At 35.9% G+C, this 57671-nt stretch carries 45 protein-coding genes (1 of these 45 cut by a window edge); 28 read left to right on the top strand and 17 right to left on the bottom strand.

Annotation, left to right across the window (positions count from 1 at the left end):
- The first annotated feature begins 95 nt into the window (after window positions 1-95).
- From ACKTTZ_RS24785 to ACKTTZ_RS24725, 13 genes are all read left to right on the top strand, one after another.
- On the top strand, window positions 96-614 hold the full coding sequence (locus tag ACKTTZ_RS24785; protein ID WP_034696382.1) for an RNA polymerase sigma factor: 519 nt from the start codon (window positions 96-98) through the stop codon (window positions 612-614).
- A gap of 12 nt (window positions 615-626) precedes the next feature.
- On the top strand, window positions 627-2972 hold the full coding sequence (locus tag ACKTTZ_RS24780) for a T9SS type A sorting domain-containing protein (protein WP_407846880.1): 2346 nt from the start codon (window positions 627-629) through the stop codon (window positions 2970-2972).
- Window positions 2973-3062: 90 nt separating this feature from the next.
- A complete protein-coding gene (locus ACKTTZ_RS24775) occupies window positions 3063-4970 on the top strand; it encodes a vWA domain-containing protein (protein ID WP_407846879.1) in 1908 nt (635 codons plus the stop codon).
- A gap of 64 nt (window positions 4971-5034) precedes the next feature.
- The gene (locus ACKTTZ_RS24770) at window positions 5035-7803 is read left to right on the top strand and encodes a hypothetical protein (RefSeq protein ID WP_407846878.1); all 2769 of its coding nucleotides are present in this window, start codon (window positions 5035-5037) and stop codon (window positions 7801-7803) included.
- Window positions 7804-7806: 3 nt separating this feature from the next.
- Window positions 7807-12327: a TonB-dependent receptor plug domain-containing protein gene (locus tag ACKTTZ_RS24765; protein WP_407846877.1), complete on the top strand. Its 4521-nt coding sequence runs from the start codon at window positions 7807-7809 to the stop codon at window positions 12325-12327.
- Between the two features lie 197 nt (window positions 12328-12524).
- On the top strand, window positions 12525-13028 hold the full coding sequence (locus ACKTTZ_RS24760) for a GbsR/MarR family transcriptional regulator (protein ID WP_034696386.1): 504 nt from the start codon (window positions 12525-12527) through the stop codon (window positions 13026-13028).
- 77 nt (window positions 13029-13105) lie between these two features.
- A complete protein-coding gene (locus ACKTTZ_RS24755) occupies window positions 13106-14050 on the top strand; it encodes a hypothetical protein (protein WP_034696387.1) in 945 nt (314 codons plus the stop codon).
- Window positions 14043-14705, top strand: a complete 663-nt coding sequence (locus tag ACKTTZ_RS24750; RefSeq protein ID WP_034696388.1) for a class I SAM-dependent methyltransferase — start codon at window positions 14043-14045, stop codon at window positions 14703-14705. The genes ACKTTZ_RS24755 and ACKTTZ_RS24750 overlap by 8 nt, the downstream gene beginning before the upstream one ends.
- A 145-nt stretch (window positions 14706-14850) precedes the next feature.
- Window positions 14851-15327, top strand: a complete 477-nt coding sequence (locus tag ACKTTZ_RS24745; RefSeq protein WP_034696389.1) for an SRPBCC family protein — start codon at window positions 14851-14853, stop codon at window positions 15325-15327.
- A gap of 16 nt (window positions 15328-15343) precedes the next feature.
- Window positions 15344-16048: a DUF2071 domain-containing protein gene (locus ACKTTZ_RS24740; RefSeq protein WP_034696390.1), complete on the top strand. Its 705-nt coding sequence runs from the start codon at window positions 15344-15346 to the stop codon at window positions 16046-16048.
- Window positions 16049-16192: 144 nt separating this feature from the next.
- A complete protein-coding gene (locus tag ACKTTZ_RS24735) occupies window positions 16193-17092 on the top strand; it encodes a TIGR01777 family oxidoreductase (protein WP_034696391.1) in 900 nt (299 codons plus the stop codon).
- A 50-nt stretch (window positions 17093-17142) separates the two neighbouring features.
- On the top strand, window positions 17143-18585 hold the full coding sequence (locus ACKTTZ_RS24730) for an alpha-L-fucosidase (protein ID WP_253318177.1): 1443 nt from the start codon (window positions 17143-17145) through the stop codon (window positions 18583-18585).
- Window positions 18585-21248: a glycoside hydrolase family 3 N-terminal domain-containing protein gene (locus ACKTTZ_RS24725; RefSeq protein WP_407846876.1), complete on the top strand. Its 2664-nt coding sequence runs from the start codon at window positions 18585-18587 to the stop codon at window positions 21246-21248. The genes ACKTTZ_RS24730 and ACKTTZ_RS24725 overlap by 1 nt, the downstream gene beginning before the upstream one ends.
- 54 nt (window positions 21249-21302) lie before the next feature.
- Here ACKTTZ_RS24725 and ACKTTZ_RS24720 read toward each other — a convergent pair whose 3' ends face one another.
- Window positions 21303-22184, bottom strand: coding sequence for a hypothetical protein (locus ACKTTZ_RS24720; RefSeq protein WP_034696394.1), 882 nt, complete (start codon window positions 22182-22184; stop codon window positions 21303-21305).
- A gap of 126 nt (window positions 22185-22310) precedes the next feature.
- Window positions 22311-22697 carry a hypothetical protein gene (locus ACKTTZ_RS24715; RefSeq protein WP_034696395.1) on the bottom strand — a complete coding sequence of 129 codons (387 nt, stop codon included), beginning with the start codon at window positions 22695-22697 and terminating at the stop codon, window positions 22311-22313.
- A 191-nt stretch (window positions 22698-22888) separates the two neighbouring features.
- Here ACKTTZ_RS24715 and ACKTTZ_RS24710 point away from each other — a divergent pair, with 191 nt between their 5' ends.
- The 3 genes from ACKTTZ_RS24710 to ACKTTZ_RS24700 all read left to right on the top strand — a co-directional run bounded on the left by ACKTTZ_RS24710 (window position 22889) and on the right by ACKTTZ_RS24700 (window position 25855).
- Window positions 22889-23152, top strand: a complete 264-nt coding sequence (locus ACKTTZ_RS24710; protein ID WP_253318179.1) for a hypothetical protein — start codon at window positions 22889-22891, stop codon at window positions 23150-23152.
- Window positions 23153-23379: 227 nt separating this feature from the next.
- Window positions 23380-24768, top strand: coding sequence for a dihydrolipoyl dehydrogenase (gene lpdA / locus ACKTTZ_RS24705; RefSeq protein ID WP_034696399.1), 1389 nt, complete (start codon window positions 23380-23382; stop codon window positions 24766-24768).
- 286 nt (window positions 24769-25054) lie between these two features.
- Window positions 25055-25855 (top strand): patatin-like phospholipase family protein, encoded by an 801-nt coding sequence (locus ACKTTZ_RS24700; protein WP_034696400.1) that lies wholly within the window; start codon window positions 25055-25057, stop codon window positions 25853-25855.
- Between the two features lie 123 nt (window positions 25856-25978).
- On the opposite strand, the gene ACKTTZ_RS24695 is transcribed toward ACKTTZ_RS24700, so the two are convergent.
- Window positions 25979-26416 carry a hypothetical protein gene (locus tag ACKTTZ_RS24695; RefSeq protein WP_034696401.1) on the bottom strand — a complete coding sequence of 146 codons (438 nt, stop codon included), beginning with the start codon at window positions 26414-26416 and terminating at the stop codon, window positions 25979-25981.
- Between the two features lie 443 nt (window positions 26417-26859).
- Between ACKTTZ_RS24695 and ACKTTZ_RS24690 the strand changes: the two genes are divergently transcribed.
- The gene (locus ACKTTZ_RS24690) at window positions 26860-28797 is read left to right on the top strand and encodes an SPFH domain-containing protein (protein WP_407846875.1); all 1938 of its coding nucleotides are present in this window, start codon (window positions 26860-26862) and stop codon (window positions 28795-28797) included.
- A gap of 48 nt (window positions 28798-28845) precedes the next feature.
- On the top strand, window positions 28846-29280 hold the full coding sequence (locus ACKTTZ_RS24685) for a hypothetical protein (protein ID WP_407846874.1): 435 nt from the start codon (window positions 28846-28848) through the stop codon (window positions 29278-29280).
- Window positions 29281-29367: 87 nt separating this feature from the next.
- Here ACKTTZ_RS24685 and ACKTTZ_RS24680 read toward each other — a convergent pair whose 3' ends face one another.
- The 5 genes from ACKTTZ_RS24680 to ACKTTZ_RS24660 all read right to left on the bottom strand — a co-directional run bounded on the left by ACKTTZ_RS24680 (window position 29368) and on the right by ACKTTZ_RS24660 (window position 33333).
- The gene (locus ACKTTZ_RS24680; RefSeq protein WP_407846873.1) at window positions 29368-29853 is read right to left on the bottom strand and encodes a hypothetical protein; all 486 of its coding nucleotides are present in this window, start codon (window positions 29851-29853) and stop codon (window positions 29368-29370) included.
- A 23-nt stretch (window positions 29854-29876) separates the two neighbouring features.
- On the bottom strand, window positions 29877-30596 hold the full coding sequence (locus ACKTTZ_RS24675; protein WP_407846872.1) for an ABC transporter ATP-binding protein: 720 nt from the start codon (window positions 30594-30596) through the stop codon (window positions 29877-29879).
- An 80-nt stretch (window positions 30597-30676) separates the two neighbouring features.
- Complete coding sequence (locus ACKTTZ_RS24670; RefSeq protein WP_034696405.1) at window positions 30677-31237, bottom strand: hypothetical protein; 561 nt, start codon at window positions 31235-31237, stop codon at window positions 30677-30679.
- Between the two features lie 346 nt (window positions 31238-31583).
- Entirely contained in the window at window positions 31584-32276 is a 693-nt protein-coding gene (locus ACKTTZ_RS24665; RefSeq protein ID WP_051934354.1) for a LytTR family DNA-binding domain-containing protein, read from the bottom strand.
- Complete coding sequence (locus ACKTTZ_RS24660; protein WP_253317766.1) at window positions 32269-33333, bottom strand: sensor histidine kinase; 1065 nt, start codon at window positions 33331-33333, stop codon at window positions 32269-32271. The genes ACKTTZ_RS24665 and ACKTTZ_RS24660 overlap by 8 nt, the downstream gene beginning before the upstream one ends.
- A 183-nt stretch (window positions 33334-33516) precedes the next feature.
- On the opposite strand from ACKTTZ_RS24660, the gene ACKTTZ_RS24655 reads away from it, so the two are divergent.
- Window positions 33517-34632 (top strand): acyltransferase family protein, encoded by a 1116-nt coding sequence (locus tag ACKTTZ_RS24655; protein ID WP_407846871.1) that lies wholly within the window; start codon window positions 33517-33519, stop codon window positions 34630-34632.
- Between the two features lie 281 nt (window positions 34633-34913).
- Here the strand turns inward: ACKTTZ_RS24655 and ACKTTZ_RS24650 are convergent, their stop codons facing one another.
- On the bottom strand, window positions 34914-35951 hold the full coding sequence (locus ACKTTZ_RS24650; RefSeq protein ID WP_407846870.1) for a serine hydrolase domain-containing protein: 1038 nt from the start codon (window positions 35949-35951) through the stop codon (window positions 34914-34916).
- Window positions 35952-36197: 246 nt separating this feature from the next.
- Between ACKTTZ_RS24650 and ACKTTZ_RS24645 the strand changes: the two genes are divergently transcribed.
- Together ACKTTZ_RS24645 and ACKTTZ_RS24640 are read left to right on the top strand one after the other, a co-directional pair.
- On the top strand, window positions 36198-36707 hold the full coding sequence (locus tag ACKTTZ_RS24645) for a DUF305 domain-containing protein (RefSeq protein ID WP_253317763.1): 510 nt from the start codon (window positions 36198-36200) through the stop codon (window positions 36705-36707).
- 74 nt (window positions 36708-36781) lie between these two features.
- The gene (locus ACKTTZ_RS24640; protein ID WP_253317762.1) at window positions 36782-37294 is read left to right on the top strand and encodes a hypothetical protein; all 513 of its coding nucleotides are present in this window, start codon (window positions 36782-36784) and stop codon (window positions 37292-37294) included.
- Window positions 37295-37611: 317 nt separating this feature from the next.
- On the opposite strand, the gene ACKTTZ_RS24635 is transcribed toward ACKTTZ_RS24640, so the two are convergent.
- A complete protein-coding gene (locus ACKTTZ_RS24635; protein ID WP_407846869.1) occupies window positions 37612-39075 on the bottom strand; it encodes a RagB/SusD family nutrient uptake outer membrane protein in 1464 nt (487 codons plus the stop codon).
- Window positions 39076-39085: 10 nt separating this feature from the next.
- Window positions 39086-42040, bottom strand: a complete 2955-nt coding sequence (locus ACKTTZ_RS24630; RefSeq protein WP_407846868.1) for a SusC/RagA family TonB-linked outer membrane protein — start codon at window positions 42038-42040, stop codon at window positions 39086-39088.
- Window positions 42041-42100: 60 nt separating this feature from the next.
- Between ACKTTZ_RS24630 and ACKTTZ_RS24625 the strand changes: the two genes are divergently transcribed.
- Window positions 42101-42301, top strand: a complete 201-nt coding sequence (locus tag ACKTTZ_RS24625) for a hypothetical protein (RefSeq protein ID WP_034696416.1) — start codon at window positions 42101-42103, stop codon at window positions 42299-42301.
- 594 nt (window positions 42302-42895) lie between these two features.
- Here the strand turns inward: ACKTTZ_RS24625 and ACKTTZ_RS24620 are convergent.
- The 4 genes from ACKTTZ_RS24620 to ACKTTZ_RS24605 form a co-directional block, all read right to left on the bottom strand.
- Window positions 42896-44365 carry a TolC family protein gene (locus tag ACKTTZ_RS24620; RefSeq protein WP_407846867.1) on the bottom strand — a complete coding sequence of 490 codons (1470 nt, stop codon included), beginning with the start codon at window positions 44363-44365 and terminating at the stop codon, window positions 42896-42898.
- A complete protein-coding gene (locus ACKTTZ_RS24615; RefSeq protein WP_407846866.1) occupies window positions 44358-47519 on the bottom strand; it encodes an efflux RND transporter permease subunit in 3162 nt (1053 codons plus the stop codon). Before ACKTTZ_RS24615 ends, ACKTTZ_RS24620 begins: the two co-directional genes overlap by 8 nt.
- A 15-nt stretch (window positions 47520-47534) precedes the next feature.
- The gene (locus tag ACKTTZ_RS24610) at window positions 47535-48620 is read right to left on the bottom strand and encodes an efflux RND transporter periplasmic adaptor subunit (RefSeq protein ID WP_079242365.1); all 1086 of its coding nucleotides are present in this window, start codon (window positions 48618-48620) and stop codon (window positions 47535-47537) included.
- 106 nt (window positions 48621-48726) lie between these two features.
- Complete coding sequence (locus tag ACKTTZ_RS24605; RefSeq protein ID WP_407846865.1) at window positions 48727-49185, bottom strand: hypothetical protein; 459 nt, start codon at window positions 49183-49185, stop codon at window positions 48727-48729.
- Between the two features lie 193 nt (window positions 49186-49378).
- Between ACKTTZ_RS24605 and ACKTTZ_RS24600 the strand changes: the two genes are divergently transcribed.
- From ACKTTZ_RS24600 to ACKTTZ_RS24590, 3 genes are all read left to right on the top strand, one after another.
- Complete coding sequence (locus ACKTTZ_RS24600) at window positions 49379-50290, top strand: SDR family oxidoreductase (RefSeq protein WP_407846864.1); 912 nt, start codon at window positions 49379-49381, stop codon at window positions 50288-50290.
- 338 nt (window positions 50291-50628) lie between these two features.
- On the top strand, window positions 50629-51549 hold the full coding sequence (locus ACKTTZ_RS24595) for an AraC family transcriptional regulator (protein WP_407846863.1): 921 nt from the start codon (window positions 50629-50631) through the stop codon (window positions 51547-51549).
- Between the two features lie 176 nt (window positions 51550-51725).
- Window positions 51726-53234 carry an adenosine kinase gene (locus ACKTTZ_RS24590; protein ID WP_407846862.1) on the top strand — a complete coding sequence of 503 codons (1509 nt, stop codon included), beginning with the start codon at window positions 51726-51728 and terminating at the stop codon, window positions 53232-53234.
- 197 nt (window positions 53235-53431) lie between these two features.
- Here ACKTTZ_RS24590 and ACKTTZ_RS24585 read toward each other — a convergent pair whose 3' ends face one another.
- Window positions 53432-54643: a winged helix-turn-helix domain-containing protein gene (locus tag ACKTTZ_RS24585; RefSeq protein ID WP_407846861.1), complete on the bottom strand. Its 1212-nt coding sequence runs from the start codon at window positions 54641-54643 to the stop codon at window positions 53432-53434.
- Between the two features lie 110 nt (window positions 54644-54753).
- On the bottom strand, window positions 54754-55701 hold the full coding sequence (locus ACKTTZ_RS24580) for a beta-1,6-N-acetylglucosaminyltransferase (protein WP_407846860.1): 948 nt from the start codon (window positions 55699-55701) through the stop codon (window positions 54754-54756).
- Window positions 55702-56148: 447 nt separating this feature from the next.
- Between ACKTTZ_RS24580 and ACKTTZ_RS24575 the strand changes: the two genes are divergently transcribed.
- From ACKTTZ_RS24575 to ACKTTZ_RS24565, 3 genes are all read left to right on the top strand, one after another.
- Window positions 56149-56865 (top strand): DEAD/DEAH box helicase, encoded by a 717-nt coding sequence (locus ACKTTZ_RS24575; RefSeq protein ID WP_407846859.1) that lies wholly within the window; start codon window positions 56149-56151, stop codon window positions 56863-56865.
- A 55-nt stretch (window positions 56866-56920) separates the two neighbouring features.
- On the top strand, window positions 56921-57115 hold the full coding sequence (locus ACKTTZ_RS24570) for a cold-shock protein (protein ID WP_407846858.1): 195 nt from the start codon (window positions 56921-56923) through the stop codon (window positions 57113-57115).
- Window positions 57116-57472: 357 nt separating this feature from the next.
- On the top strand, window positions 57473-57671 hold the 5' end (the start) of the coding sequence (locus ACKTTZ_RS24565; protein ID WP_407846857.1) for a MaoC family dehydratase. 263 nt of this gene lie beyond the right edge of the window; only the first 199 of its 462 coding nucleotides appear in the window; its start codon is at window positions 57473-57475; the stop codon falls past the right edge of the window.

Here is a 57671-nt window from a genome sequence, read left to right as displayed (position 1 = left end):
CTCATTGGCCAATTTACCCTTTTACTCAAAAAAAGTTGATCATGTTTCCAACCCTTTCAAAAGTTTCCGCATCTATAATAGTATAACTCCTGACTATGGAACAAGAATTATTATTAGAATGTCAGCGTAGCGACCGCAATGCCCAGCGGAAAGTTTACGAGAAAATGGCGGGCAGGCTATACTCAGTCTGCAGACGCTATTTGAAAAACGACGAAGATATAGAAGAAGTATTAGCCGATACATTCTACAAAATTTTCACGAAAATTACCCAGCTTCAGAATGCAGATACCTTTGAAGCATGGGCAAGAAAAATTGCAGTGAACGAATGCCTTCAGAAATTAAGATCCAACAAAGGATTGTTTATTTCCCTGGAAGAAAACTTTATGGATCATTCTGAAGGAACTACAGAAAACCTTTCTCTGGAAAAAGATATTCTGAGCTTATTGAATTTTCTCCCGGAAGGCTGCAGAGCGATCTTTAATCTTTTTGCTATTGAAGGATATCCTCATAAAGAAATAGCAACCATGCTTTCTATCAGCGAGGGAACATCAAAATCCCAGCTCAATTTTGCAAGGAAAAAGTTGCAGGAACTTCTCGTGAATCAAAACATTTAAACTTTTACAACAATGGAAAATAATCATATAGATCAACAATTCAATGAAGCTTCCAAGCTTTCAGAAGAGCCAACAGTTTTTCCTGGTTTTGAAAAAGTATGGGAAAAGATTGAAGAGAAACTAGATAAAAAAGAAGAGAAAAAGAGAATCATTCCTCTTTGGCTGCCGTATGGTATTGCCGCAAGTTTGATGATTGGTTTAGGGGCTTTTTACTTTATGAATAAAAAAGAGGTTGCAGAACCTTTACAACCTGTAATAACAGAAAATAAAGAGTCAACCGTTCCTGGTAATAAAGTTGATATTGCAAAAATAGACAGCCTTACAAAACAGAATATCCAGAAAGAGAAAAGTATTGTTAAGCCTGTAGAAAAACTGGCAATTAATACACTGCCAACTCATACTCAATATCCTGTGGGATTTCCTCAGAAAACATTACCCAATCCCTTGTTTTCAGAAAAAGAGAAAAATGATACTTTATATAGTGATAGAAAAGTAGATTATATCTATTCAGGGCAACGCAAAGATACCAATGCTGTTAAGAGTATTGAAGAAGTGGTCGTTATGGGATATTCAAAAACAGTTAAAAGTAAGACTGTTTCATCTGCTTCCACTGTGATGATTGCTTCCACAGACAAAACTTCTGTACATGCTCCGGTTGCAATATCTTCATTGGCAGGAAGTGTTGCCGGGATAGAAGTAACCACTGGAATTAAAAAACGTGATGAAATATCAATCAGAGGAGCAAAAAGTATTGATGGCCATTCTACGAACCCTTTATATATTGTTGATGGAATTGTATTAGGCAGAGAATCTGGATTTTTAAATACTCTGGATCCTAAAAAAATAAAAGAACTAAAAGTACTGAAAGGGCTTGAAGCTACTGCCCTGTATGGAAGCAAAGCTAATAACGGAGTTGTTGTAGTCACCACGAATGGATTATCTAAAGATGAAATAGAAAAACTTAAAAAAGTTTCTTCAGAAAGTAAAGAGGAAATACTAAAAGAACCTGAAGAGCCTGAAAAAGTACTTCCTAAAGCAGGTCAGTTGACAGCTGGAGAAGTTAACGATTTTTCTAAGTGGGATTATTGGAAAGATATTGCAGTTCCTACTCTGGATCAGTATAAAAATACGTGGAAGTTCTTCCCTGATAAAAGGGTTTCAGTTCAGTTGGCCAATAAAGACAGAAAACCGGTAATAGGGGAAAAGGTAAAACTATTGGATGATAAGAAAAACATTATATGGGAAGCCGTTTCAGATAATCTGGGTAATGTAGAATTATGGATATCACCACTGACAGATGAAAAATCAGATTCAGAGAAATATTATTTGTCGGATCACACCGGACAGGTAATCAGCAGTAATCTCAGAACTTTTAAAAATGGACAGAACCTCATCATTCTGGATCAGCCTTGCCAGCAGAAACGTATTTTGGATCTTGCTTTCGTAGTGGATGCTACAGGTTCTATGGGTGATGAAATTTCTTATCTTCAGTCTGAACTTCTGGATGTGTTGAAAAAAATAGAAGGACAGCTTAAAAATACAACCGTAAGATATGGATCAGTTTTTTACAGAGATCAGGGAGATGAATATGTGACCCGGAAATTTGACTTTTCAGATAACGCGGAAGATCTTGTTGGATTCATTAAAAAGCAGAAAGCTGGAGGTGGCGGAGATACACCTGAAGCAGTTGTAGAAGCATTGAAGGTTTCCGTTGATGAACTGAAGTGGAGTACTGAAAATTCAACCAAAATAATGTTTTTAATTCTGGATGCACCACCACACCATTCAGAGCAGAATATAAAGAATTTATACAGTACAATTAAGACTGCTGCAAAGAAAGGAATTACCATTATTCCACTGGCAGCAAGTGATACGGATAAACAAACGGAATATCTGATGCGGACATTTGCTTTACTTACAAATGGTACCTATACCTTCCTTACAGATGACAGCGGAATAGGAAACAGCCATATCAAACCTACCATAGATTCTTATGAAGTTGAAAAACTGAATGATTTATTATTAAGATTAATCCTTCAGAGAGCTGTTTTGCCAGAATGTGGTGCAGGAATTTCAAATGATCATATCAATAAAAAGATGGAAAAAGAAATTGACAGCCAGGGTGAGAGTAAAACTGTACTATTTCCCAATCCTACAAAAGGTCAGATACAGATAAAAACAAAAAAATCAATTGAAGAACTGTTTGTCTACGACCTTGCCGGAAAGATTATTATGAGAAAAGAAAAATTACCCGAAGGTAAAAACACAATTGATTTAACTTCTTATCCTCAAGGGATTTATCTTGTGCGTGTTCATACGAATGATTTGTGGGAAACATTTAAGGTCATTAAAAATTAACTCTCTTTTTTATTTAAAGAATAAGTTTTATTTAACAATTATTAACAGGATTGAATTTATTTTAATAATTTCCTGTCGAAATTTTTAAAGATGAAAAAAATTGTAATAACCATGCTAGCGCTTGTTGCATTGACAAGCTGTAAAACTCAAAAAAATACTGAAACAACCAACGAACCAAAGACTTACAGTGTCAGGAAAGATAAAGATCAGGATGGAATTCCTAATCAATTGGATAAGTGTCCTGATATTGCCGGTCCGGTAGAAAATGAAGGGTGTCCGTGGGTAGAGTCGGATGGAGACGGTGTTATTGATAAAGATGACGCATGTCCTACAGTGGCAGGACCTCCTGAAAATAATGGCTGTCCATGGCCGGATACAGATGGAGATGGTGTTTTGGATAAAGACGATGCCTGTCCTACGGTTCCGGGATTACCGGAATATAATGGCTGCCCAAAACCGAAGTCAGTTACTGCAATGGAAGTAGTAAGTTCAAGGAAATTTCATGAATCGAGAAGAGTGTATGACCATCAGGTAGGTGACAAAAAAGATGTTGAAAAGGCTACAATAAAAGCTGATCAGGATATTGATTATAACAATGAAGAATATGCAGCGTTAGTTGAAAATGCATTTGAATTAACCCGTAATCAACCTGTTTCTACCTTCTCTATTGATGTAGACAATGCTTCTTATTCCAATGTCAGAAGAATGATTAATTATGGATCTAAGGTTGATAAAAATTCAGTGAGAGTAGAGGAAATGATTAATTATTTTAAGTATAATTATCCTCAACCCGCAAATGGCGATCCTTTTTCAATTAATACAGAATACAGTGAATCTCCATGGAATCCTAAACATAAACTGCTCAAAATAGGACTTCAGGGGAAAAATATTCCGATGGATCGTCTGCCTGCATCCAATATTGTTTTTCTTATTGATGTTTCAGGTTCAATGAGTCAGGAAAATAAACTGCCATTGCTGAAGTCTTCTCTTAAAGTTTTACTGAACCAGCTCAGACCTAAGGATAAGGTTGGGATTGTAGTATATGCGGGTAGTGCAGGAATGGTACTTCCCCCAACATCAGCAGGTGAAAAAGAAAAAATAATTCAGGCACTAGATAAGCTTGAGGCAGGAGGAAGTACAGCAGGAGGGGCAGGAATTGAACTGGCCTATAAACTAGCGAAGCAAAACTTTATAAAAGGAGGAAATAACAGGGTTGTTCTGGCAACAGACGGTGACTTTAATGTGGGAGCTTCTTCTACCTCGGATATTGAAACTTTAATTACGCAAAAAAGGAAAACAGGGATTTTCCTTACCTGCCTTGGCTATGGAATGGGAAATTACAAAGACAATACCATGGAAATTCTGGCGGACAAAGGAAACGGAAATTATGCCTATATTGATAATATGCAGGAAGCCAATAAATTCCTGGGAAGAGAATTTGCAGGAAATATTTATACCATTGCCAAAGATGTAAAAATCCAGATTGAATTTAATCCTAAATATGTAAAATCATACCGACTGATCGGTTATGAAAACAGAAAACTGAGAAATGAAGACTTTGTAAATGATAAGATTGATGCAGGAGAACTAGGAAGCGGGCATACAGTAACTGCATTATATGAAGTTATCCCGGCCAACGTAGATTCTGAATTTATACCAAAAGAAACAAAATTGAAATACTCTGAAACTTCAGAAACAAAGAACTTTGGAGATGAAATGGCAACGGTAAAGTTCAGGTACAAAAAACCTGATGGAGACAAAAGCATTGAGATAACTAAAGTGATTAAAAAAGAAGATAAATCTTCAGTAAGTCCGGATTTTCAATTTGCCTCTTCCGTAGCCTGGTTCGGTTTGGTACTAAGAAACTCAGAACTGATTACCAAAAAAGATCTTTCCGATATTGAAAACCTTGCTAAACAGGGAAAAAGTAAGGATGAAGAAGGCTATCGGTCAGAATTTATAAGGCTGATAGAGAGCTATAAAACAATTCAAAAGTAATTCATAAAAAAAGAAATTTCCCAGGAAATTTCTTTTTTTATATTTTTAAGCATATTAATAACCGATGAAAAAGAATTATTTGCTGTTATTGCCATTTACCATTACCTTTTTGCATGCGCAAAACTCACAATTATATTATTCCGGAAAATTTTTAACTACCAAAAATAAAGAACAGAACTTTTTAAAGGTTTATAATAAAAACAGCGGTATCTATGAACTGACTGATGAGGAAGGATTTGCGATTATTGCAGCTAAACCTTATGATACACTTGTGTGGAATCAAGGGAAAAATACCCATGTTATTTCTACCTATGAACTCAGGGAAATAAAAGCGATTCTGGAAAGTCAGACAGGAAGTAAAAGTGTAGAAAATATTTACAGTAAAGCCTATGACAGTCTTGTTTCAAAGGAGGTTAAAGATGATTTCAGTATTGAAAAAACTAAAAACCTCCTAAGTAAAAGATCTCACTCATATTTTGATAAAATAAGAAAATTAAAGCAAAAGAATGATAGTGTTTATGTTTTAAAAAGGATCAATGAGACAACATTACTCTTTAACGGAAGCTTTACCACATCTTTTGATATTAAAAGCAGGAATGCTGTTCCGGGGACTCAAAATAAGTATGTTCAGGGAAGATCTGAAAATGGAAATCTTGCTTGGAAAGGCCCTGAAACGAATGAAATGTTCAGTTTTGGACCAGATCTATCTACCCTTGGATTTAATGGATTACCTTACGAGTACGATCAGAATGGAAAACTGATTCCGTGGATTGATGGACTTCAGCGGGCAAAAAGATATGATAATAACCTCTTTAGAACAACGGTAGGTTACAATAACCAGTTGAATGTAAATGCTTTTATAAAACAGGGGTACAATGAAAAAATCCGTCTTTCACTGAATCTGGGGCAGCAAAAGAATCAGATGTATTTTATTGATCAGTTTGATATTACCAATACCCTTAAAGCAAAGCTGAATGCAGATTTGGGTAAATATTACATTAATCTTGCTTTTAATTACGAAGAAGATAAAGCAACCAATACCAATAGAATAGGACTGTTCAACAGAGCTTACCAAAACTCGTTGTTAACACCGGTTTCTTTTTCAAATGAACAAAATATTTTCCTGAATAATGGCTCGCAGAGAAGCTACAGCAAATATGCAGACAATCCTTCATTCCTTTTGGAGCAGGATAGCAAATACCGCTATAAGAATCGGGACAGACAGTTTAGTCTGAAAGTAGCAAAAGACTGGGATCAATTTAAACTGAATATTACTCAGTCCTATGAAAGTATTACTATCTGGAATCAGGATCAATATAAACCCACTACTTATGGTTTTATCAGCGGAGTATCGAATGAAAGGACCCAAAACAACAGCTCCTATCATTCCAATATACAGGGCTCTTATTCATTGGGAAATTATGACTTTAGAAATACTTTCAGTCTGAATTTTATTTTAAATGATAAAAAATCTGACATTTATAACAGCCTGACCCATCAAAAATATCTCTATCAGAGAACTTCACAGGATCATATTTTTAATTATAATATGAACATCCGCGATTATGATTTTGAAGCAGGTTTTAATCTTGGAAATTCATTTTATATCTCCAATACTTCACTTAAAAATAATTATTGGCTTCCAAAGGCTAACTTTTATTTGACGTTCAATGGGATCTTCAATTGGTATAATTACAATTTTAAATTATTAGGAAGCTATACACAATTAAGCTCCGAGCCGGAAATTACAAGATCCTATGCTTCGTATTCTACTACTTTGCTGAATGCAGAAAATTACAATCAATACTTTCCGATACAGGAAGTGGAAAGCTTCAGAGGCTTATCCAATATCAATACCAAAGAATGGAAAATTGGAGCTAGGCTGAATCTTGGGTATAAAATAAATGTAGATGGAGAATATTTTAATAAAAAGAATACTGACGATATATTTCCTGTCTTTGAAAACAATCAGCTGAGGTTAAAGAATCTAGCAGATCATACGTACAGCGGATATGAATTCAATTTTGCTTACGAGAAGTTGCAGCTTGGATATAATTTTTATATCACCAATAAAGTCTCATTCTTTAAATACAAAGATATTGTTGACCGCATTGTTCCCGGATATCAGAACCTTGCCGTTTCGGGATTTAAAGATATTTATAAAACCCTTTCGGAAGGACAGGTTTTGGGTGCTGTGATGGGAAGTTACTTTGAAAGAAATGCAGCCGGACAACTGATCATTGATGAGTTTGGGTTTCCTAAAAAAGCAGACGGAATGAAAATTATTGCAGATCCTACACCGGATTTTGTGATGAAATTCAACCACAGTTTTGCCTATAAAAACTGGTCTTTAGATATTAATTGGGAATGGAAAAAAGGAGGCCATCTTTGGAACGGAACGCAGGCTGTTCTCAATTACTACGGTCGTTCTTATGCCTCAGGAGAAGAAAGGAATATCAAAAATTATATTTTCGAAGGCGTACAGGCCAATGGAACTGTCAATCAGATTCCTGTTGATTTCTATGATCCTGACCTGAATGTTCTGGAAAACAGATGGTCGAGGTACGGCTACTTAGGCGTGGCTGAAAATTATGTTCAAAAAGCAGATTATATAAGAATCAACAATATATCACTTTCCTCAGATTTCCCGATTAACAACAGGAAACAAAATCTTAAACTGACTTTTTATGTAAACAATATCATGCTCTGGCAGGCTAATAATGGGGCAGATCCCAACCAGAATTTTTATGATATGAGTAATGGAAGAGGACTGGATTTCTTTAACCTGCCCTCCTTTAAAACATTTGGCTGTATTGTTTCACTTAAATTTTAACTCATGAATCTCAAGTTTATATCCACCTATATCACCCTGCTGTGCTTATTGTTTTCAGGCTTTTCTGTGAAGGGGCAGCAATCATTTCAGGACTTTGAAAAAGAAAAGACCTACATTCAGACCAATCATGTTTTTTATAAACCTGGGGAGCAAATGTATTTTAAAATATATGTTGTAAAAGGAAACAATAATTTACCGGTCGAAGAAAGCAGAGTCGTAAATTTTGAAATAACAGATCCTGCAGGAAGTGTTGTGAGAAAATTAAAATACGAAATTACCAATGGATACGCCCGGGGAGACTTCTATTTTGCCGAAGATATGAAAGGTGGCATCTATAAAATCAGAGCTTTTACCAACTGGATGCAGAATGAAGAAGGTAAAAATGCGTTTGAGAAAGAAATTACCCTCCAGAAAATAGTATCACCAAGGATTTTAATGAAGCTTGATTTTCCTAAAAAAGGATATGGCCCGGGAGATGAGGTAAGTGCCGATTTTTCAATGAGAAGTCTTAGTAATCTTCCGATTCCTTTTTATGAAGCCGATTACACTGTAATGCATAACGGAGAAACCGTTTCAGAAGGTAAACTCATTACCGATAAAGAAGGCAAAAAATTATTGACCTTTAAGCTTCCTGAGATCTTGAAATCCTCTGATGCTCTTTTGAATATCAAAGTGAATTTTGACGGATTTACAGAATCCATTTCCAGAAATATTCCTATTGTTCTGAATAATCTGGATGTGAAATTCTTACCGGAAGGCGGAACTTTTATCAATGGAATAGAACAGAATATCGCCTTTAAAATTCTGGATGAGTTTGAAAAGCCTGTAGATGCTGTTCTGGCAGTTTACAATCAGAATCAGGAAAAAATAAAAGAAATTTCAGCCTACAATTTCGGAATGGGAAGCTTCCGGTTTACCCCTAAAATAGGAGAATTTTATTATGCAAAAGTTGTAAAGCCGGAGAATATTACCCAGACATTTAATCTCCCTGTAGCAAAAAATGATGGACTGGTTTTGAATATTCTGAATGAAAATAAAAACCTGAATTTTACCATCGTTTCTACCCAGGAAAAAACAATTACGCTGCTGGGAAGTTTCCGCGGAAAAGACGTTTACAGGAAAATCATTTCGATGAAAAAAGGTATGAATTCTTTGGAAATTGCAGAAAAGGATTTCCCCACAGGAATCTGCAGGTTCACTGTTCTGGAAAACAATATGCCGCTTGCAGAACGGATTGTTTTTACCAATAAAGTAAACCAGCTGAATATAAAAGTTACTCCTGTAAAGCAACATTATCTGCCGAGAGAAAAAGTAATGCTGAATATTGAAACTACAGATGAAAATAATAAACCTGTTCCTGCCAATCTTGGAATAAGTGTGGTAGATGATAAGCTATGGACGTATGCTGATGATAAGCAGAATCATATTATTTCCTGGCTTTTGATGGACTCTGAGCTCAAAGGGAAAATTGAAAAACCTCAGTTTTATTTTGATAAAAAAGAAGAAAAAGCAGATAAAAGCTTAGATCTTGTTATGCTGACAAACGGTTACCGATATTTTGAACCTATTCCGGAAATTCTGAAGACCAGTAAATACAAATACCTTCCTGAAAAGAAAAACACAATCTATGGCGTGGTAGAAGATGAAAACAAAAAGCCGGTGAAAGCAGATGTTTTTCTTTTGGATACAGATAATAAAAAAATTCTCAAGCAGACCGTTGCAGAAAATGGGAAGTTTTATTTTTCGGATTTAAATGCAAATAATTCTTATAAAATTATTGCAAAGTCTTTTCAACCTAAACATCAGTTGAAAATAAGGATTCTGTCTTATAATCTGGATATTAATCCTTTGGTAAAACAGAAACTTGCCAACATAGACGTAGAAGAAATTGTAAAGGAATCTGAGAGAAAAGAAGAAGTAAAAAAAGAAAATAAAAACAATACCAGTCACGTAAATAACCGTGGAAGGTCAAAAACTGATACGATCAGTAGAAATAAGAGTATTGAAGAAGTAGTTGTGCTGGGGTACAGTGTAAAGAAAGACCAATTAGCGGTTGCTTCTACCACAGTATCATCTTCTATGGAAATGCAGAATGCCAGTGTAACTTCTCTGTTGAGTGGAAAAGTTGCCGGAGTAGTGGTAACAAACACCGGACAACCAGGAGCAGGAGAACAGATTAATATTAGAGGAACGGCATCCATGACCAATAAGAACCCTCTATTCATTGTAGATGGTATTCCTGTCGAAAACTTTAATACTACGATCAATCCAAATGATATCAGCAGTATTACCGTTTTGAAAGATGCTGCTGCTACTGCTATTTATGGAAGCAGAGCTGTCAATGGAGTAGTGATCGTCAACTCATCCAAAAACAGAAAATCAGAAATAAGTTTTGATATTACCCCTAAATCTTATCTCGCCATACAAGCCTTGCCTTATGGAAAGCTTATTTCATATGACGGAGCAAGAGAATTTGTTTATCCTGAATATAAAACAACCAATACCTCTTACCGTTTTGATTACAGAGAAGCGCTTTACTGGAATCCGGTAGTAGAAACGGATAAAAATGGGAAGGCAAAAGTGGAGTTTTATAATTCTGATGCCAATTCCACTTTCAGAATTATGACAGAAGGAATTGCTGCATCGGGACTTTTAGGAAGAGATGAAACGACGTATGCTGCCCAGAGTTTGATTTCAATAGATGCCAAAATTCCACAATACCTGACGAGAACAGATCAGATGACAATTCCTGTGGTGATTAAAAATAATTCTTCTGAAACGCGCAAAATGACCATGGATATGATTGTTCCGAACCATGTAAAACTCATCAGTTCTGACAGTCTTATCACTCTGAAGCCATTAGAATCAGGAAGATTATTTGTGAAAATACAGACAGACGAGATTGTGAATTCTGATATTCAGTTTTCCGTGAGGTCCGGAGATTTCAGGGAAACCATGATTCTTCCGTTTAAAGTAGAAGAAAAAGGATTCCTCCATCAGTTTTCCATGATCAATAACAAAACAGAAGATCTCAAAATCAATATTCCGGAGTATATCAATGGAAGCCTGTATTCATCCTATTATGTGTTTGAAAGTACGGCGCTGAAGATGTTTGGAGACATAGAGCAACTTAAAAAAGAGCCTCATGGATGTTTTGAACAGCTTTCATCAACAGTATATCCTAACATTTTTATTCTTGATTATTTAAAATCAAATAAAGAAATAGACACGGCGACTGAACATCAGGTGGTAAAAAGCCTGAAAAAAGGATTCCAGAAGCTGCTGAGTTATAAAAATAAAGACGGAGGTTTCGGATATTTCAGTTCCGCAGAATCAGATGTCGCTCTTTCAGCATTTGCGTTATTGGAATTTACGGAATTAAAGAAGTACGTGAATCCGGATGCTAAGCTCATCCAGGGACTTTCTTCATTTATTTTGTCGAAAAAGAATGCCAACGGATTATTTGAAGTAAGAAAGCCCTATGAGTCAAAAAAAGAGTTTTCTGAATTTTCCTGGTCTAGAAATATGTATGTTGTATATGCTCTGTCTAAACTTGGGTTTAAAAATGAAATTGAAGACTCCTTTCAGGTAACGCTCAAAAGAGCTTTAGCTACAAAAGATTCTTATCAGCTGGCTTTGCTTGCCAATGCTGCGGCTCACTTAGGAAAACAAAAGGAATATGATGACCTGATGCAGATGCTGGACCAGCAATATGAAACGAAGAATATAAAATCTAAAATCACTTTTACAGGCTCATGGGGAATGTCTGCAGATGCTGAAACACTTTCGTTATATATAATGGCACTTCAGAAAGATGAGAAACTCAATGAGTTGAAAATTGCTGAAGCAGCTGATCAGCTTATTGGTCTCAATGGATATTACGGTTTCGGTTCTACACAGGCCACAACACTGGCAATAAAGGCATTATCAGATTTTTTCTCTAAGAATGGAAAATTATATGGAACTGAAAAACCTGATATCAGGATTAATGATGCAAAAGCCTCACCTATGATAAGTGCTTCATCAGCATTTAAAGCCGGAGAAAATACTATTAATATTCATTATCCAAATAAAAATGGACTCCCTTATAAGCTGGAATATCAGTATTATACACTACAGGCTCCGGAAAGCAAAGACATTCCTGTTACCATGGAGACTAAATTAAAATCCGGAATATCTAAAGTAGGGGAGACTAAGAGAATGACCATTATTGTAAAAAACAAAATAAACGGTGAGCTGCCAATGACCATAGCAAAAATTGGTATACCAGCCGGATTGACTCTGCAAAATGCATTACTGAAAGATATGATTGAGAAAAAACTGGTTTCTTACTACGAGATTTTTGATAACTATCTGGTTTTATACTGGGAACATTTTGATGCTGAGGAAACAAAAACCGTTAATCTTGACCTTAAAGTAGAGTTTGCCGGAACATATACAGGGAAATCAAGTAATGTTTATCTCTATTATATGCCGGAAGCCAAGTATTGGAACCAGGGAATAACTACAAAAACAGAACCTTAATTTTAAATTTTATACCTCTAACAGGCATTCTAAGGGATGTCTGTTTTTTTATTCTTGTCAAGGTTTTAAACCTTGACAAGGATAATAAAAAAGCTCTCTAAAAGAAAGAACGACTCTTTTAAAATTAATTTTCAAAAATTATTGAAAATTCAAAAAATATAATTACATTTGTTACAGAAATTAAAAACGGAAATACAATGCAACTTTCAGAAGCAAAAGAAAAATATATTCAGACCTGGGGAACCTTTGCTACCAATTGGGGAATCAACCGTACGATGGCACAGGTTCATGCATTGCTTCTGGCGAGCGGAAAACCTCTTTCTACCGATGAAGTAATGGAGCAGCTGGAGATTTCAAGAGGAAATGCCAATATGAATCTTCGTGCTCTGATAGACTGGGGAATCGTGAAAAAAGAATTTGTAAAAGGTGACCGTAAAGAATATTTCGTAGCAGAAAAAGATGTCTGGTATCTGTTCAAGCAAATTACCAAAGAGAGAAGAAAAAGAGAGATTGAACCTGTGATTTCCTTTCTTGAAGAATTAAAAAATATTGAGGATAAAGATTCAGAAGAAGCTCAGGAATTTATCAAGCTGATGAATGATTTCAGTTCTGTTACAGGAAAAATCAACAATATCATGGATCTGGCGATAAAAAGTGATGACCACTGGCTGGTAGGGAAGATTACCAATCTGTTGAAATAAAACAAAAGAGGATGAAAATCCTTTTTTATTTCAATTTAATTTTCAAAAATTACTGAAAATATAAAACTTATAATATCATGAATAATTTTTTTAAACGTTATCTCTATTTAAGTCTCTTTCTGACTGTTGTTTTAATTGTTGCAGTATGGTTTTTTCTCGTTGCCAAAGGTGAATATGGGATGACATTGTTCTTCACCATTCCGGTTTCTATTGGATTTATCATTGGGTATGTAAAGTATTTTAAAAAAATTGGATTAATGAATGTTCTGAAGACAATCTTAAAAATAGTCTTAGGATTAGTTATTTTCTCTCTGATTTTAATAGGAGCTGGCGTGGAAGGAGCTATTTGTATTATTATGGCTATCCCATTTGTTGGTTTTGCCCTGTTTGTAGGATTTAATATTGGTTTTATCATAGGAATACTTGATGAAAAAAGACATACGGGAAGCGTTATAGCATTTATTCTTTTTATCAATCCGGCATCTTATATTTTTGATACCTATACAAAACCTATTGAGGAAACTATTACAACAGAAATGATTGTGAATTCTTCCAATGAAAAAGTGTGGAAACTTTTAAATACACGAATCAATTTCGATGCGCCTGATTTTATCCTGTTTGAAAAAGGAGTCAGCTATCCAAAGAATATAAAGCTCGTTAATGACAACGGAAAATTGAGCTATAGTTGTCAGACCAATAATGATGAATTACAACTTAATATTAATGAACTCATTGAAAATAAAAAAGTGAAATTCTCTTTGGAAAATCAAACTGTTCCAATGAAAGAAATAACACCTTATAAAGATATTGATGCTAAGCATTTGCATGATTATTTTATTGTAAAATATGGTGAAATTACTTTAGACAAGCTATCAGAAAATAAAACAAAGATAGTCGCAAAAACAAAATACAGTTACAAAATTGCACCTACATGGTATTGGAAAAAATGGTCAGGCTATATCATTGATAAAATGCAAAACCATGTATTACAATCTATAAAAACACAATCTGAAAATGAATGATCTGCAAGAATATTTTGATAACCTGCAACCCAGATATTATATTAATGAAATTGCATCTTTAGGGTTTACCAGACTGTTTAGGAAAATGGCTGTTCAAAAGGTGAAAAGCTACGGGGACAAAAGAGTTCTGGACTTGATGAGCGGGCAGGGAGAAAATTTAGAATTTATACAGGCACACAATGATAATACAGAAATTGTAGCATTGGATTTCTCTTCAGCAATGCATATGAAACTGGCTGCAACATTCAAACACAAACTGTCTATACAACAGATCCAAAACGATTTTTTCAAATGCCAGATTCCGGATCAGTCTATGGACATTATCCTTTGCTCTTACGGGACAAAGACGATAGAAGAAGATCAGAAACCGATTTTTGCAGATAGACTTTCAAATATCATTGATGACAAAGGTGAAATTATCATCGTAGAATTTGTAAAACCCAAAACAAAGTGGAGATTCAGTTGTGTGAAGTGGTATATAGAAGTTCTTGTAACAAAGTTTTTTGGAAACGAATTTGGAAAACTGTTCCATTATATCAACAAAAATGAAAGTCTTGAAGATCTTAAAGACCAGTTTATCAGAAATGGACTCTCCGTCATATCTCACAAAAGATTTCTGGATCTGATTGAAATTCTTCATGTAAAAAGAAACTGATTTTTTATTTGAAACTAAATTTCAAAAATTACTGAAAATTTTAAATGAATAATAATTATGAAAAATTTAATCATTCACCTATTTCTGATTATTTATTTCAGACGAAAAGGATCACTTTAAACTATAAAATTTAAAACCTTAAAAAATGTCAACCATCTATTTAAATACAGTCATCAAAGCAGATATTCACTATGTTTTTGATCTCGCAAGAAATATTGATCTGCATCAGCAGTCCACCTCAAAATCTCATGAAAAAGCCATTGCAGGACGTACCTCAGGACTGATTGAAAAAAATGAAACCGTAACCTGGCGGGCAAAACATCTCGGAGTCTATCAAAATCTCACCACGAAAATTGTCAGTATGGAAAAGCCGTTTCAGTTTATTGATGTCATGAAGAAAGGAGCTTTCAAATCCATGCGTCACCGCCATATTTTTAAATCTGTAAACGGAAATACCCTGATGACAGATATTTTCGAATTTGAATCTCCGCTGGGCATCATTGGAAAACTATTTAATGCTGTTTTTCTCAGAACGTATCTCAAAAACTTTCTGATCCGAAGAAATGAAATGATCAAAACCATTGCAGAATCTTCTGTCCGTGACGGAATTGCGATTTTTTAATCTAAAAAACAGTGTTATGAACTTTTTAAAAGCAGAATGGCGGAAACTGGCCATCATCAATTACGAGATTAATCCTGAAATTTTGCAGCCCTATCTTCCAAAAGGAACAGAGCTTGATTTTTATAAAGGCAAATGCTATGTAAGCCTGGTAGGATTCATGTTTTTAAATACCAGACTACTGGGAGTTCCTATTCCTTTTCATCGGAACTTTGAAGAAGTGAATCTAAGGTTTTATGTAAAGAAAAAAGAAAAAGGAATCTGGAAAAGAGGAGTGGTGTTTATCAAAGAGATTGTCCCTAAACCCGCATTAAGTCTGGTCGCCAATTCTATTTACAAAGAAAACTATCATACCATGCCTATGAAAAACCAGATGGATGAAAAAGAAGATGAACTCCTGATCCGTTATTCATGGAAGGATAAAAGCTGGCATTCTATTCAGATTATGGCTGAAAATACAGCGAAACCAATGGAGGAGAACTCAGAATTTGAATTTATTACAGAACATTATTTTGGTTTTACAAAAAAGGAAAATACAACTTCAGAATACGAAGTCTGTCATCCAAAATGGGAATGCTATACTGTAAAAGAATATGAGCTGGAGGTAGATTTTCAAAAGATCTATGGAAATGATTTTGAATGCCTGAATCATCAGAAACCTGTTTCCGTAATGCTTGCCGAAGGCTCAGAAATTCAGGTCAAAACCAAAAAATACATTCATTAAAAAAGAATGAGATTCAAAACATCTTCCTCTATCCATGGTCATCTGTACAAATCAGTGAAATCTGCAGACAACCCATAAACCTTAAACTTTAAACCCTGAACCCTGAACCCTGAACCCAAAACTTTAAACATTAAATCTCAAACCATGAAAATAATCATAGCCGGAGGCACCGGATTTCTCGGTGAAAACCTGGAAAAATACTTTACAGCAAAAGGATATCAGGTCTACATTCTTACCCGAAATCCTCAACGTAAAAACGAAATCTACTGGGATGCCCAAACGATAGGTGATTGGAAAGACAACCTTGAAAAAGCAGATGTTCTCATCAACCTGACAGGTAAATCTGTAGATTGCCGCTATCATGAGAAAAATAAACAGGAAATCTATTCTTCAAGAATCAACAGTACAAGAATATTACAGAAAGCAGTAGATCAATGTTCTGAAAAGCCAAAAATATGGCTGAATGCCAGTTCTGCAACCATTTATGTTCACTCTGAAAAGCACCTCAACACAGAAGAAAACGGAATTGTCGGAGACGACTTTTCCATGAATATTTGCAAAAGCTGGGAGAAAGAATTTTTTGCAGGTAAAAATGAAGAAATACGAAAAGTTGCCCTCCGTACTTCTATCGTCCTTGGAAATAATGGCGGTGCTTTTCCAAAACTGAAAATGATTACAAAGCTGGGTTTAGGAGGAAAACAGGGAAGAGGAAATCAGATGGTAAGCTGGATTCATATCGAAGATTTTTGCAAAGCCGTGGAGTGGATTATGGAGGATGAAATTATTTCAGGAACCATCAATGTAACCGCTCCGGTTCCGGTTTCTAATGAAAATATGATGAAAAAACTGAGAAATAAAATGAAAGTTCCTTTTGGACTGAATGCTCCCGTCTGGCAGCTGGAAATAGCCTCCCTATTTCTGAATACGGAAACGGAATTATTATTAAAAAGCAGAAACGTATATCCGGAAAAACTTATAAAAAGTGGATTTAAGTTTTCATATTCAACATTTGATGATGCGATTCTTAATCTCTTGGAATCCTAATGTTTGCGGGTTTCCTAAAGGATAATTAAATTAGCGGAAAACTATTCCATATGCCGGTTATATCTAAAATAAAACCCTTTTTTATTTCATCCCTTTTTATAAGTTCAATTGCTTTTTCACAAGCTCATAATGTATCCGAAGGTTATCAGAAGCCTACAGACCCGTTGGTTGCCCAGAACCTGGAGCAGTGGCAGGATATGAAATTTGGGTTATTCATGCATTGGGGAACCTATAGCCAGTGGGGGATTGTTGAAAGCTGGAGCTTATGCCCGGAAGATGAATCATGGACACAGCGAAAACCAGAACACGGAAAATCTTACTCCGAATATGTGAAAAATTACGAAAATCTTCAGACAACTTTTAATCCAACTCAGTTCAATCCTCAGAAATGGGCTGAAGCAGTAAAAAAGGCTGGAATGAAATATGTGGTTTTTACCACCAAGCATCATGATGGTTTTGCGATGTTTGATACCCAGCAGTCGGATTATAAAATTACTTCTCCCAAAACCCCATTTTCAAAAAATCCAAAATCCGATGTGACGAAAGAAATTTTCAATACGTTCAGAAAAGAAGGATTTAAAATAGGAGCGTATTTTTCAAAACCAGACTGGCATTCCGATGATTACTGGTGGTCTTATTTTCCACCCAAAGACAGAAATGTCAACTATGATCCCAAAAAATATCCCGAAAGATGGGAGAACTTTAAAAAATTCACATTTAATCAACTGAATGAGCTCACATCCAATTATGGGAAAGTTGATATTCTTTGGCTGGATGGCGGTTGGGTACGTCCTTTTCATACCATAGATCCAAAAGTAGAATGGCAACGCACCATCAAAGTAGAACAGGATATCGATATGGATAAAATAGGAACAATGGCAAGAAAAAATCAGCCAGGGATTATTATTGTCGACCGTACCGTTTCCGGAAAATGGGAAAACTATGTCACTCCTGAACAGGCAGTTCCGGAACATGCTCTTTCCATTCCGTGGGAAAGCTGCATCACTATGGGAGATTCCTTTTCTTACGTTCCCAATGACAATTACAAAACCTCTCAGAAGATCATTGAAACATTGGTTAAAATCATTTCAAGAGGGGGAAATTACCTTATGAATATTGCGCCCGGACCTAACGGAGATTATGATCCGATAGTTTATGAAAGGTTACAGCAGATTTCGGCCTGGATGGAAAAAAATCAGTCCGCTGTTTTTGCAACCAGAAGTATAGCTCCATACCACGAAGGAAATTACTATTATACGCAAAGTAAAGATGGAAAGACATTGAATATTTTTCACTTGGATGAAAAAACAAATTATGAGTCTCCATCAACATTAAGTTTTACAATTCCTGATCATTTTAAGCCAAAATCTTTGAAAGTTTTAGGCTTATCAAACAAAATTCAATGGAAAAAATCAGGAAATTCAATTGAAATTAATTTGCCGAAAGAAAGAGCTCAGTTAAAATATTCAACTGTAATTCAAATCGTTCAATAATGAGATGTATTTGTTTTAAACTTGCCGGAGCCGCATTATTGTTGAATGTTGTGATTACTTTTGCTCAAAAACCTTTATATAAAGACCCCAAACAGCCCATTGAAGTCAGAGTTCAGGATTTGTTGAAGAGAATGACACCAGAAGAAAAGTTCTGGCAGTGTTTTATGATTCCCGGAGATCTGGATAACGTTCCGAAAGGACAATATTCCCACGGAATTTTTGGACTTCAGGTAAGTGCAGGAAATCAGGGTGGCGGAGCAGCAGGCCAACTGCTGAAATACAATGCCAATGAAGATGCAGAGAGATTGGTTAAAAAGATCAATGCTATCCAGAAATATTTTATAGAAGAATCAAGATTAGGAATTCCAATCATCCCTTTTGATGAAGCTTTACACGGATTGGTTCGGGAAGGTGCTACTGCTTTTCCGCAGTCAATCGGTCTGGCAGCTACTTTTAATCCGGAACTAATGACCAAGGTTTCAACAGCTATTGCAAGAGAATCAAAACTGAGAGGAATCCGTCAGATTCTGACTCCTGTAGTAAATCTTGCCAACGATGTACGATGGGGAAGGACAGAAGAAACCTATGGTGAAGATCCATTTTTGACCTCCGTAATGGGAGTCAGCTTTGTCAGCTCATTTGAAAATATGGGAATCATTACCACTCCTAAACACTTTTTAGCTAATGTAGGAGAAGGAGGAAGAGATTCATACCCGATTCATTGGAGCAGAAGATATCTGGAAGAAACCCATTTAATTCCTTTTCACAATGCTTTTATAACAGGAAAAAGCCGTTCTGTGATGACTTCTTATAATTTGCTTGATGGAAGACCGTCAACCGCCAATCATTGGTTATTAACTGAAAAACTAAAAAAAGACTGGAATTTCAAAGGCTTCGTTATCAGTGATGCAAGTGCGGTGGGTGGAGCAAATGTTCTGCATTTTACAGCAAAAGATTATGATGATGCCTCTGCACAGGCTGTGAATGCAGGCCTTGATGTCATTTTTCAGACAGAATATAAGCATTACAAACTCTTTATGCCTCCATTCTTAGATGGAAGAATTTCAAAAGAAAGAATAGACGATGCTGTATCAAGAGTATTGAGAGCCAAATTTGAACTTGGATTATTTGAAAACCCCTATGTTTCTGCTAACGAAATTGAAGAATTAAAAAAGCTTACTCACAAACCTTTGGCAGAAAAAGCAGCGGCAGAGTCTTTTGTATTACTTCAGAACAATAGTCAGACACTTCCTGTTCCTGTGAATGTTAAAAAGATTCTTGTAGTGGGAACAGATGCTGTGGATGCAAGATTAGGAGGGTATTCAGGGCCTGGAAACAAAAAAGTAAATATCCTGGATGGCCTTAAAAATTATGTAAAAAATACAGATACTGAAGTGATATATTCAAAAGGAATTGATTGGAATGTAAAAGACTTTACCACTATTTCCAATGAATATTTATCCTCTGAAAACAAAAAAGGATTAGCCGGAAACTATTTTTCCAATACGGATTTAAAAGGAAATCCCGCTTTTGGAAGACAGGATGAACAAGTCAATTTCAAATGGACTTTATATTCTCCTGATCCGGAAAAATTGCAGCCTGACAATTATAGTATTCGATGGACCGGAAAACTGGAAGCTCCAAATTCCGGAAAATATCAAATTGGCTTGCGTGGAAATGACGGCTTCAGATTATACCTGGATGGAAAATTAGTAATCGATCAATGGGAAAAATTAAGTTATTCTACAAAAACTGTTGATATAGATTTTGTAAAAGGAAAAAAATATGACATTAAGATTGAATTCCATGAAAATCGAGGTGAAGCTAATCTGGAATTGATCTGGAACTATGGCTTGCACGATTATCAGAAAGATTTTAAGGAAGCTTTAGACCTTGCCCAAAAAGCAGACTATATTCTTGTTACGGCCGGAATTCATGAAGGTGAATTTCAGGACAGATCATCATTAAGCCTGCCTGGAAATCAGGAAGCGTTTATTCATGAGGTTTCAAAACTGAAGAAACCTGTAACAGTTCTTCTGGTAGGTGGCTCTGCCATAAAAACAACAGCGTGGAAAGATAAAGTAGGAGCCATCTTAGATATTTGGTATCCTGGAGAAGAAGGGGGGAACGCTGTGGCAAAAACACTTTTCGGAGCAGAGAATCCCTCAGGTAAACTGCCTGTCACGTTTCCGGTTCAGGAAGGTCAGTTGCCTTTAAACTATAATCATCATCCAACGGGAAGAGGAAATGATTACCATGATCTGAGTGGAGAACCATTATATCCGTTTGGTTTCGGACTCAGTTATACCTCTTTTGAAATTTCTGAACTGCAATTGAGCAAAACTCAGTATTCGGAAAATGAGACCATCATTGCTAAAATCAATGTAAAAAATACAGGTTCAAAAGTAGGAAGCGAAGTTGTTCAGCTCTATGTAAAAGATATATTGGCTTCAGTTTCAAGGCCTGTGATTGAGCTCAAAGGATTTCAGAAAGTCGAATTACAGCCAGGAGAATCAAAAACGGTCACCATAGAAGTTCCCGTAAAACAATTGCAGTTTTTGAATGAAAAAATGGACTGGATTGTAGAAAAAGGAACATACAGAATTATGGTTGGTAATTCTTCCAAGAACCTTCCTTTAAAACAAAATATTGAAGTTTTATAACAACAAAAAGAGCAGAAATTTCTGCTCTTTTTTGGTATATAGTATTGAAAATATCTAGTATTTTCTGGCCAACAGAACGTTCAGTAAGAATGTCCCAGTCCAGTTACTGTTATTAGAACCATTATTTCCTGCAAAATCAACACGAGCCACTGATACAGTGAGACGGGTTCTTCCGGCAGTTCCGTTATTCGCAAGACTCACAAAAGACGCCGTAAATACATCCGGAAAGCTGGAGTTGTTTCCTGCTGTTAGAATAGGATACATATTGGTAACATTAAAAGGAGTACCTTGATATTCATAAACAAGAGTCATTCTACTTACATTGGTATAGGTAGAAGTATGCGCATTATCCACTGAAGATTTACTTACAATCCACCATCTGTCAGTTGCGGCACCTGAATCATAACCTGCATTAAGGTGATTAGTCCAGTCTGCAACGGCTGCTGTTCCAAGTGCGTGTGGAGGAATGAAAAGCTGTGTACCATAAATCTCTACGTTGCTGGGCTTAGGCAGAACTGTGAAAGATAAATCCCATGTTCCTCCAGAGGTGTTGCTGTTGTTTACTACTTCAGCATATGCTCCTGTGGGAATTACAAAAGATGCCACTGGGGTATTATCTATTCTTAAAGTATTTCCACTGGAAGCCTGGAGCGTTATTGCATTCGCAGAGATGTTTTTGATCTTATAAATTCTACCTGTAAAACTAGTTGTTCCTGTTCCGATCACGGGTAGGGTAAACGTAGCATCAGCTGTACCGTTATAAGTAATGTAATGATCCGTAGCCAGAATACTATAAGCTGTGGAAGTAACCTGAGTGTAGCCAGCCCTTAAGGAACCATTTACAGCAAGTGTACTGTTGGGTGTTGTGGTATTAATACCTACTTGTGCAGTTAAGGGAAGAGTTCCAAATAAAAGGATCGAGATGTATTTTTTCATATTGTATAAAATTGGGTTCAAACAAAAATATAAAAAAAAATAGCTAAAAATCACCTAAAAATGAATATTTTAAATAAATTTAATAAAAATCACTTATTGGTGATAGGAGTTATTTTCGGAAATTACTTAAATCAATCTGCAAGGGACTTCCAGGTCTTCTGTAAGATAATAGCTGGAACACAGGCGGTGATAACCATCTGCAATGATCAGCTCATTTTGCCCTCTGACCAGCAATATCGGGGAGAGCTTTTTATTTTTTTCTACTTTTTTAAGATTTTCTTTCACATGAATATTGGTTTCCGGAAGCAGGGTAAGTTTACTGGCTCTTAAAATGTCTTTTGACTTCTTTATGATAGTAGGAGCGGCCTTTAATTTTTTAACCAATTTTTGTGCTTCATCAGGTGGAAAAAGAAGCTCAAGATAGTCCTGAGCTGCAGGGAAATCATGATCTTCCGGTTCTTTCAGCCAGATATTGTCTTTGGTCAGGTGAGTTTTTTTTGCAGAAGTCTTCATAAGTGTTTATTTAAGAGATTAATAAATGTATGAAAAAATAGAACGTCTTTTAATAAATAAGTATGAATACAATTGGCTTTTTATTTTTTACCAAAAATCTTGGTATGATATATGCAAGATTCATCATGAACAGGAATGAATTTAATTAAATGATATTGAATTAATTGAAATCATTCAAAAATATGAACATTATGAAAAAGTTATTAATTTCAACAGTATTGTTACTAGGTTTATCCATGAATGTCTATGGACAAAAACGTCCGCCAGAACCACCGCATCCTTCAAAAAGTGAACTGGTCAATATTAAAATGCAAGAGCTTACCAAAAAATATAATTTGGAGAAAAAACTTATCCTTAACCATCCGCTTGCTACCAAACAGATGAAAAGAGATCAGATGAAAGCCTTAAATCAAAGATATGCTACTGAAAAACGATTGCTTAGAGAGGCTAAATAATACAGATTTTTTACAGTTATTAAAATAGGGAAAGCTGTTTTTTATATTTTAAATTTTGATAAATTTTTAATATAAACTAAAAATTATTGAAAGAGAATGCGTTTTGTGTTCTCTTTCTTTGTTTAAAATTGAATAAAATAGCTTTGTTGGTGCATTTTAAGATCAATCTGAAGAAACATAAAACATCCAATATTTTTCCTTAAATTCGCATAAAAATTTTTAAAGTAATGAATTACGATATTATTGTCATTGGAAGTGGTCCTGGTGGATATGTTACTGCGATCAGAGCAGCGCAATTAGGTTTCAAAACCGCAATTATCGAGAAAGAAAATTTAGGAGGAATTTGCCTTAACTGGGGATGTATTCCAACTAAAGCTTTATTGAAATCTGCTCAGGTTTTTCATTATATCAACCATGCTGAAGATTATGGTTTGAATAAAGTGGAGGCAAGCTTTGAATTCCCGAATGTGATTCAGAGAAGCCGTGGTGTTGCCAGCAAAATGAGCAAAGGAATCGAATTCTTGATGAAAAAGAATAAGATTGACGTAATTCTTGGTACTGCAAAAGTACAGAAAGGTAAAAAAGTTTCTGTTACAGATAAAGAAGGAAAAGTAACTGAATATACAGGTACGCACATCATTATCGCTACAGGAGCTCGTTCAAGAGAATTACCAAACTTACCGCAGGATGGTAAAAAAGTAATCGGATACAGACAGGCATTATCTCTTCCTGAGCAGCCAAAATCTATGATTGTTGTAGGTTCTGGAGCAATCGGAGTAGAATTTGCTGATTTCTATAACACAATGGGAACTAAAGTAACTGTTGTTGAATTTATGCCAAACATCGTACCTGTAGAAGACGAAGAAATCTCTAAACACTTAGAGAAATCTCTTAAAAAGACAGGAATCGAAATTATGACAAACGCTTCTGTAGAAAGTGTTGATACAAGCGGGGAAGGCGTAAAAGCTACTGTGAAAACAGCGAACGGAACCATCACTCTTGAAGCTGATATCTTATTATCTGCTGTAGGTATTGCTGCTAATATCGAGAACATCGGATTAGAAGAAGTAGGAATCCAGACAGACAAAGGAAGAGTATTGGTAAACGAATGGTACGAAACTTCAGTACCTGGTTACTATGCGATCGGAGATATCATCCCGACTCAGGCATTGGCTCACGTTGCTTCTGCAGAAGGAATCACTTGTGTTGAGAAAATCAAAGGAATGCACGTTGAGAAAATCGACTATGGCAATATTCCTGGATGTACATACTGCCACCCTGAAGTAGCTTCTGTAGGTCTTACTGAAAAGCAGGCTAAAGAAAAAGGATACGAAATTAAAGTTGGTAAATTCCCTCTTTCTGCAAGTGGTAAAGCTACTGCAAACGGAAACACGGATGGATTTATCAAAGTGATTTTTGATGCTAAATATGGTGAGTGGTTAGGATGCCACATGATCGGTGAAGGGGTAACTGATATGGTTGCTGAAGCTGTTGTAGCTAGAAAACTAGAGACTACAGGTCATGAGATCATCAAGTCTATCCACCCGCACCCAACAGTTTCTGAAGCAATTATGGAAGCTGCTGCTGCTGCTTACGGTGAAGTGATTCACATTTAATCTGAAATACAGAAATCTATATAACAAAAGCCCGGAGAAATCCGGGCTTTTTTGTTGATGCTGAGCAGAAATATGTGTAAATTAAACCTAACAGGTTTCAAAAACCTGTTAGGTTTGACACTTAATATATCTTAATTAAATAATAACCACATCGAAGTAGAGGTATCATAACTTTTTAGCTTGAATTTTTGCCCCATTATTGTAGATTTTATTAAAATAATTTTAAAATCAGCATATTTATAAAAATTAACTTAATTATATCAGCCTGTTTTCTTACATTTATTCTATGAATTTTGAGAGAGTAGGACTTGTTTTATCAGGAGGCGGTACCAAAGGAATCGCTCATGCAGGAGTATTAAAATTCTTAAGGGAAAAAGGAATCGAAGTAGATATCCTTTCCTGCTGCAGCGCAGGTTCTATTGTAGGCTGTCTGCATGCCATAGGAAAAACTCCGGAAGAAATACTGGAATTTTTCAATTCCGTGTATTTTTTCAACTGGAAACACTTTACATTCAATCAGCCTGGACTTGTATCTTCGGTAATTTTCAGAAACTATCTGAAACCTATTTTCCATGAAATGAAACTGGGTGATCTTGATATCGAAGTGAAAATTGTAGCCACAGAGCTTGTTGCCGGAACCCAGAAGATTTTTGATAAAGATTTTGAGATTGTTGATGCCATTATTGCTTCATGCTCCATTCCGGGAATCACCACTCCTTACATCATTGGAGATGAAATGTATTGTGATGGAGGAGTATTGAATAACTTCCCGGCAGATATCATCAGAGAAGATTGTGATAAGCTGATCGGTGTATTTGTATCTCCGCCCAACGAAGCAAAGATCAAGGATCTGAACTCCATTAAAGCTATCGTTTCCCGTTCTTACGACCTACTTTCCTATAGGATTGAAAAAATAAAATTTGATTACTGTGACTGGTTCATTTCTTCCCAAAAATTATCTTCCTACGGAACTTTTGAACGGAGAAAAGACAGATTGGAAGAGATCTTCAATATCGGTTACAAAGCCGCAAAAGAAAGTTACGAAGAAAGTACTTTGTTCACAGAATTAAGACAATCCGGAACATAAAAAAATCCTGTATCAATCAATACAGGATTTTTATTTTATAAGAAAGAAAAGATTTTGAGTTCTTAAACAGAAGTTATAGAATGACTATAACAACTTCCAGCTTCTATCCTCCATCTTCCAGCTTTAATTCTTCACTACATATCCGTCCTGGCGAACAATTTCACGGTCGTTAGCATCATTTACAACCAATGTATAAGGTGCTTTTTTCGGAGAATCTGTAAGATAATTTCTCCAGATCTGATAGCTGTGCCCCTCGTTACTGAAATTGATATAGTAGTTTCCTCCCGTACCATCAGGAATCAGTTCACCATCGCTGATAATCATGCTTGGCTTTGCCGTAATCTTTGCATTGGCATTCCACGACTGGTAAAGGTACTTGCCATTCGGCTGTTTGTCGATTCTGATCTTGAACTTTTTGGTTTTGATAATAACAGTCTTCGGTACCTGCTGAAGGGCAGAAGAAGTAATAAAACCGTCTGTTTTAGGAGCCGGAACTTCTTTGGCATAAGCGAAAGAAAACTGAGCTAAGCAGAAAGTCCCTAATAAAATATGCTTTATCATATTGAGTGGTTATTGGTTAATATTTCAGACTCTATCAAATATAGAGCCAATTTTCATTAAAGAGAGGGCTTATAGTTCTGAAAAAGAAGTTCTTAAGACTTTTATATATTGGTTGTTGAAAATAATGATATTGATTTTCAATTGATTACTATTTTGTTTGCGAAATAGTATCAAATTCTGAAACAACTGAATACTTTTCTTATGTACATTTGTACCATCAAAGGATCTCGTTCCTTTATTATCAAAATGAAACTAATTAACTTTAAGTTTTTTCTATTAAAAGTATCAGAAATCATCTTCACGATTTTTAATACATCTCCTCCTGTAATTTCTTAATTTTTTTCGAAAGAATTATCACATAATTCGTACTCTGTTTTTTCATACTCTGAAGAATCAGAGCGCAATCCCTGTTTTAAAATTTAATTAAAAAACAAAAACAAACTATGGAATTAGGTTTTCATGGCTGGATGATTCCGGCCGTAATGGCGCTTTTGTGCGTACTATTTTACAAATTCATTTTGAGAATTTTCTTTGGATTGATCATTGTTCCTCAGGACAAAATTGGTTTGGTGACCAAAAAATTTGTGTTGGTAGGAAAGCAGGAACTTCCGGAAGGTAGAATTATCGCCACCAACGGAGAAGCAGGTTTTCAGGCTCAGACATTAGCTCCGGGAGTATATTTTGGAAAATGGATCTGGCAATATTCTATCGATTTTCAACCTTTTACAGTGATTCCGACTGGAAAGATAGGTTTACTGCTGGCAAAAGATGGGATAGAACTGGAAACAGGAAGAATTTTAGCCAGAAAAGTGAACTGCGATTCTTTTCAGGATGCAGAAGCCTTTTTAAAAAATGGAGGAAGAAAAGGTCGTCAGACTGCAATTATTGCCCCGGGATCGTACAGAATCAATACCTTATTGTTTGAAATAGAATTAACGGATATGACTCAAATTCCTGACAATGCAGTCGGAATTATCACCACAATGGAAGGAAGTCCTTTGGAAGAAGGTCAGATCGCAGGTAAAATTATCAATGATCATAATAAGTTTCAGGATGTAGATACTTTTTTAAATAATGGAGGATATAAAGGTCTTCAGGAACAGGTGATTCTGGCAGGTTCCTATTTTCTGAATCCCTGGTTTACAAAAGTTGAAATGGTAAAAATGACGGAAATTCCGATTGGCCATGTTGGCGTCATTATCAGCTATGTAGGTGAAGAGGGAAAAGACCTCAGCGGCGTTGATTTTAAACATGGAAATATCGTTGAGAAAGGTCATAAAGGCGTTTGGGCAGAACCCATTGGTCCCGGAAAATATCCTATTAATCCTTATATCATGAAGGTTGAGCTTGTTCCTACCACTAACTTGGTATTGAACTGGGCTTATGAAAGAAGCGAATCACATCAACTCGACAAAAATCTTTCAACGATTACCGTACGAAGCAAAGACGGTTTCCCTTTCAATCTTGATGTTTCCCAAATTATTCATATTCCTACTTATGAAGCTCCAAAAGTAATTGCCCGTTTCGGGAATATGATCAATCTTGTGAGCCAGGTTTTAGAGCCGACGATTGGGAATTATTTCAGAAACTCAGCGCAGGATAGTGATGTGATTGCCTTTTTAGGAACCCGAAAAGAAAGACAACAGTCGGCAAAAGAACACATCAGCAGTGTTTTGGAACAATATAACGTGAATGCTGTTGATACTTTGATTGGAGCTATTGTTCCACCGGAAAGTTTAATGAAGACTTTAACAGACAGAAAACTGGCGGAAGAGCAGAAGATTACTTATGAAACTGAAATGCTGGCTCAGGAAACCCGTCAGGCACTGGAAAAAGAAACGGCTGTTGCGGATATGCAGAAAGAAATTGTAAAAGCAGATCAGGGTGTTGTGATTGCAGAAAGAATAGCGGATGCATCGGTGAAAAAAGCAACCGGAGATGCTAATTCTGTAAGGCTGCAGGCGAATGCAGAAGGAGACCGATTGAAACTGTTGGCAACCGGAGAAGCAGAGAAAACAAGACTTCTCGCAAAAGCTGAAGCAGAAAAAATAGAGTTGCTGGCTAAAGCAAGTGCTGAGCAGATTTCATTGACTGGTAATGCTGAAGCAGAAAAAATTCTGGCCATCGGTAAATCTAATGCAGAATCTTACAAACTGTCTGTAGAAGCAATGGGCGGAAATAATTTTACCCAATTAAAAATCATGGAAAATATAGCGAGTCAGAATGTAAGAATAATGCCTGAAGTATTAATCGGAGGAAACGGTGATTCAGCGAATGGAGGAATCAGCGGGCTTTTGGGACTTCAGCTGTTGGAACAGGTTCAGAAGAAAAATATTGAAACAGTTGCTGCTACTGAAGAGAAGACAGATAACAACTCTTAACTTAATTGACAAATAACTTAAACTTAATTCAAATTTAGAATTTTTAAAATGATTTATATCGTTCAGATCATTATAGCATTACTGATTATTAGTTTTTTTGTTTTCTCCATTATTGAAATCTATTGTGAAATTATAAAAAAAAGTTCTTGGGCCTTTTTAGGTATGCTTATTAGCTTGATTTTATTTTTTTTAATGATTACAGTACGCAATCATTTGGTTAAAAATGAACTTGTAGAAAATATAAATGCTTCAAAAATAGAACAGAGTAATTCCTCTTTTTCAAAAAAAGTATTGTCCAATATTCATATTGTAAGTGAGAAAATGAGAGTTGTTGATAAAGATATTTATATTGTGCTTATGCCTCAAAAAGATACACTTTACATGAACCAGGATTTTCATAACAAGAATAAATTCTGGGTTCACTATAAAAAATATGAGATTTTAAAATTTACAGCACCTGTAGGATATATCATTAAAAACTAAAAAAATCGCCCGAAAAACTTTCGGGCGATTTCTTAATTATAATAATTTGTTTTATTTAAAATAAATTTAGAAAATAATATGAAGTGATTATTTAAATATTTCTTTGAACTCATCAGTATAAGATAACTTTTCATAACCTAAATACTTAAAATTTCCTTGAATGTAATTTTTTACCTGAAAATAATTTTTATGATAGAATTGCGATATTTTTACAACTTTATTTCCTTCTTTATACAAATAAAGATATTCGTAAGTTCCTCCTTTACCTGTCAAATGGCTAAATTTCCAACCTTCAATTTCAGAAATTTTATAAGTTTTAGTTAGAAGTCCAAAAAACCTTTTAGCAACAATATCATTTTTGTTGATTGTTACGCTGATACATTTTGTTCTTACTTCTCCAAATACTATTAGAAATGAAAAAATAAGTATACTTGGGATAAATATTCTTGGAAATAAGGGTGTACTATAATTTTTTGTAGTAAAAATAGCGGGGATAACTAATATAATAACATAGAAAAGAGGAATTAACAATAAAGCTGGTAAAAATGCTTTAAAAGTAAATTTTGTCTTCATAATTACAAAATAAAACTCTTAATTTAGTTTTCAACCTTAACCTCAAAATTCTGCGTATAACTTGCAAAAGCATCTTCCAGGCTTTCAAATTTGCCTTTAAATTCGTCAATTGGGCAATCCTGAAGAATATTTCCTTTATGGATCAGAATGACTCTTGAGCAAAGCGCTTCCACTTCCTGCATGATGTGGGTAGATAGTAAAACAGTCTTTTGCTGTCCGATTTCTTTTACCACATTACGGATTTCAATGATTTGATTAGGATCCAGACCGTTGGTAGGCTCATCCAGAATCAGTAAATCCGGCTGATGAATAATGGCCTGTGCAAGCCCTACACGTTGTTTGTATCCTTTAGATAACTGTCCGATCTTTTTGGTTTTTTCGGGAGTAATTCCTACCAGTTCGATGACCTCATCTACTCTGGACTCAGAGATTTTATGGATGTTGGCAACAAACTGAAGGTATTCTTTCACATACATCTCCAGATAAAGCGGATTATTCTCCGGAAGAAAACCGATTTTCTTTTTGCTTTCAATCTCATGATCTGAGATATTCATACCATTGAAAATAATTTCTCCCTGATCAATTTTCAGTGCACCGACAATAGATTTCATCAGGGTAGATTTTCCGGCACCGTTTGGGCCAAGAAGACCAATGATCTCATTTTTATCAATAGAAATGTTGATATTGTCAAGGGCAGTCTGCTCACCAAATTTTTTGGTTAAATTGATTATCTGAAGCGGCATAAGTTTTACTATCTTTTTGCAAAAATAAAATAAAAAAACTCATCCGATAGAATGAGTTTCGCAATATTTATAAAATATAATTATTTTCTTGATTTTTTCTTGGCTCCGCCTGATGCAGGAGTTGCTGTAGAGGCTGTATTTGTGGCTCCTTTATTACCCGTTGGGTTTATCGTAGCAGGTTTATCATACATAGCATACTTTCCATTGGTTCTTCCAAAGATTTTTTCCACCTGTTTTTGGTTTAAAAACTGGGATTTTCCAATGTATTTTCTGTTTTTGTTGATCACCTGGATAAACTGCATGGTTTGTTGACCATAGTTTTTTTCATAATGAAGTTCTATGATATCATTGGGCAGTTCCAATACAACATTTTCTTCTGGAGTGGAAACAAAACCATCCATAATAAGTTTATATAATCCGGCTACATCTCCATTAAGATTCTGGAATGAAAAAGATCGGATTGTGTTCAGGTTGCTGGTGTTCAGATCCTGGTAATTGATTGTAAATTTATCTTCCTTTTTATAGAGACCAACGGAATTATCTTTACCAATTTCCACCAAACTTTCATTTTTCAACACTTTGATCTGTGAGAAAACTGAAATACCGAACATACATGTAATAAGTAGAATTATTTTTCTCATGGAATGAATTTTAATGTTTTATAACTTGGTGCACATAAAGTTACTCATAAAAAAGCTAAAAAACAATTTTATTCGTTAAAGCAAAAGTAACACTTTTTTTTAATATTTATACGTGATCATCTGCTGATGCTATGGATTTCATTGTTTATATAAAAGTTTGGTAATCATGAGATTAATTCTCTTTTATTACAGTGCTGTGATGTCTGTTTGAGATAGGTTTTTGATTGTTGGAAAGATGTAATGCATTGAAAAACAGATTGAAAATCCTTTAAGTAAGATTGAACTAAAAATTAATTTAAAATAAATGTTAAAAATGTAATTTTATGATTTAAAATTAAAGAACTTATCACAATTTGTTTTTTGAAAAAGTGGCTATAAAGGAATCGAACTCCTGTCTGTAGCTTCTTCCAACAGGGATCTGATGCTTACTGACAATCAGTTCGTTATTGCTAAAGGCAGTTACGAAAGCAGCATTAATGATAAAAGATCGGTGGATTCTTACAAAGCCTTTACCAGATAAGATTTTCTCAATATCTGTTATTTTACTTTTTGAAATAAAGCTTTCCTGGGTTGCTAATACCACTTTGATATCATTTCCCTGGCTTTCAAAATAGAGGATCTCTGAAAGGGAAAGCTTGCGGTGCATTCCTTCTGTTTTAATGATAATAAAGTCTTCTTTATTGCCGTCCGCATTTCTCAATATACGTTCTACAGCTTTGAAAAAACGTTCGAAGGTAATGGGCTTCAGGAGATAATCTACAGCTTCAAGTTCAAAACCTTCAATAGCGAAATCCCGATAGGCAGTGGTGAAAATAGTTTTCGGTTTTTGAGGTAAGGACTTCAGAAAATCAATTCCATTGAGGTGAGGCATCTGAATATCCAGAAACATCAGATCAACGGACTGATTTTGCAGTATTTTATAGGCCTGCATTGCATTTTGAGCTTTTCCTGTAAGCTTCAAATCCTCAATTTTTGAGATATGATTTTCCAGTAATGATGCAGCTAAAGGTTCGTCATCTACAATAATACAGTTAATCATAATGGGAAGGTGTTGTTATTTCTACTTTAAAAATATTGTTTTCCTTTAACATTCGAAAGCTAAAATGCTCCTGATAATGATATTGAAGCTGCCTTTGTATGTTCTGGAGTCCTATTCCTTTTTCATGATTTGTCGGGTGGTCCGAAAAAGTATTTTCAATGGTAAAAACAGAATACTGTTGATTCGTTTTGATCTCAATCCTTATTTCTGTGGTCTCCGAACTTTTTCCGGCGCCGTGTTTAAAAGCATTTTCTACCAGAGTAAGATACAGCAGTGGCGGAATGGTATTGGGAGAATGGATGGTAATATATTTCTGAATTTTTAACCTTTCCTCATGATATCTGAGGCTTTCCAAAGCAATATATTGGTCTATAATATCCAGTTCATCAGAAACCTGCACCCATTTCTTCTGACCTTTGTATAAAATATAATCCAGAATATCCGAAAGTTGACTGATGGATTGGGAAGTTTTTTCGGAATGGCTGATGGACAGAGAATAGATATTATTCAGGGTATTAAAAAGAAAATGAGGATTGAGCTGAGATTTGAGAGATTGAAGTTCCAGCTCCGTCTTTTCCTTCTGCAGTTTGAGAGTACGTTCTTTTTCGTCCTTATACCGTATGATAAACATGATTGAAGTAAAGATAAAGGAACCACTGATAATCGGAAAAGTGTAATGAAGCAGCAGGTAAGGAATATCTGTAAAAATATCAAAAGGACTGTCTTTTAGTTCATTGATGAATAGAGGTTCTGCAATATAAACGATAAAAAAACGGTTAATGACAGAAATAATATAAAGGCTGAGAAGAATAGACAGGATTAATTCAATATACTTTTTCTGATCAAAAAAATTGCGGATCAATACAAAATAAATAAAATTGGCTCCTGCAATCTGGAAAATCCAGTGACAAAAATTATAAATAATCAACTCTTTGGAAGCTTCACCATCATATTCTCCATACATTCTCACTGTTCCGAATAAAAATAAAGCCGTCCAGAAGAGCAGCTGGAAGTATAGATTTTGTCTGATCTGAATTTCTGACAGAGTTTTCATCATCCCCAAAAATATAAAATCTTAAGTAACCTTAGGAAAATGTTATGCTAATGGTTTTAAAATAATGACAGACTACATTATTCACGGTATAAACTGCATATTTTGTCGTTTATCTTGAATAGGCAGTTGTCCGGATTCTATGCCAGAAATAAGTCTGGAATTCATCCACATTTGCATAAAAAAATAATGAAGGAACATTCAGAAAGGCTTTATGGGTTAGATCATCTCAGAGCGATTGCAATTTTATTAGTGCTCATGTATCATTACCGGGCATTCAAACATCCTGACTGGATAGACAGTATCGGAAGGTTTGGCTGGACGGGAGTAGATCTGTTCTTTGTTTTAAGCGGTTTCCTGATCTCAGGACAATTGTTCAGAGAAATAAAGAATAAAGGAAATATCAGTCTGAAAGCATTTTATATAAAACGGTTTTTCAGGATTTTTCCGGCTTACTTTTTTACGCTTTTCCTTTATTTTACATTCCCTTTTTTTCGGGAGCGTGAAGCTTTATCTCCGTTATGGAAGTTTGTTACTTTTACCCAAAACTATGGATTGGATGTTATCAACCGTGGAACCTTTTCCCATGCATGGTCTTTATGTATCGAAGAGCAGTTTTATCTTATTCTTCCCTTGTTTCTCTTAATTTTAATCCCTGCAAAACTTTTCAAACATCTGGCAGTTCTGATGATAGCTGTTATTGGATTTTCTATGATAGCCAGAATGATGACATGGAATGAATATATCACAGGGCTGGATACAGCTTCCGCTGATTTCTGGAAACTATGGTATATGAAAATATATTACCCCACTCATACAAGGTTGGATGGTTTGGGGATAGGTGTTTTGATAGGATATTTAATGCAGTATTCATCACAATTCAAAAAAATAGTGAATAACAACGGGAACAGACTTTTCTTTGTAGGAATTATCCTGTTGGGAATTTCTTTCTGGGTGTGTAATGAGCAGGCTTCAAAAACAGCTTCCATATTCGGGTTTACATTGGTAGCTATAAGTTTTGGAATTATTCTTATGGCTGCAGTTTCCCAATCATCTTTCCTGTATCGGACAAAATCTTATCTCACTGCTCAACTGGCAGCTTTATCCTATGCTGTTTATCTTTCACATAAAGGAATTATTCATCTCGTGCAGGAAGATCTTGATTATTTTAAATTTGAAACATCAGATAATATAAGTCTTATGGTTTGTCTTTTTGCCTGTATACTTGGAGGCTTATTCTACAGGTTTGTGATAGAAAAACCTTTTTCTGTAATTAAAATGAAAGTTTTGAAAAGAATTGTATAATATCTACCACCTTCAGGATAGATTTTCAAAAATTGAAAAAGTAGTATCCTTGCTAAAAATCTTTGATTTTTTTTGCGCCTTAAAAAATATAATATTAAAAGAACTTTGCGCCTTTGCGATTTTCCCCAAAAACATAAATACAAAAGGTTTTGTTGGAAAATCGCAAAGGCGCAAAATAGTATGAAAAGTTCTGCTATAAGGCGCAAAGATTTTATCTGCGATAAAATTGAATGCTGTGTATTTTAAAAGGTTTTGGTGGATACTTTTTAATAGTTTGGGGTTTATTTAGCCGTGATTGCCTTCAGAATAGCATTTTTTATTGCAGCTTCTTTGAAACTCCAGTATTCACTGCTTTTAGGCATCTGATTTTCGAGGATGATCAAAGTGGTATCTGTGGAAGGAAAGTAGGCATTAAGACAGGTAAACCCATCACCAAGGCCAGTCACTGCAAAATAATCCAGACCTGCTTCTTTGATGAACCTTACATTATACCCGAATCCCATGCTTTCTTTTCCAAATACATCATGTTGAGAACGGGTAGAAGGAGTCATCATTTGTTTTTGAAATTCAGGAGATAACAATTTTCCTTTAAATAATGCCTGATCCCATTTTGCCAGATCCTGTACGGTAGAAATAATTCCTGCAGCAGGAACGATATCTTCATTCAGAAAAGACTCTTTCACTTTTTCAAACTGATTGTTTTCATTCATATAACCGGGAACGAGAGATTGATTATTCTTTGGGTTATAAACAAAAGTCTGATCCATTCTTAGTTTTTTGAAAAGAGAATTGGCAAGTTCCGTGAAACTTTTTCCTGTTGTATTTTTAAGAATTTCTCCAAGCATCATGTAAGAGAGGTTACCATATTTAAACTGAGAACCGGCTTTGAAAGCAGAGGGTTTTTCCAGTTTGGTAATTCCGTGAGTATGGTTCAGGAGATGGTGGATTGTTACTGTATCTGCCCAGGTTTGGGTAAGAGCAGGAAGGTATTTTTTGATAGGAGTATGAAGATCCAGCTTTCCCTGTTCGGCAGCCTGTAGAACTAAAACAGCGGTCACCTGCTTAGAGTTTGACATGATTTCAAACTGATCATCTGTTTTCAAAGGAATCTTTTTTTCAAAATCCTTATAACCGTTGGATTTCAGATATTGTACTTTTCCTTTCTGAGCGACCAAAACAACGCCATTGAACTTTATGGGGCTGGAAGCCGTGATAATACTGTCAATTTTCTGAGCATACGTGTTTTTTTTCTGAGCTGAAGCGGTAAAAGATAGCAAGGTAAAAGATATACCGGTGAAAAATAATTGTGTTTTGGTCATTATTAATGTTTTATAGCTGAAAATTGAGATGGGGAATGAAAACTATTCTCATTGAAATCATTTTGCAACTGAGCAGTTCAAAAGATTTGAGTTCCCAAATATATCTTTTTCTTTTGATTGTACAAGGAAGTATTTTCGTCAATTATTATGAGTATAAGCATAAACCTGTCAGATAAATATTATTATTTTTATCACAAGTTTTTGAATTATATAATATTATTTACAGTGCCCTCTCTTATGGAAAATATGAAGCGTAAAAATGAAGTTTCTTCTTTGAAAGAAAATAAAAAACATTTAATTAATTCTTCTGTAATGTACAGCCGATTTGTACTTATGGCTTTGATGATGTTCTGTTTTATGTATATCATTATGTACACGATGATAGACAACCCGAGAAATTTTATTTCAAATATTAATAATTTATACATGACTCTCATGATGGTTTCAGCCATGTTACTTATTGAATTATGGGTCATGCGAAAGAGGTACAGGAACAAAACACTCAATTGGATCATTGTAAGTATTGGAGTGGTGACAAGTCTGTTTTCCTGGTTTGGAATCAGAGAACAGGTGAATGTGGATGACAGGCAGTTTGTAAAAAGTATGATTCCTCATCATGCAGCAGCCCTATTGATATCTGAAAAAGTACACCTCAGCGATCCACAGTTGATTATCCTTCAGAGAAATATTTTTAAAACCCAATCTGCAGAAATTAAGCTGATGAAAAGAAAACTTCGGGAGTTTGAAGGAAGGTAGAGTAGGAGACAGGAAATAACAAGAATAGTGATCTACTCTTATGTTATTCAGGATATTTTAATAATTTAGTTCTTATGAAAATTAAAATTATCTGCCTTTTTATACTTCTTTTCTCCATTATTTCCTGTAAAAAAGATAAAGAATATCCTAAATATGTTGAATTGGAATCGGGAAATGGAAGTTATTCACTTTATATAAAAGATGGAAATTTTGAATTTTTAAAAACAGAACATGTAAGCTATGATCAGATTGTAACAGCATCTTTTTCAGAAGGTAAATATAAGATTTCAGGTGATGAACTGATTTTGAATAGTGATAAAGGAAAAAAATATATTTTCAAAATCGGGAATGACTCTGAACTGATCCCTGCAAAAATGGATTCCCTGAAAGACCTGAAAGGATTATACCCTGTTCAGATTCTTCATAACAATAAAATGCCGAAAGAAATGGGACGTCTGGATTCTTTGGGAAGAAAAAATGCTTTGTGGCTTTACTTTAATGAAAAAGGAAAGGTGGTTAATCAGAGGTTGTATAAAAATGGTGAACTGGTGAAAGATCATTACAAATCTGATATTGTTATAAAATAAATAATCTGCAAGAGACTTGAAAATAAACAGTATTCAATTTTATCGCAGATAAAATTCTTGCGCCTTATAGCAACCTTCTTAATACCATTTTGCGTCTTTGCGTTTTCCAATTATACCTTTCTTATTTGTGTTTTTTGAAGACGCAAAGTTTTTTTAATTCTATGTATAATTTAAGGCGCGAAAAAATCAAAGATTTTTAGCAAGTGAAAGTCAAAAAAATGTCAGCATCTTACATTAGTCAATAAAAAAGGCACCACTTACAAGTAAATGGTGCCTCGTCACTGAATATATTTGAATGTAAAATTGTTTCTGTTTATCTACTCATTCTGTTTGATTTGTGGGTTATTATTAATCTCTTTATTAGGAATCTGGAATCTGAATTTATCCGGGGTAAGGTTGAATCTTCCAAAAGTATGATTCGTTCCTGTGTATACTCTTTCTAAAGGAGTATTGAGTCTTTTCATATCAAACCAGGCATAACCTTCACCCCAAAGTTCTATTCTCTTTTGCAGGACAATTTCATTAATCAGCTCGCTGCCTGACTTTGTAGACAATGTATAAGCCTGATCTCTTTTTGAGGTAATTTCAAACAATACCTGTCTTGCTTCTGTTTCCCGTCCTTGTCTGGCAAGGGCTTCCACTTGTATATAATATAATGAAGAAGCTCTGATGTAAATATAATCTCCTTCAAAGAGCGTAGGATCTTTAAATTTCCAGCTTACATAAGGCGGATAATTTTTTGTTTTTCCATTAAAAGTATACGCTGCATTCTGGCTTCCATTGAATACTTTCTTACGGTAATCTGTTGCCGGAATGGCTTCATAAAGACGCTTATCGATCAGCTTACGGATCTGTGCAGCTCCGGCATAACCTTCATTGGTATTATCAAACATGGAGAAGAAAGAAGCGTAATAATTTCCGATACTCATCGTGGAAATGGTATTATGAAAACCCCATATTACTTCTGGATTATTGATGTTGGAAAATCCGGTGTTGGTATAATCATCTTCAGTCATCAGGGCAATTCCCTGCTTGCTTTCCTCAGCGTATTTGGCGGCTTTAAGATAATCTCCTGTTTCCAGAAATACTTCGGCAGCAATAGCTTTGGCAGTTCTTTGGTCTATCTGGGCCCTGGAAGGGCGGGCATATGTATCTAAAAGCGAAACGGATTCTTCTATATCTTTTTTGATTTGCGTATACACTTTAGCAACCGTTGATCTTGGAAGTCCCTGACTTGGATTAGTTGCGGTAAGAACCAATGGAAGTCCGGGTTCAGACTGATGTCCATTATAATCATTGGCATAAAAGCGGACCAGATAAAAGTAAGAATAGGCTCTTAAAGCGAGTAGCTGTCCTGCAATTGCCCTGTTTTTTGCATTGGCATTTTTATCCAGACCATCCAGCAGCTTATTGATCACGAATATTCTTGCATAAAAAGTAGTCCATACAATCTCAGAAGCAATATTACTGGCATTGGTGGCTTCGTAATTATAAAACATTCCTAAATGCTGGTTGGTAGACTGGATCACATCATTGGACATCAGATCAGCACCTGCTTTAATTCCCATGATTCCGAAATCTGAGTGAACGCTAGTACCGCCTGCACCATTGCTTCGAAGATCAAGATAGATTCCTCCCAGGATTTTTTCCGGACTGTTTGCATCGTTATTGAGCTGCTCTCCGGAAATATCTCCTTCCGGCAACGTATTGAGATCATTAGCACAGCTGGTCGCCAAAAAACTTAGGGTTGCAGCTGTTATAAAGTATTTTATTGTGTTCATTCCTGTTCTTTTAAAAATTAAGTTTAAACCCTAAAGAGACACTGGACAGCAGAGAATAACGATAAGCATCAGAAACTCCTGTCAGTGAAGCTCTTGGATCATATCCTTTTCTCTTTGACCATAGGTATAGATTGTTCCCTGTCACATAAATTTTCAATCCTGATAATCCTGCCTGTTGTGCAAAGCCTTCAGGAAGCTGATAGGAAAGGGTTACATCCTGAAGACTGATATAATCCGATTTGATCAGATACAGTGTTGAATTTCCGTTCTGGTTCGTAGCTGTAAGATCTACTCTTGGTAAAGCTGCTGTTGTATTTTCCGGAGTCCAGGTTTTATCCAGATCCGTAGAATAGTTAGAACCATAGCTGTCAGAATGGAATAAACTTCTGTAAATATCATCATAGCCATAACCTCCAAACTGGTAAGCAAAGTTCACTGCCAGATTGAATCTTTTAAAACTGAAATCTGTCCCAAATCCTCCATATACCTTTGGAATGGCAGACTTTCCTGTGTTATAATCGGTGGCTTCCTTATAATTATTGGTTACTGTTCTTTCTTCCTTTTGAGTGGTTGGGTTGATTGTTGTACGATACCATAAAGCATCACCATTCTCAGGATTTACTCCTGCAAATTCTTTGAGGAAATACGTGTAACGGTCTCCACCTTCCGTCAGGATAAATAAACCTGAAACAAGCCCTGTATTTCTCTGCTCGGCCGGTAATCTTGTAATCTTGTTTTTGTAATGAGTAGCATTCGCATAAAAATTCCACTGGAATTCATCTCCACGAAGGATCTCCACATTTACATTAGCCTGAACACCTCTGTTCGTCATATCTCCGATATTTCCGTACTTCACATAGGAGCCCGCATTAGATGGAGGAAGAGGAAGCGTGTAGATCATATCTGAAACTTTCCTTTCAAAATAATCAGCATTCAGGTTGATTCTGTTTTTTAAAAGTGAAATTTCAAAACCGGCATTCAGGTTTTTGGAAGTTTCCCACTTTAAATCTTTGTTTCCCTGTTTTTTAAGAGATAGAACAGGCTTGTCATTTCCGAAGTTATTAATTCCGTAGATATCCTGATAAGCATAGTAGTCTCTGGAAGAGCCGCTTAAAAGGATGTTGTCATTTCCCTGCTGGCCATAAGAAGCTTTTAATTTTAAAGAATTAATCACGCTGTTGTCCTTAAGGAAATCTTCTTTTGCGATATTCCATGCCAGTCCCAGTCCATAAAAATTTCCCCATCTGCTCTCCGGAGAAAATACAGAAGAACCGTCTCTACGAATGTTAGCATTGAAGAAATATTTACCGTCATAATTATAGAGTAACCTCGTGAAATATCCTTCTACAGCATATTCATAGCCGCTTCCTGATAATCCGGTAATTTTCACAGCATTATCAAAAGCTTGTGAGTCAGGTAATAAAAGTTGCTGTTTTGATCCTGAAAAACCATCATCTTTTATCTTATTCAGCTCATGTCCTACAAGGAGATTGAAGCTGTGATTTCCCAGTTTTTTCTGGTAGGTAAGCAACTGCTGGTGGTTCAGTGTATATTTAAAGTTTGAACTTTGCGAAATAGTTCCTCCTACAGAAGATGAAGTTCCTCCTTCCGTATTTCCGAACTGAAGGTTTCTGGTATTTTCGAGATAAGCACCAAAATTATAGGTAAAATCCAGTCCTTTGATGATTTCATAATTTAGTCCAAGATTAAGATTGGTCACATTACTTACGATCTGTGATTTATTCTTCTGAAGGTTTCCTACAGGATTTTCAAACACCGCATAAGATCTTGTAGCTCCGTTAGGACCCTGGCCGTCTCCATAGTCATATAAAGCATTTCCATAACTGTCATAAAGCCTCTGGTAATTGTTGTCTCTCAGAAAAACAGGATAGAAAGGGGCAATGTTTCGGGCAAACTGGAAAGGGTTGGAGAAACCTCCGGTCTCACCGAAATCCTGCTTGCTGTAAGTGTAAGATAAAGCGCTGGTCAGCTTCAGTTTTGAAGTAATAGCGTAATCTACATTAGATCTGATCCCGAATCTTTCAAAACCTGACGAGATTAAATATCCTTTATCATCAAGATAATTAAGGGAAGTGTAAGATTTTACCTGATCTCCATTAGCATTGATACCTACTGTAGCTTCTCGCCTTAAAGCAGGTCTGAAAAGCAGTTTTTTCCAGTCATCCTGATACAGTAATTTCGCATCAGAATTAAAAGAGCCATCCTTTGATATCAGCTGATTAAAAGGAACATTATACACATTATACCCAAGTTTTGTCAATGCTGAAAGTCCCACATCATGAGGAGACGGACCTGAAGGAACCGCTCCCGGTTGTTTTAGTCTTGCGATTTCGCCAATTCTGGCTCGGTTATAATAAGCGGTATAATAATCCTGAGGAGAAGTATAGACCGAATAATCTTCAATAGATCTGAAATTAACCCCTGTTTTTACATCGGCTTCAATACTTACGCCTTTACTTTTTCCTCTTTTGGTGTTTACAATAATAACACCATTGGCTCCTCTGGAACCATACAGAGCATTTGAAGAGGCATCTTCCAGAAAAGAAATACTTTCAATATCCGATGCTGCAATACTGTTCAGGTTTCCGCTGTACGGAATACCATCCAGTACAATTAACGGATCGCTGGACGCGTTGATAGAACCTATTCCTCTCATTCTGATGGTAGGCTGGGAACCTGGCTGTCCTGAGGAAATCACCTGTACCCCAGCTACTTTTCCTCCAATTCCCTGAAGAATATTTCCATTTTGAAGATTAGAGAGATCTTTAGCCTTCAGCGACTGTACAGATCCTGTAATCTCTTCTTTTTTCTGCTTTCCAAAAGCTACCACCACTACTTCTTTGATGGAGGTTTCTTTGGAAAGACTGTCTTTGCTTTGGGCAAAACCATATTCCGCGAACAGCAGTAAGGCCAATACACCAAGCTTGCATTGTTTCTTTTTCATTATATTAATCTAGGTTTAAAACTGAATTGTGTATTACTGCTGATCTCTCCGTAAGAAATAATGATTCCCTGCCTCCTTTTTCAGGGAGGATATCAAAAATGGAAGATTAAAATTTACAGAAGATGTACCCGGATGAAAGAAGCCTTGAATTCTTTGGCTTTAATTCCTACAGTAATGAATGTATCTCTTAAAAAGTTAGCACATCATCATCATGCCCATCATATCAAAGCACATGTCTTGAGAAATGTGGTTGTGCTGTGAAAGGGCAGACATTCCACAACAATTTTGCTGTGCAGAAGCTGCCGCCGTAATGGTGCATAGGTAAGAATTAAAGGTATTCTTATTCATGAGAATAAAGTTTATGATTTTTTTAACTGGGTCAAAATTATTTAATAAATGACAAACCCCTATAAAAGGACAGTATGAGATAAATCATATTAGTCTACTAAATTAGTGGGTTAATGATTGTGATTTAGATTTTAATAGAATAATAAATTGATTATCAATTAATTGAATGAATTGTTGCAAATGTTAAAAAATGATAAAAAAGTTAATTTTCAAGTGTGAATTAAAATTAAAATTAGAAGTCTATTTATTTTGTAGACTTTTTGTTTATTTTATAGTCGTTCTATACTATTCAATAGGAACGGGCTTTAGCCCGTTTAGCAAAGATTAAAAAAACATCAAAAAAAAAGAAGCCAGCCTCTCTGTGCGATCTGTGGGAAAAAAAACATTCAATAGGAACGGGCTTTAGCCCGTTTACCGAAGATTAAAAAATCATCAGGCTTTAGCCAAAACCTAAAAAAAGAAGCCTGCCTCTCGGCAGACTCCTATAAAAACAAGATTGAAAAGAATTTATTGTTTGGTAATATCCGGAACCTCCAAAGGTGTCTGGTCCCAACCGCCACCTAGTGCTCTGTACACAGCAACACTTGCTTTAAGTTGGTTCACTTTCTTTTCCACCAGCTCAAACCTTGATTCCAGGGCATCCCTTTGAGTCAGTAAAACCTCCATATAATCAGCGCGGGCATATTTGAATAAATCATTAGAAATATCAATCGACTTCGTTAAAGCATTTACTTCCTTTGTTTTGATATTCACACTGCTTTCCAGATTATGAATTTTAGACAACTGATTCGCTACCTCAATATAAGCTCCCAAAACAGTCTGCTCATAATGATACACTGCCTGAATCTGTTTCGCATTGGCATTATTATAAGCCGCTTTAATCGCTCTTCTGTTGATCAGAGGCGCTGTAAGTTCTCCTGCAAGAGAGAACAGGAACGACTGAGGTTTGATGATATACAAAGGATTAAAAGCCTGTAGTCCAACTCCGGCAGAAAGATCAAGAGAAGGGTAGAACCTTGCTTTGGCCACCTTAATGTCAAGCTTGGCCGCAGCCAGTTCATATTCAGCCTGTTTAATATCTGGTCGGTTTTCCAATAGTTCAGAAGGAATTCCTCCATAGACGGCTTGCGGAACAACAGAATCAAAAGAATCCTGACTTCTTTCCACAGGTTGTGGAAATCTTCCTACCAGATAATTGATCTTATTCTCAGTTTCAACAATTTTTTGCTGGATATCATACTGCATTCCCTGAGTTTTCAGAACCTGGGCTTCAAATCTCTGTACAGCCAGTTCATTGGATCGGGCGTTCTTCTTTAAATCTTTGATAATCTCCAGTGCATCATTCTGAATTTTGATATTCTGATTCAAAATAACCAGCTCATTATCCAGTGCCAACAGTTCATAATAAGAATCTGCAATCTCAGAAATAAGATGAGTTGTCATAAAATTCTTTCCTTCAATGCTCGCAAGATATCGCTGTACCTGTGCTCTTGTGGCATTATGAAGTTTTCCCCAGATATCGGTTTCCCACTGTGCCTGAGCACCAACTCCAAAGTCAAATAAAGGTTCAGGCATTTCTCTGCCGGGTTCTATTTCGGTATTGGCTTCCATCGCTCCGATATTGGTGTATCGGCTTACTTTGTCTACGCCAGCTCCGGCTTTTAAACCTACAGACGGAAGATATTCACCTTTCTTGGCTTTGATTTCGTTTTTAGACATTTCAATTTCCTGAAGGACAATATTCAGTTCCTGATTATTCTGAAGAGCCTGACTAATCAGCTCCTGAAGATGAGGATCACTGAAATATTCATTCCACTTCATTTTTCCCGTATTGATAGTGTCATTTTCTGCTGAACCGTATTTTTCAGGGACGGTTTTATTTTCAGCACGCTGTACGATTTCGATAGGTTTACAGGCAGTAAGACTTAATAAGACGACTGCCAGACCTGCATATTGATATATTTTTCTTTTATTCATAATGGATCATGTCTTCGCTTAATGGAGATTCATCTTCGTCTTTAATCATTTTTTTACCATCAGACCACTTGGCAAATATGTAGTAGAGCCCCGGAATTACAATCACTCCGAATAGCGTTCCTATCAGCATTCCTCCCAGTGAAGATGCTCCAATGGTATGGTTTCCGATCGCTCCGGCTCCTCTTGCAAAAACAAGCGGAACCAATCCTGCAATAAAGGCAAAAGAGGTCATCAGAATCGGTCTGAAACGGGCTTTGGAACCTTCTACAGCTGCTTCAAGAATAGAATCTCCTGCCTGACGTCTTTTAACCGCAAATTCTACAATAAGTACTGCGTTTTTACCCAGTAATCCTATAATCATGATCAATCCTACCTGTGCATAGATGTCATTTTCAAGTCCCATTGTTTTTAATAATAAGAAAGACCCGAAAACTCCCACCGGTAAAGAGCAAAGTACGGCAAACGGAATAAGGAAACTTTCATACTGAGCGGCCAGAACCAGATACACAAATACCAAAACAACAAGGAATACATAGATCGCTTCATTACCACGTTGCGCTTCATCGTAAGACAATCCTTCCCAGGCTACTTTATATCCGTGAGGAAGTGTTTTAGCCGCTGTTTCATTGATAGCCTGAATGGCATCTGCTGTTGTATAGCCGGAAGCCGGAAGTCCACGGATTGCTGCAGAGTTGTACATGTTGTAACGGGTGATTTCATTAGGCCCCTGTGTCTTTTTCATCGTCATAAATGCGGAATAAGGAACCATTTCATCACGGTCATTTTTCACATACAGATTCATAATATCCGTAGGAAGTCTTCTGAATTCCGGAGACGACTGTACATATACTTTAAAGAACTGTCCGAAACGGATAAAGCCCTGTTCATAGGTACTACCGATCAGAATATTGAGGTTGTCCATCGCTTTTCCAATAGAAACTCCTTTCTGCATCGCTGCATTATTATCAAAAACCAGTTCATACTGGGGATAATTGGCTGCAAAGAAGGTAAATACTCCTGAAAGTTCCTTACGCTTTTTAAGCTGGGCAATGAAATCTTTATTGGCTTTATCAAATTCCTGATAATCGGTCGTTCTGTTCAGATCCAGAAGTCTCATGGAGAAACCTCCCGAAGATCCGAATCCTGGTACAGCCGGTGGTTCAAAGAACTCAATGGTAGCTCCGAGATCTTTAGATTTTTCTTCCAGTTCTTCCATGATTTCCTTTACAGAATGCTCACGGTCGTTCCAGCTTTTAAGGTTAATCAGACAGGTTCCCGCATTCGAACCACGACCTTCCGTCATGATTTCATATCCTGCCAGAGATGATACAGATTCCACACCGTCTACTCCCATACAGATTTTCTGCAATGTTCTGGAAACCTTATTCGTTTGTTCCAGCGTAGAACCCGGAGGAGTCTGGATAATGGCATAGATGGTTCCCTGGTCTTCGTTCGGGATAAACCCACCCGGAAGTACTTTATTGATCATCACAATTCCGGCACAGAAAGCAATCAGAATTCCCCATGTTACCACCTTTCGGCTCACGATTTTTCTAAGGAATGAAGCGTATTTTCCTGTTATTTTATCAAATCCGCTGTTAAAAGAGTCTAAAGCTTTGGTGAAAATATTGACTTTCTTAGGTTTTCCATGATGGTTTTTCAATAACATTGCAGCTAAAACCGGAGTCAGAGTAAGTGCCACTACCGCAGAAATCACAATAGAGCTTGCCATGGTAATAGAAAACTGACGATAGAAAGTTCCCACCGGACCTGTCATAAATGAAATAGGAATAAACACGGCTACCATCACGGCTGTAATGGCAATAATAGCACCTGCAATTTCACCCATTACTTCTTTTACCGCTTTGTAAGGCGAAATATTACTGTCTTCCATTTTGGCATGAACGGCTTCAATGACAACAATGGCGTTATCCACCACAATACCGATTGCCAATACCAATGCAAAAAGAGTAACAAGGTTGATGGTTAATCCGAAGAACTGAATGACAAAGAAAGTTCCGATCAAAGAAACCGGTACGGCAATAATGGGAATCAAAGTAGAGCGCCAGTCACCAAGGAAAATAAAAACCACGATGGCTACAAGGATAAAGGCATCTCTCAACGTATGCATTACCTGCTCAATAGAAGCATCCAGGAATTGGGAAACGTCATAACTGATTTTGTAATCAACGCCTGGAGGGAAGTTTCCTTTCATTTCTGCCAGTTTCGCTTTCACATCTCTGATCACGTCATTGGCATTACTTCCATAATTTTGTTTTAAAACGATAGATGCGGAAGGATGTCCGTCAAGATTGGAATAGATATCAAAGAACTCACTTCCAAGTTCCACTTTGGCAATATCTTTCAGCTTTACATTTTCTCCTTCTGCGTTGGAACGGACAATGATATTTTCATACTCTTCCGGTTTATTATATTGTCCTTTATAAGTCAATACATATTCCAGCGACTGTGCTGCAATACCGGAACTTTGCCCGATTCTTCCCGGACGTCCGATGATACTCTGCTCGCCAATGGCCTTCATCACCTCATCTACGGAAATAGAATACGCACGCATACGGTCAGGATTCAGCCAGATTCGCATGGCATATCTACGGCTTCCCAGAATCTGAGACTTTGCGATCCCGTGAATACGGTTGATTTCCGGGATGATATTTACCATAGAGTAGTTGTACAGGAATTTTTCATCCATACTTTTATTCGTACTGTAAAGGTTTACGTACATTAGCATACTCGGCTGAATCGGGTTTACCACAACTCCTTCTTTCTGTACCAATTCGGGTAATAAAGGCATTACCTGATCCACTCTGGTTTTTACCAGAACCACCGCTTCATTGGGATCGGTTCCGGGATCAAAGACAACGTTTACCGTAGCTTCTCCGGCACTGGTGGCATCAGTAGTGATGTAACGCATTCCCTGAACTCCATTGATGGCATTTTCAATCGTAATCAAAGATGATTTTACCAATACATCTGCACTCGCTCCCGGATAAGCAATAGAAACAGCTACTGTGGTAGGGGCAATTTTTGGAAACTGTTCCGTAGGAAGCTGCTTCATGGCAATCCCTCCCATAAACAGGATCACAACCGATATCACAATGGCGAAAACCGGTCGGTGTATTACTTTTTTAAACATAATGCTGCTTTTGGGTTACTCGGCGTACAGATCCAGGTTCGACATTACTTTTTCAGGTTTTTGGTATTTTGAACTGATCTTTTGGTTTTCCTGAACCATTCTAAGACCCTCAAGAAGAATTCTTTCATCCTTTCCAAGTCCTGAAGCCACTACATAAATATGAGGTAATTCGGCAGCTACTTTTATTTCTCTTGCATGTACTTTACCGTCTTTACCAATCACATAGACATATTTCTTTTCCAGCTCTTCGAAAGTTGCTTTCTGCGGAATCATCATCGCATTGGCATAAGGTGAAGTAATAACAATGTTTCCGGTTTCACCGTATCTTAATAATCCTTTTGGATTTGGGAAAGTAGCTCTGTAAGCGATATTTCCTGTTTCATTGTCAAAATCAGACTCAATGGTTTGTACAATGCCGTCTTGTGTAAACTCTTTGCCATTGGCCATTCTCAGACGTACATGCAATGGATTGTCATCTTTTTTCGCATCCATCTGGTTAAGATATTCAGCTTCAGGAACATTGAAGTATACCCACATTTTGCTGTTGTCTGAAAGTTCAGTTACCAGCTCGCCTTCATCTACAAGACTTCCTTTTCTTACATGTAATTTTCCTACAATTCCAGTAAAGGGAGCACGGATTTCTGTGAATCTCAAATGGGTATTCATTGAAGAAAGTTCAGCCTGGGCTTTTTCATATCTTGCTTTAGCCATAGCCATTTCCTGAGGAGCAACGATATTTTTGTCAGAAAGATTTTTGGTATTCTGATATTCGATTTCTGCGTATTTTGTTTCCGCTTTGGCACGGTTTACATCAGATTCGTAAAGATTAGGCATGATTTTGAACATCAGCTGTCCTTTCTGTACGAACTGCCCTTCGTCTACATAAATAGACTGGATGTATCCTTTTTCCTGGGCACGAAGCTCAATATGATTAATAGAACGGATTTGCGCAACATAATCTTTGTTGACTAAAGTATCTTTTATAAGAGGGCTTGTAACGTTGAATGACGCTGCTTCTGTTTTTTCCTTTTTTTCAGATTGACAGCCTACAAACAAGAAAATAAGGCACAAGTTGATATACATGAGACTTTTCTTGACCATGATAAATATTGTTTTTATAATAATTTATAATTGAAAAAATAGAGTTACCAGCTCTCATAACAGTATATGAAAGCTGATAAGGTTTTCGAAAAAAATTAGTATAAAATCACAGTCGGATGACCCTGTACTGGAGGTACAGATCATCATGTAAGGTCTTTAAATGTTCTGATTGAGAAAGTGAAACAGCAATTTGTCTGTTGTGAAATGTAGTAACAAACCCTGAAATAAGATGCCAGAAGCCATCTTTGAAAAGAGCAATAAGTTCTGTAGAACCCGATGATTCTACATTGTCGTCATTTTCATTATCATTTTCAGAAAGGTTTGCTCTGATTTTGTTGTAGCGGGGATGGCTGACATTGTAAGCATTATTAGCTTCATGATTTTTGAGAAAGGTAAAAGATTCTTTGAAGCTTTTTTTCTGATGAACAAGAAGATCAGTGGTAAAATGAAGATCAGAAGAGATATCTGTTGAAATATACTGCTGAATTTGCCCATAGTACCATCCTAAAACGGTAAGCAACGCAAATAATAAGCTGTACAAATATTGATAAAATCTTTTCCGCATCCAGAGGCAAAGGTAGGTAAAGTTCAAAATAAGTGCAACGGTTAAAGATTAAAAAAGTGTTAAAAAGTTGCCTGTTTTATTGAAAAAATAAAGGTATTTCCTGTTTCTGCTTTTTTGGCTAAAGAGAAGATAGATTCGGCGAAGTCTTCTTGATGGGCATTTCGGAATTTTACCTCAACAAAAAATTAAAGAAATGAATATTGTTTTAACAGGTTCCATCGGGAACATTGGAAAACCACTTACAAAAGAACTGGTAGAGAAAGGACACACCGTAACAGTGATCAGTAGTACTGAAAAGAGAAGGGAAGCCATTGAAGCTTTGGGCGCAAAAGCTGCTATAGGCAGTATGTTTGATCCTGATTTTCTTACCAAAACATTCACAGAAGCAGATATTGTTTATCTGATGGAAACCATGGAAGCAGCAGGTGATCTATTTGATAAAAACATTGATTTTATCGGAAAAATCAGTGAAATTGGTCGTCATTACAAAACAGCTGTGGAACGTTCGGGTGTAAAGAAAATAATCCATCTCAGCAGTATCGGAGCACATACGGATAAAGGAACGGGTATTATTGTGTTTCATTATCATGTAGAGCAGATTCTGAAGCAGCTTCCGGATGATGTTTCTATTAAATTTATTCGTCCGGTAGGCATTTATTTCAATATGTTTTCATTCATCAACACGATCAAAAATAAAGGAGCTATTATTTCCAATTGGGGAGGAGATCAAAAAGAGCCGTGGGTTTCTCCGTTGGATATTGCAACTGTTGTAGCAGAAGAAACTGAAAAACCATTTGTTGGAAGAACAATACGTTATGTAGCCAGTGATGAAGTTTCTCCTAATGAAATTGCAAAAGCTTTGGGCGTTGCAATCGGAAAACCTGATCTTCAGTGGAAAGTAATCTCTGATGAAGAATTATTGAAAAACTGGCTGGATATCGGTTTCAATGAACAGGTGGCTAAGGGTTTTGTAGAAACTCAGGCAAGCCAGGGAAGCGGAGTTGTATATGAAGATTATTATCAGAATCAGCCTGTTTTAGGAAAAGTAAAGCTGGCCAACTTTGCAAAAGACTTTGCTGAAGCCTATCAAAATGATGAAGTGTAAATAGTGAACCGAAAAAGTCACAAAAGTTTTTAAACATTTTAGTAAGACGAAGAGCATTTTTTTACGCTGAAAAGTACTATTAAGAATAAAACAACGCACTACTTTAACCACAAACATCTGTGAAAACCTGTCCCATCCGTGGGAAAATATAAACCACAAAAGTCACAAAAGAAGTAAATATTTCAATAAAATAAAGAGAAAACTTTTACGTAGAGAAGTTCAAATAAGTTTTGAAAATAATAGTATTAACGTAAATATTTGTGAAAATCTGTGCAATCTGTGGGAAAAAAACTCTACAACAAAAGTTTACTGCAAAAACAATTTGTAATTTTATAGATATGGAACAGCGGGCTATAAAAAGAATAAAAACCATCACGGAATTTCACCGTTCTAGAGGATTATCTCCTCCTGAACATCCGTTGATCAGTGTGATTGATTATAAAGAGGTAAAGCGACCTGCTGATATCGGTGAGGTTAACTGGATGCTGGATTTTTATCAGATTTCTTTAAAAACAGGCATGAATGGGAAGTTGAAGTACGGCCAGCAGGAATATGATTTTGATGAAGGAACGCTGTTTTTTATTTCCCCAAACCAGATTTTCAGGATTGAAGCAGATCCCAACGTGCAGGAAAACCAATCCGGCTGGATGCTGTTGATTCACCCAGATTTTCTTTGGCATACTTCACTGGCGAAGATCATAAACCAGTATGATTTTTTTGATTATTCAGTGAATGAAGCTTTGTTTCTTTCAAAAAAAGAAGAACTTACCATCAATGGAATTATAGAAAATATTGAGCGGGAATATCATTCGGTGGTCGATAAATTCAGCCAGAATATTATCATTTCCCATATTGAAACCTTACTCAATTATTCCGAAAGATTCTATGAAAGGCAGTTTATCACAAGAAAAGTGACCCATCATACTATTCTGAATCGTTTAGAAGTTTTGCTGGAGGATTATTTCAATGATAATGATTTGGTATCAAAAGGATTGCCTACAGTACAGTTTGTAGCTGATGAACTAAGGATTTCTCCCAATTACCTCAGTCGGTTATTGAGAACAATTTCCGGACAGAGCACCCAGCAGTTTATTCATGATAAGCTTATTGTTAAAGCAAAAGAAAAGCTTTCTACCACCAGTTTATCTGTAAGTGAGATTGCTTATGAATTAGGTTTTGAGTATCCACAATCCTTTACCAAACTGTTTAAAAATAAAACCAGTCTTTCTCCCTTGGAGTTCAGAGCTTCTTTTCAATAAAAAATAAAGAATCACTTTTAATAGATTAGAAAAAGAAATATTGGAAGGTTTTTTTTGTAAAAAAAATAATTTTATTTTTGAATTAGCTTTATTTTGCACAATTTTTGCTATAATAAGCTACTTTTATTTTATCAGTTAAAACATAACTGATACTACAAACCCCTCCAATATTTAGTATGATGAAAAAATACCTTATTTATATATCACTTTTTGGAGCACCCTTATTTTGGGGGCAAGGTAAAGTGACTGAAAAATCTGTATACCAACAAAACCTGGCGTTATCAGAGACAGAAAATGCAGCTATGGCATTTGATGCTGATATAAAATTGTCCGATGCAGAACTCGCTTTAGATAAAAAACTCTTCCAGATCCGTAAAGAGTTTATCAGTGATACAGAAACGAAGAAGAAATCTTTATATAACAGTTCTTTTAATGAATTAAAACCAATCATAGAAAGCAGCAAACTGTTTGAAATTCTTCAGACCATGCCAAAAGGAGGTTTGTTGCATACCCACAGCGGGGGAATTACAGATGTGAAATGGATTATTTCGGCCGCCAGAAAATATCAGGAATGCTATGTTTTCGATCAGAAAGATAATGATCAGTATATTTTCGGACAGCTGGCTTTTTTTGAAAAAGGAAAAGTTCCGGAAGGATTTGTAAGTCTGGATAAAAAACTGACCTCAACCTCCGGTTTTGAAAAAGAACTGCAGGATCTTCTTACATTGAGACGAGACAATCTTTGCTCTTACACAGATTATTGGATTGAATTTGAAAAACGTTTTAAACGTATCAGTCTGCTGCTGCCGTACCGTCCTTTCTTTAAGGCATATTATCTGAAAGGATTTCAGGATTTAATAAAAGATAAAGTACAGCACGTAGAAATCAGATATATCTTTGATGAACTGTATGATTTTCAGCATGGAAAATATCCAATGAAGACGACGATCACAGATCTGCAGGATATTCTTAAAGAAGTACATCAGTCAGACCCGCAGTTCACCCTGAAACTGATCTATTCAAGCTTTAAATTCTTAGACAATGAAAGTATTGAAAAGCAGCTGGAAACGGCATTTGAAATGAAAAAAGAATTTCCGGATATGATCTCAGGATTTGATCTTGTGGCAGATGAAGCAGCCGGACATCATATCAGTTTTTTTGAGAAAAGCTGGGCCAAAATGAGCGGACTTAGTAAAAAATACGGAGTAGAACTTCCTCTTTTCCTTCATGCCGGAGAAAGCAATTCTATCCTGAATAAAAATATTCTGGATGTAGCACTGCTGAACAATAAAAGAATTGGTCACGGATTAAACCTGATCTATTTCCCAAAAACGATGGAACAGATCAAAAAACAGAATAAACTGGTGGAAGTAAGCCCGATCAGTAATCAGGTTTTAGGATATGTAAGTGATTTGAGAAACCATCCTGCAAGGGTTTTATTAAGCAACGGAGTACAATGCTCTATCAGCAGTGATGATCCGTCTGTGTACGGATACACAGGGCTGAGTTATGATTTCTGGGTTACCCAAGTGTATTGGGAACTGGATGTGAAAGCATTGAAAAAACTGGTTTTCAATTCCATTAATTATTCTTCTATGAATGATGGTGAAAAAAAGAAAGCATTAGCTTACCTGAACCAGCAATGGAATGATTTTGTTCAGAAAACAAATCAGAAACTAAATTAATCGGAATTATCCTGAAAATAAAGAGGTTGTCTCAAAAGTGTCATTCTGAATGAAATGAAATGTAGTGAAGAATCTCATATATTTGGTTATCAATAAGATTCTTCCTTCGTCAGAAATCAAAGATTCGACGTAGTCAATGACAAAAGCCAAATTATTTGACCTTTGAGACAGCCTTTTGTCTTTTAAATAGCTATCAATTACTTTTTAAACTTTAATCTGGACAATTCCTTTTTTACAGAAGAACCCAATTTTGATGGACTTATTTTAGTCAGAACCAAAGATTCACAACCATTGAAAATGGCAAACCGTTTTATAGTTTCTGCGAAAGGCTTAAGCCATAAATTAAAGTCAATAGTATTGTTTTCAATATGTAGATGAATCAGTTCCAGTTTTTTTTCTTTTCTGTGAGCTTTGCAGTCAACCCTTCCGATAAACTGATCTCCAAACAGTATAGGCAGACAGAAATAACCATACTGTCTTTTTTCCTTTGGAGTATAACATTCCAGACGGAAATCAAAATCAAAAATCTGTTTGATCCGCTCCCGATGAATAATGGAATTATCAAACGGAGACAGCAGCCATACACTGGAACTAGCCTGATCAAATGTTCTTTCCAGTATTTCATTTTGAACAAAAGCAGAAGATCCTCCTTCAATAGTCACTTTTGATATTGTATTTTCTTCAAGCATCATCTGTAAAACCTTATTGACATTCGTCTTTAAATCATTTCCCTTCCTGAGGTGAGTGATTTGTTTTAATGTTGTAAATCCATAGGCTCTCAGATTGGTCTTTACCAGATATTCAGCAAACTCAAATGGAGTAGGTTCTGTAGTATTCGTAGAAGACGGCAAAACTCTTTCAGCCAGATCATACGTTTTCTGCATTCCGGAACGTCCGCTGATCATCAGATCACCCTGCATAAAAAGCCTTTCAAGAGCTAGTTTGGCAGGTTTCCAATTCCACCAGCTTCCTGTTTTATGACTTTCATTCTCAAAATCTCTTGCTCTTTTAGGTCCTTCGTTACGAATGAGGTCTGTGACATATTCCATAACTTTGGGATCAGCATTGTAATAACGGGATTCCCCTCTTTTAATCGTCAGCATTTGAGGCAAAACATACCGGAAATCTTTCATGGGAAGATAGGATGCAGCATGAAACCAATACTCAAATACTTGACGTTCTTCCACCAATTCTTCCAGATCATTTGCCTGAAAATCGGGAATTCTTGTCCAAAGTGTGTGATGATGAGCCCGTTCTACCATAGATAAGGTATCAATCTGTATATATCCGAGATGTTCCAAAGCGTTCAAAACTGCAGTTTTTCCGGTTCCGAATGGTGTATTTTGTGTTAATCCCTGACTGTCTAATGTTAGCCGTTTTAAGTGTTCCGGTGTCAACTTCTTTTCCATATTTTAATTTGAATAAAACAGGTTTGATGATGTTTCTCCAAATATAATGATTTAGCAGAAAAGCATTAAAGAGTATCTGACTTAAGTATATTGGGTATGAAGTTCAAAAATCAGTTGTTTTGACGGTTATTTCTTTTTAATTCTCTTTCTACTTCATTTACATAAGGAAGGGGAGTAAGATAGCTGTCTTCAATATATTTTCTGATACTTTCATCCGTTTTTTTGTTAACCTTTCTGATGAAAAGCTGATTGCCGGATTTTAATGATTGAATATAATTGAATGTATTCTGTGTATTTTGAAAAAAGGAGGTCTCAAGTACCGCTCTTTTATCATCATTGACGATAATATCATTGAATGATGTATTCATAAGAACAGTCTGAAAAAATGAATCTGCAGGTAAAAAAGTATGAAGATAATAGTCTTCAAAATCCATTACCGTTTTGTTGTTTGTTAAAAATAAGCAGGTTTCTCTTGTAAACATAAACCATTTACCACCTATATAAGGAATCACATCTTTCATAAAAGATCTTTTGTAGATGAAAGATGAAATAACATAAGCCAATTCTGTAAAGTGATTTTGTATTCTTTGCAGCGTGTCGGGTCTGTAAAACTTCTGATCATAATAAAAAAGATAATTCCTGCCTTTGTTGGTGGTAAGAAATTTACGGATAATATTTTGTGATTTCAGTGGATAATCTTCACCGCTCAGATTAATAAAATAATCCCATTCTTTGCTTACATTCAGGAGGAATTCCATAGCGTTCAATTCTGCCTGAACGATGTTGAAACCTCCCGAAACTATATTCATACTGTCCAGAATATAGACATTGGGAAAATGAATGATATAAAGCTGTATTTCTTCAATGAACTCTTGTTTCGCTTTTTTATCAATATGGATAAGATAAAACTGATCCCTAGTATAGATCTTCTTAAACATATTTTTAAATATTTCAGGTTTATGGTGTATCATAATGAAATAAGCAATTCTTACATGAGTGCCTGCATATGACTCTAATGTTCTGGGAGAAGGGCTGGGTAAGGGAGAAGAAGTTTGCATATTCCGGAGTTTAAAATCATCCGCGTCAGCAAACAATTCGTTTAATTTGTAGAAGGTATGAATAAATTTTTGATAATCAGTTAATTAAATAATGTGGTGTTCATTTTTTTTATTGTAGGTTTGCAGAACATTTATAAAAACAGGTCACTGCCTTTGCTATTCTGTCATAGTTTAAAATCACTTTTTTCTTTCAGTTTTGCTTTTTCAGCTACCAATTTATAACCTTTGTTTTCATAGTGGGAATAAGAGATTATAAAGTTCTATTGTAGATAAGAGCGACACGTTATTGCCGGGCCATCCGTAATATAGATAAAAATATTATTGTAGCTGAAGCAAGAGAAAGATGAACAGAAAAGAATACTCTTTTGTTTGTCATTATAATATACCAATTCAAATTCTGATCAACGGATTTGTTTGTACAATACCGGCGAAAAGCCGGAATTTATAATGAATTTTAAAAATTTAAATCTAATTAATCCTATTATCCGTGCAGTGACAGAAGCCGGATATTCCAGGCCTACTGAAATACAGTATTCTGTAATTCCGCATATTTTGGCAGGAAGAGATATTGTAGTGTCTGCACAGGCAGGTGCTGGAAAAACAGCTGCCTTTGCTATGCCTATTTTACAGCTGCTGAAAAGACAAACTCCGGATCATAAAGAAATACGGACTTTAATACTTACACCCACTCAGGAACTGGCAATACAAATAGAAGAGAATTTTAAAATCTACAGTAAATATTTACCATTATCTCTGCTTTCTATTTATGAAGGGGTTTCCATTGGAAGCCAGCTTGCAGCACTGAGAAAAAGAGTAGATGTTCTTGTGGCAACACCCGGAGGATTACTTGATGTAGAAAATCAGAGACATATTGATCTTTCTAAAATTGAACTATTTGTTTTAGATGATGCCGATAAAATGCTTGATATGGGATTCGCTAATCATATAAAAAAAATAGTGAATCTTGTTTCTCATAGAAGACAAAACCTGCTTTTTTCTGCTACAATGCCGGGAAGTTTAAAATATTTTGCCAAAACAATCCTGAACAATCCTGTAGAGATTATTTCAGATCCTGCATCTTCAATACCACAGACGGTGAAGTGCCCGGATCTTAAAAATATTCAACCACTGGCGGGAAGCACAATACCTGTCAGAATATCATAAATAAAATCTGTAGCGTTTACAGATCATAATACACAATTTTTTAATAACAATTACAATGCAAGAAGGCACCGTAAAATTTTTCAATGAAGCAAAAGGCTTCGGTTTTATTACTCCGGCAGACGGAAGTAAAGATATATTTGTACATTCTTCAGGATTAAACACAAAAGTAATCCGTGAAAATGATAAAGTAGTTTTTGATGTACAAAAAAGCGATAAAGGTTTAAATGCTGTTAACGTAAAGTTGGCATAATAAAAGTCTTAATTGCAGATATGTTACAATAACATACTTTGCCATATCAAGTCTCATTTTTTATATTTTTTCTTATTCAAATCCATGAAACTTCTGGATCTGGATGTATTGTCTGAAAGAACATTGATGTAATATAGATTACTTTTTATTTTTTATTTTCATGATGTTCATTAGCCTCTTACTTTTATGTAAGAGGTTTTCAGGGATTTAAGAAAATAAGGTAGCAATTGGTCTGAATATTGACAGACTAAGACCGGATGCCTGGAAAATAAATATGCAGACTTGATATACACTCGGCTACGGTGATAATGATTGAGCTGTACATATTGTAATCCCTCAAAAGGTTCAGAAAAAGATATGATTATTATTAATAATTTTAATGAGTATAAGTCTCTTGAAGGACAAGTGCTGGGAGATTCTGCCTGGCATACGATAAGTCAGGATCAGATTAATAGATTTGCAGATGCAACCCTGGATCAACAATGGATTCATACAGATCAGGAAAAGGCAGAGAAAGAAGGCCCTTTTAAATCAACCATTGCTCATGGGTATTTAA

Source organism: Chryseobacterium sp. KCF3-3 (assembly GCF_045865955.1).
In the GTDB taxonomy this organism is placed as follows: Bacteria; Bacteroidota; Bacteroidia; order Flavobacteriales; family Weeksellaceae; genus Chryseobacterium.
The sequence above is the reverse complement of the archived record's forward strand: the minus strand, read 5'-3'. Positions and strand labels throughout refer to the sequence as shown.

Excerpts from the sequence above, each read along its gene's own strand:
- ACKTTZ_RS24785 (WP_034696382.1), top strand. The coding sequence starts at position 96 with ATGGAACAAGAATTATTATTAGAATGTCAGCGTAGCGACCGCAATGCC.
- ACKTTZ_RS24780 (WP_407846880.1), top strand. The coding sequence starts at position 627 with ATGGAAAATAATCATATAGATCAACAATTCAATGAAGCTTCCAAGCTT.
- ACKTTZ_RS24775 (WP_407846879.1), top strand. The coding sequence starts at position 3,063 with ATGAAAAAAATTGTAATAACCATGCTAGCGCTTGTTGCATTGACAAGC.
- ACKTTZ_RS24770 (WP_407846878.1), top strand. The coding sequence starts at position 5,035 with ATGAAAAAGAATTATTTGCTGTTATTGCCATTTACCATTACCTTTTTG.
- ACKTTZ_RS24765 (WP_407846877.1), top strand. The coding sequence starts at position 7,807 with ATGAATCTCAAGTTTATATCCACCTATATCACCCTGCTGTGCTTATTG.
- ACKTTZ_RS24760 (WP_034696386.1), top strand. The coding sequence starts at position 12,525 with ATGCAACTTTCAGAAGCAAAAGAAAAATATATTCAGACCTGGGGAACC.
- ACKTTZ_RS24755 (WP_034696387.1), top strand. The coding sequence starts at position 13,106 with ATGAATAATTTTTTTAAACGTTATCTCTATTTAAGTCTCTTTCTGACT.
- ACKTTZ_RS24750 (WP_034696388.1), top strand. The coding sequence starts at position 14,043 with ATGAATGATCTGCAAGAATATTTTGATAACCTGCAACCCAGATATTAT.
- ACKTTZ_RS24745 (WP_034696389.1), top strand. The coding sequence starts at position 14,851 with ATGTCAACCATCTATTTAAATACAGTCATCAAAGCAGATATTCACTAT.
- ACKTTZ_RS24740 (WP_034696390.1), top strand. The coding sequence starts at position 15,344 with ATGAACTTTTTAAAAGCAGAATGGCGGAAACTGGCCATCATCAATTAC.
- ACKTTZ_RS24735 (WP_034696391.1), top strand. The coding sequence starts at position 16,193 with ATGAAAATAATCATAGCCGGAGGCACCGGATTTCTCGGTGAAAACCTG.
- ACKTTZ_RS24730 (WP_253318177.1), top strand. The coding sequence starts at position 17,143 with ATGCCGGTTATATCTAAAATAAAACCCTTTTTTATTTCATCCCTTTTT.
- ACKTTZ_RS24725 (WP_407846876.1), top strand. The coding sequence starts at position 18,585 with ATGAGATGTATTTGTTTTAAACTTGCCGGAGCCGCATTATTGTTGAAT.
- ACKTTZ_RS24720 (WP_034696394.1), bottom strand. The coding sequence starts at position 22,184 with ATGAAAAAATACATCTCGATCCTTTTATTTGGAACTCTTCCCTTAACT.
- ACKTTZ_RS24715 (WP_034696395.1), bottom strand. The coding sequence starts at position 22,697 with ATGAAGACTTCTGCAAAAAAAACTCACCTGACCAAAGACAATATCTGG.
- ACKTTZ_RS24710 (WP_253318179.1), top strand. The coding sequence starts at position 22,889 with ATGAAAAAGTTATTAATTTCAACAGTATTGTTACTAGGTTTATCCATG.
- lpdA (WP_034696399.1), top strand. The coding sequence starts at position 23,380 with ATGAATTACGATATTATTGTCATTGGAAGTGGTCCTGGTGGATATGTT.
- ACKTTZ_RS24700 (WP_034696400.1), top strand. The coding sequence starts at position 25,055 with ATGAATTTTGAGAGAGTAGGACTTGTTTTATCAGGAGGCGGTACCAAA.
- ACKTTZ_RS24695 (WP_034696401.1), bottom strand. The coding sequence starts at position 26,416 with ATGATAAAGCATATTTTATTAGGGACTTTCTGCTTAGCTCAGTTTTCT.
- ACKTTZ_RS24690 (WP_407846875.1), top strand. The coding sequence starts at position 26,860 with ATGGAATTAGGTTTTCATGGCTGGATGATTCCGGCCGTAATGGCGCTT.
- ACKTTZ_RS24685 (WP_407846874.1), top strand. The coding sequence starts at position 28,846 with ATGATTTATATCGTTCAGATCATTATAGCATTACTGATTATTAGTTTT.
- ACKTTZ_RS24680 (WP_407846873.1), bottom strand. The coding sequence starts at position 29,853 with ATGAAGACAAAATTTACTTTTAAAGCATTTTTACCAGCTTTATTGTTA.
- ACKTTZ_RS24675 (WP_407846872.1), bottom strand. The coding sequence starts at position 30,596 with ATGCCGCTTCAGATAATCAATTTAACCAAAAAATTTGGTGAGCAGACT.
- ACKTTZ_RS24670 (WP_034696405.1), bottom strand. The coding sequence starts at position 31,237 with ATGAGAAAAATAATTCTACTTATTACATGTATGTTCGGTATTTCAGTT.
- ACKTTZ_RS24665 (WP_051934354.1), bottom strand. The coding sequence starts at position 32,276 with ATGATTAACTGTATTATTGTAGATGACGAACCTTTAGCTGCATCATTA.
- ACKTTZ_RS24660 (WP_253317766.1), bottom strand. The coding sequence starts at position 33,333 with ATGATGAAAACTCTGTCAGAAATTCAGATCAGACAAAATCTATACTTC.
- ACKTTZ_RS24655 (WP_407846871.1), top strand. The coding sequence starts at position 33,517 with ATGAAGGAACATTCAGAAAGGCTTTATGGGTTAGATCATCTCAGAGCG.
- ACKTTZ_RS24650 (WP_407846870.1), bottom strand. The coding sequence starts at position 35,951 with ATGACCAAAACACAATTATTTTTCACCGGTATATCTTTTACCTTGCTA.
- ACKTTZ_RS24645 (WP_253317763.1), top strand. The coding sequence starts at position 36,198 with ATGAAGCGTAAAAATGAAGTTTCTTCTTTGAAAGAAAATAAAAAACAT.
- ACKTTZ_RS24640 (WP_253317762.1), top strand. The coding sequence starts at position 36,782 with ATGAAAATTAAAATTATCTGCCTTTTTATACTTCTTTTCTCCATTATT.
- ACKTTZ_RS24635 (WP_407846869.1), bottom strand. The coding sequence starts at position 39,075 with ATGAACACAATAAAATACTTTATAACAGCTGCAACCCTAAGTTTTTTG.
- ACKTTZ_RS24630 (WP_407846868.1), bottom strand. The coding sequence starts at position 42,040 with ATGAAAAAGAAACAATGCAAGCTTGGTGTATTGGCCTTACTGCTGTTC.
- ACKTTZ_RS24625 (WP_034696416.1), top strand. The coding sequence starts at position 42,101 with ATGATTCCCTGCCTCCTTTTTCAGGGAGGATATCAAAAATGGAAGATT.
- ACKTTZ_RS24620 (WP_407846867.1), bottom strand. The coding sequence starts at position 44,365 with ATGAATAAAAGAAAAATATATCAATATGCAGGTCTGGCAGTCGTCTTA.
- ACKTTZ_RS24615 (WP_407846866.1), bottom strand. The coding sequence starts at position 47,519 with ATGTTTAAAAAAGTAATACACCGACCGGTTTTCGCCATTGTGATATCG.
- ACKTTZ_RS24610 (WP_079242365.1), bottom strand. The coding sequence starts at position 48,620 with ATGGTCAAGAAAAGTCTCATGTATATCAACTTGTGCCTTATTTTCTTG.
- ACKTTZ_RS24605 (WP_407846865.1), bottom strand. The coding sequence starts at position 49,185 with ATGCGGAAAAGATTTTATCAATATTTGTACAGCTTATTATTTGCGTTG.
- ACKTTZ_RS24600 (WP_407846864.1), top strand. The coding sequence starts at position 49,379 with ATGAATATTGTTTTAACAGGTTCCATCGGGAACATTGGAAAACCACTT.
- ACKTTZ_RS24595 (WP_407846863.1), top strand. The coding sequence starts at position 50,629 with ATGGAACAGCGGGCTATAAAAAGAATAAAAACCATCACGGAATTTCAC.
- ACKTTZ_RS24590 (WP_407846862.1), top strand. The coding sequence starts at position 51,726 with ATGATGAAAAAATACCTTATTTATATATCACTTTTTGGAGCACCCTTA.
- ACKTTZ_RS24585 (WP_407846861.1), bottom strand. The coding sequence starts at position 54,643 with ATGGAAAAGAAGTTGACACCGGAACACTTAAAACGGCTAACATTAGAC.
- ACKTTZ_RS24580 (WP_407846860.1), bottom strand. The coding sequence starts at position 55,701 with ATGCAAACTTCTTCTCCCTTACCCAGCCCTTCTCCCAGAACATTAGAG.
- ACKTTZ_RS24575 (WP_407846859.1), top strand. The coding sequence starts at position 56,149 with ATGAATTTTAAAAATTTAAATCTAATTAATCCTATTATCCGTGCAGTG.
- ACKTTZ_RS24570 (WP_407846858.1), top strand. The coding sequence starts at position 56,921 with ATGCAAGAAGGCACCGTAAAATTTTTCAATGAAGCAAAAGGCTTCGGT.